The following is a 57671-nucleotide window of genomic DNA, read 5'->3' as shown; positions in this document are numbered from 1 at the left end:
CCACCCAGGTGGTCGGAATGCCGCTGCCGAGCACCTCCGCCGCGGCCTCCGGGTCGGCGTGGATGTTGAACTCGGCGTAGGGCGTGTGGTTGCCGCGCTCGGTGGAGCCCCCCATGATCACGATCTCGCGGATCCGGTCGCGGTCGTCCGGGTGACGTCGCAGCAGCGTGGCGACGTTGGTCAGCGGGCCGATGGCCACGATCGTCACGGGCTCAGCGGCGTCGGCGAGCGTGTCGTGGATGAGCTCGACACCGTGGCGCGGGTCGAGGGGCACGTCCGGCTCGCCGAAGACCGGGCCGTCCAGCCCGCTCTCCCCGTGCACGTAGTCGCCGATCTCCAGAGGGCCGGCGAGCGGGTGGTCGCAGCCGGCCGCGACCGGCACCCCGCGCACCCCCGCCAGGCTGAGCATCCGCCGCGCGTTGAGGGCGGTCTTCGCCACGGTCTGGTTGCCCGCGACGGTGGCGACGGCCAGCAGGTCGATCGCCGGGTCGGCCACCGCCAGCAGGATCGCCAGGGCGTCGTCATGCCCCGGATCACAGTCGAGAATCATCGGGATCGGCATGTCAGATCTCCTTCGCCAGCCAGCGGACGGCCCGGGTGAAGAGCGTACGGTAGCCGTCCCAGGCGACGAACTCCTCGGGGCACCAGTGCGGGGCGATGTCCGAGGCCCAGGCGAGGGTACGGCCGGCCCCCGCCTGCCGTACGGCGAGCAGCGGGTCGGAGCCGACGGTGGCGAGCAGCCGGGCGTCCTCGGGGAGCTCGAAGCGGTTGTAGCCGAGCAGGTCGGGCCAGTCGGAGGACAGCCCGTCCACGATGGGGTGGGCCGGATCGGCGACGACGCCCGGGACGCCCTGTGGGACCTCCACCCGGTCGTCGTAAGGGGAGATCCGGGCGGGCAGGACGCGTTCCACGGCGGTGCCGCGGAAGGCCGCCTTCGCCTCGATGCCCTGGAAGCTGAGGTAACCGCCGGCCATCGCCAGGCCGCCGCCCTGCTCCACCCAGCTCGCCAGCAGTTCGATCCGGTTGACCGACTTCTTGCTGTGCAGCCAGGTGTCGGGGTGCAACAGGATGCTGTTGGCGCCGATGTCGGAGAGCACGACGACGTCATAGGCCGCCAGCTCCTCGGGGGTCCCGGGGAACAGCCGGGGCACGTCGTGCGCCGGGAGGTGGTCGACCTCGATGCCGTCGGCCACCAGTACGTCGCGCAGCGGCTCGAAACCGGTGTGGTAGGTCGTCGTGGTGAACGAGTCGAAGCCCTTGTAGTGGGTCGACTCGCTCACCCACGTCTCGCCGGCGACCAGCACGCGGGTCATCAGTGTCTCCTTTGGTGGGTGTTCACGGTGGATATCCGCTGGGCGGCGGTGAAAAGCTCGCGCGGGTTGGCGACGAGCAGCCGGTCGGTGTCCTCGGGGGTCAGCCCGTGGCGGCGCAGGCGCGGCACGAAGTCCGTGAGGATGTGCGCGTAGCCGGTGCCGCCGTACCGGACCAGCATGGTCTTGAGGAACACGTCCTGGGAGAGCAGCAGCCGGTCCCCCAGGCCGGCACGGACCAGCCAGGCGACGGCGGCGGCGTTCTCCTCGTCACACGGCGACTGGCCCTCTCCGGGGTAGAGGTAGTCCATGCCGCACATGTCGTATCCGAGGTAGGCCCCCCGGACGGCGAGCGAGACCTGGTAGTCGCGCTCGCGCTGGCTGGGGTTCATGTGCGAGAGCACCGTGGCCGCGAGGAGGCCGCCCTCCTCGGCGACGACGTCGAGCACCCGGTGGCCGTGCCGTACCCAGCCTGGCAGGTGCACCGAGAGCGGCACGCCGGTGCGGGCCTGAGCCCGGGCGGCACCGCGGAGCACCTTCTCCTCGGCCGGGGTGAAGTCCGGGGAGATCCCGATCTCGCCGATCACCCCGGCCCGCACTCCCCCGGCGCCCTCGGCCAGATCACGTTCGATCTCGGCGGCGACGTCGTCGGCGCTCATGCCGCGGACCCGCGCCGGATGGGTGCGCTCCAGATAGAAGCCGCAGCCCATCACGATGTTCAGGCCGGTGGCACGGGCGATCCGGGCCAGCTCGGCCGGGGCGCGGCCGATGCCCTCCGGGGTCACCTCCAGCAGGGTGCGGCCGCCCCGGGCCGCGAATCGGGCCGCCTCCTCGATCGCCACACCGGTGTCGTCGAGGGAGACGTTGTCACGGGAGAGGTAGGGGTCCAGCCGCAGCCGGCCGAGGAACTCCATCCGCACGGGCGAGTCGGCGATGAGCTCGCCCTCCGCGTCGCCGTCGACGGCGGGATGCCAGGCGCTGGCGCCGTCGTTGCGCAGGTGCTCGTGGCAGAGCGTGATCCCGAGCTCGGCGACGGGCACCTCACCGAGCACCGTGGTCGCGGTCACCCGCTCGCCTGCCTGGACCGCGGCGGTCGAGCCGGTCATTTCCGTACCGCGCCGAACTTCGCCCACACCTTGTTGTTGGCGAAGATGGCCAGCAGGAGGATGGCGCCCTGCACGATCTGCACGTAGAACGGCGAGACGTGCAGCAGCACCAGGCCGTTGGCGATGACCCCGAGGGTGAGGGCCCCGAAGATGGTGCCGAGCATGCTGCCCCGGCCGCCGAACAGGCTGGTGCCGCCGAGAACGACGGCCGTGATGACCTCCAGCTCGAAACCGCTGCCCGCGTTCGAGGACCCGGAACTGAGCCGGGTGGCGATCAGCACTCCCGCCAGGGCGGCGGCCACGCCGGTGAGCACGTACACGGTGAGCCCGATCCTGCGGGTGTTCACTCCGGTACGGCGCAGCGACTCGCCGTTCGAACCGAGACCGATCACGTAGCGGCCGAACGGCGTGCGCGTCAGGGTCAGCCAGCCGGCCAGCGCGATCACCACGGCGAGGATGGCCGGCACCGGCACTCCGGCGATCCGGCCCTGACCGAGCTGGACGATCCACAGGTCGGCGTTTATCGGGGTGGAGTAGCCCTCGGTCGCGCGCAGGGCGGTGCCCCGCATGATCGACAACATGGCCAGGGTGACGATGAACGGCGGGATGTTCTGGTAGGCGGAGAACCACCCGTTGACGAACCCGACCGCCGCGCCGAGCACGAGGATCGCGATGAGGGCGAGGGTGGGGTCCCAGCCCTGCTGAAGCGTGATCGCCAGCAACGAGCCGGACAGCGCTACCGTCGAGCCGACCGACAGGTCGATGCCGGCGGTGCTGATCACGAAGGTCATCGCAACCGCGACGATCAGGGTCGGGGAGATCTGCCGGATCAGGTTGAGCACGTTGCCGACGGTGGCGAAGCGGTCGGCGGAGAACGAGAAGAAGATCAGCAGCACGACCAGCACGACCCCGATGGCGATGGTCTGGGCATGCCTGCCGATGTGCGCGCTGGCTCGGGCCGACCGGGTGGTCACCACCCGCTGGCTGGTGACGGTCATGACCGCACCTCCTCGGTCTCGTCGTGGGCCTCGGCCTGGTCATGGGCGACGATCTCCGAAACGAGCCGCTCCAGGCTGGTGGTGCGGGCGTCGAGGTCGGCACGGAGCGTCCCCTCGTACATCACGCAGAGCCGGTCGCAGACCCGGAACAGGTCCTGCAGGCGGTGGGTGATCAGGATCACCGAGACCCCCTGTGCCGAGACCGTCTTGATCAACTCCAGGACGGTCTCGACCTCGGCGACGGCGAGTGCGGCCGTGGGCTCGTCGAGGATGAGGAGCTTGGGCCCGAAGGTGACGGCGCGGGCGATGGCGACCGCCTGCCGCTGGCCGCCGGAGAGCCCTCCCACCGGGATGTCGGTGAGCGGGATCCGGATGTTGAGCGCGTCGAGGTGCCGGCGCGCATCCCTGTGCATCTGCTTGATGTCGAGCAGCAGTCCGCCGGCCTGACGTGGTTCGCGGCCGAGGAACAGGTTGCCCGCCACGTCGATGTCGTCGCAGAGCGCGAGATCCTGGTAGACCATCTCGATCCCCAGCTGACGGGCGTCTCGCGGGCCGGCGAAGGACACCGGGCGGCCGTCGAAAACGATCTCTCCCGAGTCCGGTACGACGGTGCCCGCCAGGACCTTCATCAGGGTGGACTTACCGGCCGCGTTGTCGCCGACCAGTCCCACCACCTCGCCCGCGCCGACCCGCAGGTTCACCCCGCGCAGCGCGTCGACCATTCCATATCGTTTGCGGATGTCGCGCATGACCACGCGGTCCGCGCCGGTCGCCTCGTTGTCGGTCATGTGGGGCTCCCCACCGCTCACTTGAAGGTGGAGCGGTACTTGTCGACGTTTTCCTTGGTCACGATCGTCACGGGCACATCGATGGTCTTCTTGGCCTGCGCGCCGCCGATCAGTGCCTTGACCTCCTTGACCGCCTCGTAGCCCTCGGTCCGGGGGTCCTGCTGCACGACCCCCGCGACGGAGCCGTCGTCGATCCCGCCGATCGCCTCCTTGGTGAGGTCCCAGCCGAAGATCTTGACCCGGTCGCCCGCGTTCTGCGACTTCACCGCGGCCACCGTGCCGAGCAGCGCGGGCTCCCCGGTGGCGTAGACGGCGGTGAGGTCCGAGCGCGAGGTCAGCAGGTTCTCGGCGGCGGTCAGGGCGGCCTCCTGCTTGTTCTGCCCGTCCACGGTCTGCACGATCTTGGCGCCGGCCGCCTCGACGGTCGAGTTGAAGCCGTCCTTGCGCAGGTTCTGGATGTAGGAGTTGAGTGCGCCGACCACGCCGATGTTCGGTGCGGCCACATTCTGCTTCTTGGCCCAGTCGTTGACGAACGTGCCCATCTGCTTGGCCGCGGCGGCGTTGTCCACGCCCACCTGGGTGTCGACCGCCGGGGAGTCGACGATCGCGTCGACGGCCACGACCTTGAGCCCCGCGTCCTTGGCGATCTTGACGGCGGGTTTGATGCCCTCGACGTCGATGGCCACCACGACGATGCCGTCGAACTGCTGCTGGACGAAGTTGTCGATGGCCTCGTTCTGCTTCAGGGCATCGTCGTTGGCGTTGAAGATCGTGAGATCGACGCCCGCCTCCTCCGCGGCCTGCTGGGCACCGGCGTTCATCTCGTTGAAGAAGATCGCCTGCTGATTGATCTGCACCAGGCCGATGCGCGGTTTTTCACCGCCGCCTGAGGCGGAACCGTCCGTGCCGCACGCTGCGCCCAGCAGGCCGGTGGCGAGGAGTGCCGAGACGGCGGCCAGGCGGGTGAGTCGGGTCGATCGTGCCATCGGATCAGCCTTTCGGGGACACTGATGCAGAGAAGTTCGGTAATCGATTACCAATTTCCGGGGATGTTAACCACCAGGACAAACTCCCGTCAAGGGTGACTTAGCCCCACCGACGCTCTATCGTTCTAGGGACCCGCACGTGGTCCGGCCCTGTGAGGCGGGAAACCGGCTGGTTGTCCTCAGCCCTACTAGGGAAATCGATTACACGACATGGGTGTGACAATCCACGACGTCGCCAGAGCGGCCGGCGTCTCCGTGGCCTCGGCCTCGCGTGCCCTGTCCGGCCGTCGCAAGGTCACCCCCGAGGTGGCCGAGCGGGTGACACGGGCGGCCGCCGAGCTGGGATACCAGCCGAACGCCGTCGCCAAGGCGCTGCGCGACCGGACCACCGGGACGGTCGGCATGGTCGTCCCCGGCATCGGCAACCCGTTCTTCACCACGATGGTCGAGGCGGTGGAGCATCAACTCCAGAAGTCCGGGCGCGACCTGCTGCTGTGCGCCTCGCAGTACACACCCGAGATCGAGGCCAGGCGGTTGAACACGCTGCTGGCGCGGCGTGTGGACGGTCTGATCATCAGCCCGTGCGACTTCGAGGCCAGCGCGCCGGCCGTCCTGAACGCCGCCCGGCAGGTGCCGCTGGTACAGGTGGACCGATACATCGAGGGCGGCGGAGCCGACTGGGTGGGCGTGGACGACGACTCGGCGCTGGCCCAGGCGGTCGACCACGTGGTCGCCGGAGGGGCGCGTTCGGTCGTCTTCGTCAGCAGCCGCCTGATGAACTCCTCCGCGAGGTTGCGGCTGGCCGGCTTCCAGCTCGCCACCGCCCGTGCCGGCGTGGACTCCGGGGCACCGCTGCTCGGGGAGTTCACCCTTGACTGGGGATTCGAGGCCGGTCGCCGGCTGCTCGCTGACGGCACCCTGCCCGATGCGGTGATCTGCGGGAACGACGAGATCGCGGTCGGCCTGCTGCGGGCGCTGCGGCTCGGCGGCGTACGGGTTCCCGAGGAGGTGTCGGTGGTGGGGTTCGACGATGTCGGCCACGCCACGATGTGCGACCCGCCGCTCACCACCGTGCGCCAGCCCGTGGAGGAGATGGCGGCCGAGGTGGTGCGCCTGCTGGGCCAGGTGCGGGTGAGCGATCCGCGACCCGCGCAGCGCCTGGCGATCGCCCCCCGGCTCGTCGTACGGGAGACCAGCCGGCCCGTGACCTCGGGCGCGGACACGATCGCAGCCGCGGGGATCGTGGCCGGGAACGGCCAGGAAGAGGAGGAAGTGGCATGACCGACGTCGTGGAGCTGACCCGCGAGCTGATCAGGATCGACTCGGTGGGCGGCGGCGAGGCCGCGGTCGCCGAGCCGCTCGCACGCAGGCTGGAGGCCGCCGGTTTCGAGGTGCGGGCACACGCCTACGCGCCCGGCCGTACCGGAGTGGTGGCCCGGTGGGGAACGGGCGTACCCGTCACCCTCACCGGTCACCTCGACACGGTCCCGCTGGGCGGTCAGGACTGGACGTACGGGCCACACGCCGCGGAGGTGGACGGCGACCGGCTTTACGGGCGGGGGTCGAGCGACATGAAGGCCGGGGTCGCCGCGCTGGTCGTCGCCGCCGAGCGGCACGCGCGCGGGCCCGCTCACCGGACGGCGCTGGAGATCGTTCTCACCGTGGGGGAAGAGACCGGCTGCGAAGGCGCGATCGACATGATCGCCCAGGGGCTGGTCGGCCGGTCCCGGGGGCTGCTGGTGGCCGAGCCGACCGCGAACCGCGCCCTGCTCGGGCACAAGGGCGCGCTCTGGCTCAAGGTGATCGCCCAGGGCCGGACCGCCCACGGCTCGATGCCCCATCTGGGCGACAACGCCGTCTACAAGCTGGCGCGCGCCGTCGGCGCCGTCGAACACTTCGACTTCGGCCTTCCCGCGCACCCCTGGCTCGGCGCGCCGTCCGTGAACGTGGGTACGGTGCACGGCGGGATCAATGTGAACTCCGTCCCCGACCTCGCCGAGGCGACCGTCGACATGCGTACGGTCACCGGCCAGGACCACGCCGAGCTGCGCGAGCGGCTGCGGAAGGAACTGGGCGGGGAGACGTCGCTGGAGGTGCTGACCGACCTTCCCGCGGTGTGGACCGACCCGGACGATCCCTTCGTGCGGGCCCTGCTCGCTGCGGGGGCCAGTCCCCCGGGTGACCACCCGGCCGCCAGTTACTTCACCGACGCCTCGGTGCTGACCACCGCCTGCGGCGCACCCCCCATCGTGATCTGCGGCCCCGGAGAGCCCGAGCAGGCGCATGTCACCGACGAGTACTGCGAGATCCCGCGGATCGAGAAGGCCGTGGAGATCTACGCCGGCGCCCTGGCCCTGCTCGCCCCCTGAAGGGCTACCGCCGGATCGGCATCCATCACCCGCGCCCCGGGAGAAGCCTGGCCGTCTGGGACCGGTGTGTCCTGGCCCAGACGATCGTGCGGTCTGAGCCGTCTGGATTTGACGGCCTGTGGGCGGAGACGTCGCTGGTCGCCTTCACGTGGTCAAGGGCGCACAAGCCTGACGGCGAGGAAGGACGGCGTCCGGTGCAGCTTGTCGTGAGCGGCCTCGTCGATTTCTCTCAGGCCTGGGACCGGGCGCGGCTCGAGGAGTCGCTCCAGGCCGAACCCAGCGGCCAGCAGCTCGCCCAGGAACGTTTCCAATGGCATGCGCTGGAAGCGGATCGAGAACGGGCCGCCCCCGAGAGAAAGGTCGACCCAGTCGTCGGCGTAATACGAGCCGCCGAAGTGGCGCCAGTCGGCTGCCGGATGAGTCGTTGAGACCAGGAGCCATCCCCCAGGCCGCAGCACACGGCGCAGCTCGCCCAGCAGCTGCGTGCGACGGGTGAGGTGGTGGAACACCAGCGCGCACACGGCCCCGTCGAACGACGCGTCGGCGGCGAAGTCCAGCGGCTTCTCCAGATCGTGCAGATGGAGCTCGGCCCGCTCGCCCACCCGTGCCCGCGCGTGATCCAGCAGCGTGCTGCTGCCGTCGACACCGACCACCTCGGCACCGCGCGCCAGCAGCTCGGCCGCGTAATGCCCGGCACCGCAGCCGACATCGAGGACCCTCGCCCCGGCGACGTCACCGGCGAGTCCCAGCATCGCGGGCCGATCGGTGTAGGCGTTGTACGGGCTGGTGCCGGCGTGCTCGGCGAAGTAGTCTCCGAGCGCGTCGTGATAAGCAGTTTTCGGGGGCATCGGTCCATCATGGCGGTGGCTGTGATCCGCCGCGAACGGATTCAGCACGAGGAACAAGGTGCGTTCTCATCCCAGCGGCCCACGGGCGGTGCTGCCAGTGCTCGGGTTCTGGTGCTATACCCCGGAACGAAGCCACATCCGTGATGAGAGACCGTGCTACGGCACCGATACGGCTTGACGGTTCAGGCAGATCGGATGTCTGCGCAGACGCAACATCCGGGCAGTGATCCCGGAGAAGGCGGACCAGGCGGCCAACCGCACGAAGCCACCCCGCGCGAAACGCGGTCAGGGTCGCAGGCATGTTCCTCACCCGTGACTAGGACACCGAATCAGCCGCACCGATCGCGTGCGGCACTTCGGCGTCCTTGTCATCTCCTGAGAACGGAAAGGACCGGCGCGGTCTGGCCACCCGTTACGACAAGGCCCCGTCGGTTATCTGGCTGCCTTCCATCCGCGCCGGCTTGATCGCCGAGGAGTCCATCGCGGGACTGTAGGTCACCGTGGCCTCCAGCACCCCGCTCCCGGACTGTGGGGGGGTGGAAATCAGGTCCGGAAAGTGAGGGAACGGCGCTGCAGCAGCACGGCCACCACGACGATCGACTCCCTCTCGCGCGGATCCCCGAGAGGGGCCCGTCCGCCCGTCCGACTCGAAGCGGCGCCACCGTGACGGAGCCGAGGTCGGCGGGAACGGCGCCATCACGGATCGGTCAGCCGGACGGACGGGGGCAGGGGGGCCGAGGGCGGGGATGGCCGGGCATGCGGCCCGCCACCAAGGTTCAGGAGTCCGCGGGTTCAGCGGAAGAACGGTGGGGGCACTCGATCAGCGTTCCCTTCCGGGCTCGGTGTCGTGATGCGGCGGATGCCGATGGTGGTGTCGATGAGGCTGGTCACGGTGGTCTTGTTCAGGCCCGTCTCCGCGGCGACGAGCGACCTCGATCGCGAACCGTGCTCGCTCACGTGTCGCAGCACGAGGGAGAGGTTGGACCGGCGCACCGTGGCCTGGTCGGCGGGGATCCCCGCCGACCTGACGGGACTCTTCGCGTTCCCGTTCCAACCGCCGTCCCGGCTGTGCCGCACGTCGCGCTCCCAATTAATTTGCATGGTTCGCCGAATTAAAAACACCAGTACGGCGGAGACACAAGCGTCGAAACGTTTCGCCTTGTGTAACACTTTCATAACCTTGCTCTGATTTTTCGCCGACCTGCAACGCGTCCGCCGGTTGCTAATTCGTTACCTGGCTCAGGGGTGCACAGCACGACATCCCCGTGTTACAAACCCAATTAATTGCTCTCAAAGACAAATAAAGACATCGAAGCACCACGGCAACCAGCGCGGCGGCGCGCGCCTTGCCTGACTTAACCCCCCAGGTCAGGAAAGGATCCTCATGTCACCACGTTCTCGGCCCTGGACCCGGTTGCTCGCCACGACGCTGCTGATCACCGCCGGCAGCCTGGCGATCCCCCCGGCTCACGCGGCCCAGACCGCTCAGGCGGCGATCGTCATCCCTCCGTCCGACTACCAACAGGTCCAGCTGGCCGTCGGCGCGGCCAAGCTCGGCGAGGCGATGTCCCTGGCGGTGCTGCCCGACCGGTCGGTGGTCCACACCGCCCGCAACGGCACGGTCCGCGTCACCGACGCGGCGGGCACCACCAAGGTCGCCGCCACGCTCAACGTCTACACGCACGACGAGGAAGGACTGCAGGGCGTCGCGGCGGACCCCGATTTCGCCACGAACCGCTACATCTACCTGTACTACTCGCCGAAGCTGACCACTCCGTCGGGCGACGCCCCCAAGACGGGCACCGACACCGACTTCGCCCCCTGGAAGGGCCATCTCAACCTGTCGCGGTTCGTACTGAAGACCGACGGCACGCTCGACCTCGCCAGCGAGAAGATCGTCCTGGAGGTCCCCAACGACCGCGGGCAGTGCTGCCACGTCGGCGGCGACATCGACTTCGACGCGTCCGGGAACCTGTACCTGACGACAGGGGACGACACCAACCCGTTCGAGTCCAACTCCTACTCGCCCCTCGACGAACAGACCAACCGCAACCCGCAGTTCGACGCCCAGCGCTCCTCGGGCAACACCAACGACCTGCGCGGCAAGGTCCTGCGGATCAAGCCGCAGCCCGACGGCAGCTACACCGTCCCCTCGGGCAACCTCTTCGCGCCCGGCACCGCGAAGACCCGGCCGGAGATCTACGCGATGGGTTTCCGCAACCCGTTCCGGATGTCGGTCGACAAGGCCACCGGCATCGTCTACCTGGGCGACTACGGCCCCGACGCGGGCGCGGCCGACGCCAACCGCGGCCCCGGCGGCCAGGTGGAGTTCAACCGGATCACAGCGCCCGGCAACTACGGCTGGCCGTACTGCACGGGCACCAACACCACCGCCGAGACCTACAACGAGTACACCTTCCCCAGCGGCCCCTCCGGCGCGAAGTACAACTGCGCGGGCGGCCCGGCGAACAACTCCTTCCGCAACACCGGCCTGGCCACGCTCCCCGCGGCCAAGTCGAGCTGGATCAAGTACGGCGACGCGGGCTCGCCACCGGAGTTCGGCGGCGGCTCGGAGTCGCCGATGGGCGGCCCGGTCTACCGCTACGACGCGGCCCTCAACTCCAGCGTCAAGTTCCCCTCCTCGCTGAACGGCCGCTACTTCGCCGGCGAGTACGGCAGGCGCTGGATCAAGGCGATCGAGGTCAAGTCCGACGGCTCCCCCGGTGAGATCTCGGCGTTCCCGTGGACGGGCACCCAGGTCATGGACATGGCCTTCGGCCCGGACGGCGCGCTGTACGTGCTGGACTACGGCACCGGCAGCGACAACCAGGCGCTCTACCGGATCGAGTACATCGGCGGCAGCAACCGCAACCCCGTCGCCAAGGTGGCCGCGGACAAGACCTCCGGCCCCAACCCGCTGGCTGTCGCCTTCTCCTCCGCGGGCAGCTCCGACCCCGAGGGCGGCGCCCTCACCTACTCGTGGAATTTCGGTGACGGCGGGACATCCACCCAGGCCAACCCGTCCCACACCTACACCGTCAACGGCACCTACACGCCGACCCTGACGGTCACCGACCCGACCGGGCTGACCGGGACCGCGAGCGTCGTGGTGACCGTCGGCAACAGCGCGCCGACCGTCTCGCTCACCTCCCCCGGCGACGGCCAGCCGTTCTCCTTCGGTGACACCGTCCCCTTCCAGGTCGGCGTCAGCGACCCGGAGGACGGCGCCGTCGACTGCGCCAAGGTGAAGGTCACATACCTGCTGGGCCACGACAGCCACCGCCACGCGATCACCTCCAAGAACGGCTGCTCCGGGAGCATCGCGGTGCCGATCGACGGTGAGCACGACGCCGCGGCCAACATCTACGGCGTCTTCGACGCGGAGTACACCGACGCCGGCGGCCTGACCACGCACAGCATCCGCGTGCTGCAGCCCCGGCACCGGCAGGCCGAGCACTTCGGCGCGCAGTCCGGTGTCCAGCCGGCCGACCACACCTCCGCCGAGGGCGCCCGGACGGCCGGGTTCATCGACAACGGCGACTGGGTCTCCTTCCAGCCCTACGTGCTGTCCAACGTCAAGAGCGCGTCCTTCCGGGTCTCCTCGGCCGGAGCGGGCGGGACCATCGAGGTGCGGGCGGGTTCTGCCACCGGCACCCTCCTCGGCACGGCCACCGTGCCGGTGACCGGCAGCTGGGAGACCTTCACCAACGTCACCACGGGTATCTCCAACGCACCCGCCGGAAGCACCACCCTGTTCCTGGTGTTCAAGGGCCCGACCGGCTCGGGCAACCTGTTCGACGTGGACGCCTTCACCTTCGCCACCGGGACGTCCACCACGGCCGAGGCGGAGTCCTACACCTCCACCTCGGGCGTGCAGATCGCCGACCACACCTCGGCCAGCGGCGGCAAAACCGCCGGATACATCGAAAACGGCGACTGGACCGGCTACTCCACCATCACCACGACAGGCGCCACCGCCTTCAGCGCCCGCATCTCCTCCGCCGGATCCGGCGGAACCATCCAGATCCGCTCCGGATCAGCCACCGGCACCCTCCTCGGCTCGGTCACCGCACCGAACACCGGAAGCTGGGAAACCTTCCAGAACGTCTCCACCCCCCTCACCGGATCAGCCACCGGCCCCCTCTTCCTCGTCTTCACCGGAGGCAGCGGCTACCTGTTCGACGTCGACACCCTCACCCTCACCAAGTGACCCGGCTCCCGGTGCGGCGGCGCTCCCGCCGCACCGGGCCTCACCCGACGAAAGGACAGCCATGCGGAACCTCATCCGGGGTGGCCTGGCGACCGTCGTGGCCGCGCTGGTAGGCGCGACCACGTTCATCCCCACGGCCGCGCAGGCGGCCGACCCCGCCTACCAGGTGCTGGTCTTCTCCAAGACCGCCGGTTTCCGGCACAGCTCGATCCCGGTGGGCGTCCAGGCCGTCCGCGACCTGGGCGCGGCGAACAACTTCACCGTCACCGCCACCGAGGACGCCGCGGCCTTCACCACGGCCAACCTGGCGCGATACAGAGCGGTGGTGTTCCTCAGCACCACCGGTGACGTGCTCGACAGCTCCCAGCAGGCCGCCTTCGAGTCCTATGTCAACGGCGGTGGCGGCTACGTCGGCGTCCACGCCGCCGCCGACACCGAGTACGGCTGGCCGTACTACGGAGACCTGGTCGGCGCCTGGTTCAAAGGGCACCCGGCGATCCAGCAGGCGACGGTCAAGACCGAGGACCGGGCGCACGCGGCCACCGCCCATCTGAGCCCGACCTGGTCGAGAAGCGACGAGTGGTACAACTACCGCACCAATCCCCGGAACACCGCCCGCGTGCTGCAGAGCCTCGACGAGAGCAGCTACAGCGGCGGCGACATGGGCGACCACCCGATCACCTGGTGTCACCCGGTGTCGTCCGGCCGGTCGTTCTACACCGGTCTCGGGCACACGGACAGCTCCTACGCCGAGCCCGCCTTCCGCTCGCTGCTCCTCGGCGGCATCCGCTACGCAGCGGGGACGGCCAAGGCAGACTGCCGGCCGGAGACCGGCTACACCACCCTGTTCAACGGCTCGACCACCGGCTGGACACAGACCGGACCGGGCGGCTTCACCAACACCGACGCCACCCTCACCTCCACCGGGGGCATGGGCGTGCTGTGGTACTCGGCGAAGAAGTACTTCTCCTACTCCCTCAAGCTGGACTGGAGGGTCGCCGGCGACGACAACTCGGGCGTCTTCGTGGGCCTGCCCGCCTCCGACCCTCTCAACGGCTCGAAGGGGTACGAGGTCCAGATCGACGCCACCGACACCCCCGACCGCACCACCGGGGCCGTCTACGCGGTCAAGGCCCCCGACACCGCCGCCCGTGACGCGGCCCTGAATCCGCCGGGCGCGTGGAACACCTACGAGCTCCTCGTCCAGGGCGAGCGGCTGCAGGTCTTCCTCAACGGTGTCAGGATCAACGACTTCACCAACACCGACCCTTCCCGCAGCCTGCGGGAAGGGCACATCGGCATCCAGAACCACAGCGCGGGCGACGACGTGGCGTTCCGCAACATCCGGATCAAGGAACTCGGCGGCGGCTCGACCACGGCCGAGGCGGAGTCCTACACCTCCACCTCGGGCGTGCAGATCGCCGACCACACCTCGGCCAGCGGCGGCAAAACCGCCGGATACATCGAAAACGGCGACTGGACCGGCTACTCCACCATCACCACGACAGGCGCCACCGCCTTCAGCGCCCGCATCTCCTCCGCCGGATCCGGCGGAACCATCCAGATCCGCTCCGGATCAGCCACCGGCACCCTCCTCGGCACGGTCACCGCACCGAACACCGGAAGCTGGGAAACCTTCCAGAACGTCTCCACCCCCCTCACCGGATCAGCCACCGGCCCCCTCTTCCTCGTCTTCACCGGAGGCAGCGGCTACCTGTTCGACGTCGACACCCTCACCCTCACCAGGTGAGCCACGGCTCGTGGCGCGCCACGCCGGCGCGCCACGAGCCCTCTCTAGCTGCGGAAGACCTGGAACTCCGCGACCTGCCCGGCAGGCCAGCCGGTGTTCCCGGTGACGGCCAGCCGGAGGTGGCGCTGGGTGGCGGCGGGGAAGGTGATGGTCACGGTGTTACCGGTGGCCGGGTCGAAGGTGCGGCCGGCGGGCGGGGAGAGCGTCGAGAAGACCGAGCCGTCCTGGCTGCCGAGGACCGAGATGGTCTGGGTCCTGGCACCCCAGGCCGGCGACGGCGGCAGCCTGAGGACGATCTTGCTGACGCTGCTCGCGACACCCAGGTCGACGGTGATGGACTGGGGGAAGGAGTGGTTGAGGCTCTCCCAGTAGGAGTTGGCGTTGCCGTCGTTGGCGTTGGCCGCGGGGTAGCCACCGGTGGCGCTGCTCGCCGTGATCGCCCTGCCCGCCGCCAGGTCGGGGTTGGGCGGCGCGACCTCACCGGCGAACTGGTTGACCCAGTACTCCGTCCGATCGAGGTAGGCGGTCTCCGCGCCGGCGCCCGTCTTGCCGTAGGCCCCCGCGAAAGTCTGGTAGCCGAGTCCTGCGGGCGGGGTGGAACTCGCCGGTTCGATGACCGACCCCTCGTGCCATTCGTTGAACGAGGTGACGGAGACCCAGCTCGGCGACCCGCCGGTGGCCGGAGCCAGCGCGTTGCGCCACTCCAGGTCGTAGGTCGCGCCGTTGTCGCGGCCCAGCGTCGGGGTGGTGTTGCCGGGAACCGCCCGGTCGTCGAGGTAGCCGGGACCCACGGACGGCGCCCAGACGAGGCCGTTCGCCCTGCAGAAGTCGCCCGCCTGCTTCCAGCCCGGGGCCGTCGCGCCGGCGATCGCGTCGTAGGTGTACATCCCGCCGAAGTGCGCGACCTTGGTGGTGTCGGTGGTCTGCGCCAGCACGATGCTGTGCGCGCGTACCTGGTCCAGGGCGGACCAGTCGGCGATCCGCAGGCTCTCGAAGACGTAGAAGGCACCGCGATCGCCGTGCTCGGCGTCGCGATAGAACGCCGGGCTGCTCCCGTAGCGGGAGTTGATGTAGGCGATGTCGGCCACCGTCGAGGCCGCCGTACGGCCGGCGTAGGGTTCGAGATGCCAGGCGACCTTGATCCCGAATCGCGCCGCCGCGTCGAGCACCCCGGCGGCGAGCCGATCCTCGTAGGAGCCCTGCCCCCACCAGCTGAAGACGATGGTCCCGGCACCCGAGCGCTGGATCCAGCGCATGTGCTGCGTCACCGCGCCTGCGAAATCCCCGGAGTCGTAGGCGCCGAGCGAGGGGTAGAGGTCCGCGCCCACGTCGCCGGGCGGAGTGTGGCCGCCCTGCTGCCAGTGCCGGTAGCCGCCGGACACGGCCGGGCTGCCGTACCAGGGGTAGTAGAACAGGTGGACGTCCGAGGCGGTGTGCTCCTCCGCGACGACCGCTCCGGCGGCCAGAGCCGCCGGCGCTCCGGGGGTTGTCAAGCCCGCAGTCAGGAGCAGGGCGGTGACGGCCGCCGCGCTTCGCCAGTTCCGCATGGGTGAATCACTCCTCGTGTCGGCGTGGTCTTCCGGTGGACGAGACTCCTCACCACCGCGACGGCTGCGCTCCAGCCACTCCTTTCAATGAAATTCCATCGCCCATCTATCAAATTTCATATTTTGCGCTGGAATTTACGCAGCTTGCCGCATTAAAAGACGCCATCCAGTACGGCGCAAGCGTCGAAACGTTCCACACGCCGTAACGTTTCGGCAACATGTAGGCGTGTCGCCCCCTGTGGGGCAGGAGCGACAGGTGCGAAGTCGTTATCAGGGCAAGCTGTACGGCCTACTCTGCCGGTGTTAGAAATCGATTAATTGCTCTTGAAGACATATAAAGGCCGGTGACCGCATGACGCAGGGGCAGCACTTCACCCGCCTGGCGGGGAGCGGTGCCCAACCGGCGGGTCACGCCTCGCTGCGCCGGACGAACCTGTCGCTCGTGCTGCGCCACCTGCGTGACCACGGCTCCAGCTCGCGCGCCGACATCGCGGAGGCGACGGGCCTGCACCGGGCCACCGTGTCCAACCTGATGGCGGAACTCCTCGACCGGCGGCTGGTCCGTGAGGTCGGCATCGAGCACGCGGGCGCGGTCGGCCGCCCCCGGCGGGCGGTGGCACTCGACGGCGCCCATGTCGGGATCCTCGGCCTGGAGATCAATGTGGACTACGTCGCGGTCCACGGCACCGACCTGAGCGGGCGCGTCCTGGTGGAGCGTCGCGTCGGCTTCGACGCGATGGGCAGCGGCCCCAACCACTCGCTGCGCGAACTCGGCCGGGTGGCCCGGCAGGCCATCGACGAGCTCACCCGTGCCGGGGCCGGGCGGTCCGCCACCGGAACGCCGGGCGGCGGGCCGTCCGGCATCGGGATGGCCGGCATCGGCGTGGCCGTCCCCGGCCTGGTGGACGTGGGCCACGGCGTGGTCGCGCTCGCGCCGAACCTCGGCTGGCGTGACGTCGCGCTCGCCTCCCGGCTGTCCGTCGCGCTCGGCGACGTGCATGTCCCGGTGACGGTGGACAACGACGCCAACCTCGCCGCGCTGGCCGAATACACCTCGGGCGTCGCCGCGGGGACATCCGACATGGTCTATCTGACGGGCGAGGTCGGCGTGGGCGGCGGCATCATCGTCGACGGCCGCCTGCTGCGCGGCGCGGACGGTTTCTCCGGCGAGGTCGGCCACATGCCCGTCGACCCAGGAGGGCTCCGGTGCGGGTGCGGGCGCAACGGCTGCTGGGAGACGAAGGTCGGGCTCGCCGCGCTGGTGCGCATGGCGACCCCGGACCAGGCCTACGGGCTGGGGACCGCCCCGGTGCCCGATCCCGAGGAGAGGGTGGCGGAGATCGCCCGGGGACTGGCCGGAGGTGACCCGCTGATGCTCGGCGCGGTGGCCGAGGTCGGCCGCTGGCTCGGGCTGGGCGGTTCGATCCTGGTCAACCTCTTCAACCCCCGGGTCATCGTCGTCGGCGGCTACTTCGCCACGCTGGCCGAGTGGCTCCTCCCTTTCGCCCAGGCGGAGCTGGAAAATCTGATCATCGCCGGTCCCGCCGCCCGGTGCCGCTTCGTCGCCTCCGACCTCGGATTCGGCGCCGCGTCACTGGGCGCCGCCAACGTTGTGATCAACCAGCTCGTCGACGATCCCACCGCGATCGGCCCGGCGCGTGTCGGGCCGGCGCGTGTCGGACCGGCGCGTGTCGGACCGGCGCGTGTCGGACCGGTGGCCCCCCAGCCCTCGGCCCCCTGAGGGTCCGTCCCGTTCCTGGACAGACCTCCCCGATCACGGCATCTCCTCGTGCCCTTCCACGTAGACCTCAAACCGGGCCTTCGCGGACGTTCAACAGAAGTCAAATGTCTGTTGGCGTACGCGGGGAAATGCATGACAGACAACCGGGTAGGGAAGCGCCATGAACGACGGAGCCGATACGACACGACGGGATGCCTCAACCCCGATCACCGCGGACATCCGGCTGTCGGTCAACCGGACCGAGTACCCGATCACCGTGGACACGAGGGAGACGCTCCTTGACACCCTGCGCGAACGGCTTGACCTGATCGGCGCGAAGAAGGGCTGCGACCACGGGCAGTGCGGGGCCTGCACGGTGCTGGTGAACGGGCGGCGGGTGAAGTCCTGCCTGACGCTGACGGTGACCCTCGGAGAGGAGGAGATCACCACGGTGGAGGGGCTCGCCGACGGCGACACCCCGCATCCGCTGCAGACCGCGTTCGTCGAGAACGACGCCTTCCAATGCGGCTACTGCACGCCGGGACAGCTCTGCTCGGCGGCCGGGATGCTGGCCGAGGCGGCCGCGGGATGGCCGAGCGTGGTCACCGAGGACGTGAGCACCTCCCCACGCCTCGACGGAAGGGAGATCCGCGAGCGGATGAACGGCAACCTGTGCCGCTGCGGAGCCTACGTCAACATCGTCGCGGCGATCGCGGAGGTGGCACCGTGAGACCCTTCGCCTACCAGCGGGTCACGGACGCACAGGCGGCGGTGGCCGCGCTGGGCGAGCGGCCCGACGCCATGTACCTGGGCGGTGGCACGAACCTGGTCGACCTGATGCGGCTGGGCGTCGTCTCACCCGACGCCCTGGTGGACGTCACCCGGGTCGCCTCCGGAACGATCGAGGACACCGCGGGCGGCGGCCTGCTGATCGGCGCGGGCGTGCGGAACAGCGACCTGGCGGCCCATCCGACCGTGCGGCGCCGGTATCCGATGCTGGCCGAGGCGGTGCTGTCGGGCGCGTCGGGCCAGATCCGCAACATGGCCACGGTCGGCGGCAACCTGCTGCAGCGCACCCGCTGCTCCTACTTCCAGGACGTCTCCAAGCCGTGCAACAAGCGGCAGCCCGGTTCGGGCTGCCCGGCTGTCGAGGGCGACCACCGCAACCTGGCGATCATCGGCCACTCCACCGCCTGTGTGGCCACCCACCCCTCCGACATGGCCGTGGCGCTGGCCGCGCTCGGCGCGACCGTGCACGTGGAGGGGCGGAACGGGGCACGGCAGGTGCCGATGCCCGGGCTGCACCGGCTGCCCGGCGACGAGCCGGACCGCGACACCGTCCTGGAACCGGGTGACCTGATCACCGCGGTGGAACTGCCGGCGCTGCCGTTCACGACCCGATCGAAGTACCGCAAGGTGCGCGACCGGGCCTCCTTCGCCTTCGCGGTGGTGTCGGTGGCGGTCGCGCTGGACATGTCCGACGGCGTGGTCCGGGACTGCCGGATCGCGCTCGGCGGGATCGCGCACGTGCCCTGGCGGGCGGAGCTCGCCGAGGAGGCGCTGCGCGGGGCTCCCGCCACCGCGGCCGAGTTCGCCCGGGCCGCGGACGCGGAACTGGCCCAGGCCCGCCCGCTGCCGGAGAACGGGTTCAAGGTGCCACTCGCCCGCAACGTGCTGATCCGTACCCTCACCGACCTCGTGGAGACGCCATGACCACCACGGTTCCGTCGTCCGTCGGCTCGGCACTGGACCGGGTCGAGAGCCCTGACAAGGTCACCGGCCACGCCCGGTACGCCTTCGAGCACTCCCCGCGCGACGTGGCCTACGCGGTGCCGGTACAGGCCACCATCGCCCGGGGCGAGGTCCGCACCGTCGACGTCGACGCCGTCCTCAAGTGCCCCGGCGTGATCGCCGCCATCTGGTACGCCAACGCCCCCAAACTGGCCCCCGCCGACAATCCCGAGCTGTCCGTGCTGCAGTCCCCCCGGGTCTCCTACCGGGGCCAGTACGTCGCGCTCGTGGTGGCGGAGACGCTCCAGGACGCCAGGGAGGCGGCCAGGACGATGAAAGTGGAGTACGCCACCGAGCAGCACGACGTCGAGCTGCGCGCCGATCATCCAGGTATGTACCGGCCGAATCGGGTTAATCCAAACTTCCCCGCCGACGTCGAGCAGGGTGATCCGGACGCCGCCCTCGCAGGCGCTCCGGTCGTGGTGGACGCCACCTACACCACGCCGGCCGAGCACCAGAACCCGATGGAGCCGCACGCGACGGTCGCCGAATGGGACGGTGACGGGCTGACGCTCCACGACTCCAATCAGGGGTCCTCCGTGGTCCGTGACACCGTCGCGTCCCTGTTCGGCATGCCTCCCGCGAACGTACGGGTGATCTCCCCGCACGTGGGCGGGGGGTTCGGGTCCAAGGGGACTCCACACCCGCACGTGATCCTCGCGGCGCTCGCCGCCAAGCAGACCGGCCGCCCGGTCAAGCTCGCGGTGACCCGGCAGCAGATGTTCGCGGTGACCGGCTACCGCACCCCGACGATCCAGCGGGTACGGCTCGGCGCGGACGCCGACGGGCGGCTGCGCGCGATCGTGCACGAGGCGTTCGAGCAGAGCTCCACGCTCCGGGAGTTCGCCGAGCAGACCACCACGCCCACCCGGATGATGTACGCCGCGCCCGACCGGCGCACCACTCACCGGCTGGTCCGGCTCGACGTCCCCACCCCGTCCTGGATGCGCGCGCCCGGCGAGACCCCGGGGATGTTCGCACTGGAATCGGCGATGGACGAGCTGGCGATCGCCTGCGAGCTCGACCCGGTCGAGCTGCGGATCCGCAACGAACCGGACGCCGACCCCGAGAGCGGGCTGCCGTTCAGCTCCCGCAACCTGGTGGCCTGCCTGCGCGACGGCGTACGGCGGTTCGGGTGGACCGACCGCGACCCCACGCCGGGAGTCCGGCGCCGGGGCAGGTGGCTGGTCGGAACCGGGGTGGCGTCGTCCACCTATCCGGCCTACCGGAGTCCGTCGCAGGCGAGCGCCCGGGCCGAGCAGGACGGCCGGTTCACCGTACGGATCGCGGCCTCCGACATCGGCACCGGCGCGCGGACGGTGCTGACCCAGATCGCCGCCGACGCGCTGCGCACCTCGGCGGACCGGGTCCAGGTGGAGATCGGCGACAGCTCGCTGCCCACCGCCTCACTGGCCGGCGGGTCGATGGGGACGGCCTCGTGGGGCACGGCCGTGGTGCGGGCCTGCGAGGCGCTGGTGGACGAGCTCGACCGGCGGGGCGGCGACCTGCCCGCCGGCGGCGTCGAGGCGAGCGCCGACACGACAGAGGAGATCAAGGGGCGGCAGCGGTTCGCGCGCCACGCCTTCGGTGCGCAGTTCGCCGAGGTGGGCGTGGACACCGACACCGGAGAGACGCGGATGCTGCGGCTGCTCGGGGTGTTCGCCGCGGGCCGGATCGTCAACCCGAAGACCGCACGCTCGCAGTTCATCGGCGGCATGACCATGGGCTTGTCGATGGCCCTGCTGGAGGAGAGCGTCATGGACCGCGAGTTCGGCGACTACCTCAACCACGACTTCGCCCAATATCACATCGCCACCTGCGCGGACGTGCCCGACATCGAGGCGTTCTGGGTCGAGGAGGAGGATCCGCACCTCAACCCGATGGGGTCCAAGGGCATCGGGGAGATCGGGATCGTCGGCACCGCGGCGGCGGTCGCCAACGCGGTGCACCACGCCACCGGCGTGCGCATCCGCGACCTGCCGATCCGCCTGGACAAGCTGGTGAGGTAGGGCGGCCGGCCCGGAGGCTCGTCGCGTGCTCCCCCGGCGGGGAGCACGCGGCGGGCCCCTCCGCCGGAAGGGCGTCCCGTCAGGTGGAGGCGGCCAGCATGCCGTGCGGGTCCAGCACGTATTTGCACGCGGCGCCCTTGTCGAAGTCCGCGTATCCCTGGGGTGCCTGGTCCAGCGGGATCGGCATGGCGTTGACCGCCTTGGCGATCTGCACCCGGTCGTTCAGGATCGCCATCATCAGCTGGCGGTTGTACCGCATGACGGGGCACTGCCCGGTGGCGAAGGAGAGCGACTTGGCCCAGCCGAGGCCGAGGCGGATGGACAGGGAGCCGTGCTTGGCCGCCTCGTCGGAGGCTCCGGGGTCGCCGGTCACGTACAGTCCCGGGATGCCGAGCGCGCCGCCGGCGCGGGTGATCTCCATGAGCGAGTTGAGCACGGTGGCGGGCTGTTCGGTGTCCGACTGGGCGCCGTGGCCGCGGGCCTCGAATCCGACGGCGTCGACGCCGCAGTCCACCTCGGGTACGCCGAGGATCTGCTCGATCTGGTCCTTCGGTTCGCCCTGGGAGACGTCGACGGTCTCGCAGCCGAAGCTGCGGGCCTGGGCGAGGCGGTCCTTGTTCAGGTCGCCGATGATGACCACGGCGGCCCCGAGCAGGAACGCCGAGACCCCGGCGGCGAGCCCGACCGGGCCGGCCCCCGCGATGTAGACGGTCGATCCCGGTCCCACCCCTGCGGTGACACAGCCGTGGAAACCGGTCGGGAAGATGTCCGTGAGCATGGCCAGGTCGAGGATCTTCTCCATCGCCTGCTCCTTGTCCGGAAATTTCAGTAGATTCCAGTCGGCGTAGGGGACGAGCACGTACTTGGCCTGCCCGCCGGGCCAGCCGCCCATGTCGACGTACCCGTAGGCCGAACCGGGCCGGTCGGGGTTGACGTTCTCGCAGACGCCGGTCTTGCCCTCCTTGCAGTTGCGGCAGCGGCCGCAGGCGATGTTGAAGGGGACCGAGACGAGGTCGCCCACCTTGATGAACTCCACGTCCGGGCCGACCTCGACGACCTCACCGGTGATCTCGTGGCCGAGGATGAGCCCCGGAGGCGCGGTGGTACGGCCGCGGACCATGTGCTGGTCGCTGCCGCAGATGTTCGTCGCGATGGCCTTGACGATCGCGCCGTGCCGGACCTTGCGCCCCACGTTGGCCGGGTTGACCCCGGGTCCGTCCTTGAGCTCGAACTCGGGGTAGGCGATGGTCTCGACCTCCACTTTGCCCGGCCCCTGGTAGGTGACGCCCTTGTTATCCGGCATGACGCTTTCCCTCCTCGCCGGAAACACCGGCGGAGTGGCCATCTCCCCGTGGAGAGCGGCGACGGCCGGACCGGGACCGGAGGTGATGAGCGGCACCGCCCCTGCGGCTTCCGCGAGCGATCCTCCCGGCGGGCGGTCTGCCGCCGCACTCGGCGGCGGCGACGGTTCTCCCCAGGTCAAAGTACATACCCATCGACTAATCCAGTAACCGGACAGGCTCCTCCGTCCGTCCGCCCACCGGTCGCAGGTGGCCTACGGCGCGCCCCGGCCGGGTGACGGCACCCGGCATCGCCGGTGGGCCTCGTCGATCCGTTCGGTGAGCCCCTTACGGTCGAGGTGCTCCAGCAGCGGCACCGCGACCCTGCGGCTGGTGTCCAGGGCCTGTCTGGCCTGGCTGACGGTGAACGGCTGCGGCAGCCGGGCGAGCGACGCCGCGGCCCGGACGTCCGCGCCGGGCAGCAGCACGATTCCCTCGGCCACGCGCAGCAGCGCCCCCGTCCGTACGGCCGCCGCCAACTCCCGGGGCCCCAGCCCCAGCTCGGTGAGCCGCCCGGCCTCCGGCGCGCGGAAGGGATGGGCGGACAGCTCCGCGCCGAGCCGCTCGAGTGCCCGGGCCACCGGAGCGGGCAGGCCCGAAGAGCCGCTCACGATCCGCCCGTCGGCGACGGTGAGCGGGCGTCGTACGAGTGCGGCGACCAGCCGCCGGTCGGGCAGGCCCAGCTCGCGGCGGGCCGCCTCCACCGGCATGCCCGGCTCCAGCGGATGATCGGCGGCGTACCGCCGTACCACCTGGGGAAGGCGCTCTCCCAGGCTCGACCAGTAGGGCGGATCGGCGTGCCAGTCACCGCACACCGGCTCTCCCTCCGGGCCGCACCCCATGGCCAGCAGGTCACCGGCGCGGAGCAGGGGGTGGGCGCGGAGCAGCGAGGCCGCGTCCGGCCGGGCCTGGGCGAGTTGGGCCGCACGTTCCCGCGCCGCCCCCCGGCGGCGCAACGCCGGAGGACGCAGGTCGAGCACGTCCACCCCGGCGAGGACCCGCACCTCGGCGCGGTCCCGGCCGGGATCGCGGAGCAGCAGCACGTCGCCCAGGTGCAGCGGGAGCGGCCTGGCCAGGTGGAGCCGTACGATCCGCCCGCCGAGTGGCCGCACCTCGCACACCACCGCCGCCGACCCGATGTGGGCGGTCAGCCGGCGCGGCAGGTCACCCTGATCCCGCTCTCCCGGCTCATGCGCCCGGCCGGTCTTCTCCCGCGCCCGGGGATCGACGCCGATCGCCCCGGGGTCCCCGGCGGCTCCGACCGGGGAGAGCCGCACGTCGAGTTGGTCGGTGAAGGTCCACGCCCCCGGCGTGACCAGCGCCTGGCCGCGTTCGGGGACGCCCTGCCCGCGCAGGTTGACCGCCACACGTGCCACACCGGTCACAGAGGTCCGGGGTTCCTTCAGGCTCTCCAGTCCCCGGACCCGGACCGGACCGCCGGGGAGCGCCAGTCCGTCTCCGACCGCGATCGTCCCCTCGGGCAGCGTCCCGGTCACCACCATGCCGCTGCCCCGCACGCTGAACGCCCGGTCCACCCAGAGCCGGACCGGCGCCTCCGGGTCGGGCACCGGCAGCGCGGCCACCAGCCGGTCCAACGCCTCCCTCAGCTCGCCGAGCCCCTGCCCCGTACGGCCGCTCACCGCCAGCGTCTCGACTTCGCCGAGGCCGGCCGCGGCCATCCGGGCCCGTGCCTGCCCGATCGCCGGCGCCGGATCGGCCAGGTCGGCCCGGGTCACCGCGAGCAGGCCATGCCGTACGCCGAGGGCCTGCAGCGCGACCAGATGCTCCTGCGACTGCGGCATCCAGCCCTCGTCGGCCGCCACCACGAACATGACGGCGGGCGCCGAACCGACCCCCGCCAGCATCGTGCCGAGGAACCGCTCGTGTCCGGGCACGTCGACGAAGGCCAGCCGCTCGCCCGAGGGCAGCGTCGCCCAGACGTACCCGAGCTCGATCGTCAGGCCCCGCCTCCGCTCCTCCTCCAGCCGGTCGGGCTCCATCCCGGTGAGCGCCCTGACCAGGGTGGACTTGCCGTGGTCGACGTGTCCCGCCGTCGCGACGACGTGCATCAGCCGTCCGCCTCCAGAACCGCGCGCATCACGTCGTCGTCCCGGTCCACGGGGAGGGTCCGCAGGTCGAGTAGGAGCCGGCCGCCCTCCACCCGGCCGACGACCGGAATCGCGCCGGTCCGCAGCGGCACGGTGAACCGCTCGGGCAGGCTCACCGCCGCGCTGGGCAGCGTCACACCGGGCGCTCCCCCACCGCCCACGGTGGCCTCGCTCGATACGGCTCTCGCGTCGATTCCGGCTCCGGCCAGCTTGTCGGCGAGCATTCCCGCGCGTTCGCCCAGCGCCGCCGGATCGGCGCGCAGTGCCTCATGGAGGGGGGTGGCGGGTCCGCGCAGGGTGGCCTCCAGCGCGGCCAGGGTCAGCTTGTCCACCCGCAGGGCACGGGCGAGCGGGTGCCGCCTGCACCGTTCGACCAGGTCCCGCCGGCCGAGCAGCAGGCCGGCCTGCGGCCCGCCGAGCAGCTTGTCTCCACTGGCGGTGACCAGGTCGGCCCCCGCCTTGAGCACACCCGCCGCATCGGGCTCCTCGGGCAGCAGCGGTTCGCGCGCGAGCAGGCCGGAACCGATGTCGACCACGATCGGCACGCCCAACCCCGCGAGCGCCGCGACCTCGACCGAACCGGTGAAGCCCTCGACCCGGAAGTTCGACGGATGCACCTTGAGCACGAGCCCGGTCTCGGGTCCCACGGCAGCCGCGTAGTCCGCGTAGGAGGTGCGGTTGGTGGTGCCCACCTCACGCAGCCTCGCGCCGGTGGAGATCAGCAGGTCGGGGATGCGGAACCCGTCCCCGATCTCCACCAGTTCGCCCCGGCTGATAACGATCTCCCGTCCGGCGGCGAACACGGTGGCCACCAGCACGAGCGCGGCGGCGTTGTTGTTGACCAGGTGCACGTCCTCGGCGGCGGGCACGGCCCGCGCGAGCGCCTCCAGCGCGCCCCTGCCGCGACGGGCACGGGCCCCGGTGGCCAGGTCGAACTCCACGTCCGCGGAGCCGGCGGCGGCCGCCGCCGAGGCGATCGCCGCCGAGGACAGGGGCGCGCGGCCGAGGTTGGTGTGGAGCAGCACCCCGGTCATGTTGATCACCGGCCGCATGCTCGTGGCGTACGGCGGAAGCGCCGCCACCGCCGCGTCCGCGACCTCCTCGGGACCGATCTCGCCCTGCCGCGCCCGCCGCTGGGCCTGCGCCACGGCGTCCTTGACGATCGCCCGCCCCAGCCTCCCCGCCGTCGCGACCAGCCGCGGGTCGGCGAGCACCAGGTCGGTGCGCGGAACACGCCTCCGTGAGTCCATAGGTACGAAAATAGAACGGAGGCGGGCCGGAATAGAACCCGCCGGGCCGAAAACCTCACCGGGGCGGCTGCCCGGCCCGCTCTACCGTAATCTCGACGTCGGCCAGCGCGTCACCGTGACCGTCGACCCCCAGAGCACGGACTGGACCTTCGGCCCGCCGCCGGAACCCTCGGGATAGTGGCGCGCCCTGGCCGCGCTCCTCTGGACACGACGGAGCCAAGTATGTGATCACAGGCCCCGAGTCGATCACCCATACCGAGCAGGTCAGGATCATCGGCGAGGCGATCGGGCGCGAGGTGCGCTGGGAGGATCTGCTTCCGCTAGGGCTCCCGGGGCCCGTCGGCGGGGGGCTCTGCCAGGGCGAGGACACGGCCGGACACGGACCCGCCGGCGCGCGGAGCGCGCCCCATGGGTCCACGGGTACGGAAACAGAGCGGAGGCGGACGGGAATCGAACCCGTCAGGCCGAGAACCTCGGCCTCGTCGGTTTTGAAGACCGCTTCCAGGCCAACTGGCTACCGTTGACTGTGATTGGCCACATGCGGTTCCGCAAGTCAGAGTGGAAATACTTCGTTGGCTATCGACGGCGATCGATGGCCGTATTCAGGCCTGCTGTTCCCCCTGTGTTCCCCACCGGGACAACCAACCACAACGGCAACCCCCCACCCCCTCACGGACGAAGCTGGCGCCGTGGCCCAGGAAGCATGTCTTTCCCTGCCCGAGGCGGCGCTCCGCACGTCCGGCAATGCCGAGCCTTCCACGAGTCACGGTCCCGCACCGAATGCGCCTCCTCCTTCACCCGGCCCACTGCCGTATGGCACGGCTCGAACTCCAGCGCCCCGCACGTCGGCGTCGGGCACGGCACGTCGTACGGCGGCTGACGGTGATCCGGCCCCCCGTGAAACGCATGCCCAGCGGCTATCGCCCGTCGCTGCATCCGCGCGTCCCACGCGGCGAGCCGCTCAGAAAGCCGCGGATCGCCGTTGTCGGCGACGTTGAACGCGGGATGCTCGGACCGGATGGCGTTGAGCTCCGCCTCACGCGCTTCCGCCCGGCTCGAAAAATGCTCATAAGTGGCCGACCGGACCTCGCCCCACCAAGGCTGGGTGGCCGCATGCCCATCCAACCGCACGAGCGGCGACTCGGTGATCCCGACGTAGAGGAGCGTCCCGTCCTGGTCGAAGAAGCGATACAGCGTGGCCATTACGATTCCGCCTTGTGAATATCTAGCCGTTAAGGGATATTCCTCTTCCGCGTCTCTCAAAAGACCAGAAGAACCCAGCGGCTTTTTGAGCAGCCAACTCTCGCACGAAAGAGGCCCTGGTCCTAACCTGGAGTTGTCGAGACTCAGCCTGAATCCACCGAGCGTTATCAGGTGAGGGCTGGACCGTAGACATGACGATGCCCTCTGACCTGGCAGGATGGGAGTTCTCTACGCTTCCAGCCGCCGAATCAAGAGGGCACGTCGTAAGTGCGATTGTCTCACGCTCCCGCCCACACCCATGCGATCTTCGATGACCAGCACACGGTCGCCTACGCAGGCCTGCTGCCGGTGATGCGCCTGGCCGAGCGCTGTGACCTGGCCGGTCTGGCTCAGGAGCACGTGACCATCGCCGACCGACTCGGGGTGAATGCCCCGCTGAAAATCGGCTCGATCGTGGCCGGGATGATCGCCGGGGCCGACAGCATCGATGATCTGGACGTGCTGCGCCACGGCGGGATGGATAAGTTGTTTGCCGGGATCCGCGCCCCCTCCACGCTCGGGTCGTTTCTGCGCTGTCTGACGTGGGGCAACGTGCGGCAGATCGGGAAGGTCGGCCGCCGCCTGCTGGCCCGTCTGGCCGCGCACACACCGCTGCTGCCCGGCGTGGACGTGCTGGCGTTCCTCGATCTGGACTCGATGCAAAAACGGATTTACGGGCCGACCAAACAGGGCGCCGGGTTCGGGCACACCAAGATTCAAGGCAAGAGCCTGCGGGTCCGCGGTCTCAACGTGCTCGCCTCGGCCCTGTCCACCCCACTGGCCGCCCCGGTCATCACCGCCAGTCGGTTGCGCGGCGGCACCGCCAACTCCGCCCGCGGCGCAGACACCTTCGTGACCGAGTCGATCAATACGGCCCGGGAGGCCGGAGCCACCGGCATCCTGCTCTGCCGAGGCGATGCGGCCTACTACAGCGCCAAGGTCATCGGCGCCTGCCGGCGAGCCGATGTCCGGTTCTCCTTCACCGCGAAGATGGACCCCAAAATCAAGGCGGCGATCGCCGCGATCCCCCAGGGCGCCTGGACCCCGATCAGCTACCCCAACGCCATCTTGGACGAGGAATCCGGGCAGTGGATCTCCGATGCCGAGGTCGCCGAGACCCGCTACACCGCGTTCACCTCCAAGAAGGGGCAGGCCGTAACCGCCCGCCTGATCGTGCGCCGGGTCAAACGACTGGGTGAGCAGACCGACCCCGGCCACCACCCGTGCTATCGCTACCACGCCGTGTTCACCGACACTCCGTATGAGCTGATCCAGGCCGAAGGACAGCATCGTGATCACGCGATCATCGAGCAGATCTTCGCCGATCTGATCTCCGGGCCGCTGGCTCACCTGCCCTCCGGTAATTTCGCGGCCAACGCCGCCTGGCTGGCACTGGCCACGATCAGCCACAACCTGCTCCGCGCCGCCGGTTGCCTGTCCGGAGCCCGCTGCGCACGAGCACGTGGAGCCACTCTGCGCCGCCACCTCATCGCCGTACCCGCCCGCCTCGCCCGGCACGGGCGCGGCCATATCACCCTCCACCTGCCCGGCCACTGGCCCTGGCAGCCCGCCTGGATGAACCTCTTCGACGCGCTTCGCTCGCCACCGCTCGCCCGAGCCGCTTGATATCCCATCTCACAGGCACCACCCCGCCAGCACCTTGACGGCCTACCCAGCCACCGGCGACACCGCCACCGACCGCCCCGAACCGCATGACCCGGACAAGCCGCAGAACCCGCCAGCGGCGGCCCCATCACGCCCGAAAACAGGACTCCACCTGCCGAACACCGAGAGAAACGGCCCTCATGGAGGAATCGAACTTAGAAACGATCATTCAAAGACGCTCGGTGGATTCAGGCTCAGAGGAGACACCTTCTGGGTGGATCTGCGTTAATAAAATGATTAATCGGCTCAGGATTTTAGTATTCTTGGCCGATTAATCGCATCTTTTGTGTAGGCATTCAGAGGTTCGCGATCATGGTGTGAGCACCGCCCGCGCGGTGGGATGATCTTTGGGTGCCGAAGACCCCGGATCGCCGCCCGTCGTATGACGAGCTGGCCGCGTTGGTGGTCCGGCAGATGGCCACGATCGAGGCTCAGCGGGAGACGATCGCGCAGCTGGAAGCGACGGTTGAGCGGCTGACCGCGCGGGTCGCCGAGCTGGAACGCAGGCAGGGCCGCAACTCGGGGAACTCCTCGCTGCCGCCGTCCAGTGACACCTTCGTCCGGCCGGACAAAAAGCCGACGGCCAAGAGCGGGCGCAAACGGGGCCGCCAGCCCGGAGCACCGGGAAGCGGCCTGGCCATGGTCGATACCCCCGACGAGGTCGAAGACCACGTCCCGGCCGCCTGTGGCGGATGCGGGAAGGAGCTGTCGGCCACCGACAGCGTGGGCTATTCGCGCCGCCAGGTCCGCGACATTCCCCTGGCCACCGTCACGGTGACCGAGCACCGCGCGCATCGGTGCCGATGCGGCGGGTGCGGCCGCCTCACCAGCGCGGACATGCCCGAGACGGTGGCAGGCGCGCCATCGTCGTACGGGCCGAATCTGCGAGCACTGGCCGCCTATCTGCTGGTGTTCCAGCACGTGCCGGTGGAACGCTGCGCCCAGTTGATCGCTGACGTCACCGGAGCCCGGGTCTCGCCGGGCTGGGTGTCGTCGATCCTGGCCGAGGCCGCCACCCTGGTCGCCGACGGCATCAAGGTGATCCGCGCGCTCCTGACGCTGGCGCACGTGCTGCATGTCGATGAGACCACCACCCGGATCCCTCTCTGTCAGACTGCTGTGAGACATAGACGTATGAGTCATTTTGATGTGAAGCAGGGCGAGACGGGACCACCAAGACAGTGACAATGACCTTCGCTGATCAGACCGCCATGACGGGGCAAAATGGTCACGTGACCGATAAGCGGCCGAGCCGGCCGGTGCGCCGGACGTTCACCGCGGCCTACAAGACGCGGATCCTCGCGGCCTACGACGCGCTGCCCGAGGGCAGCCCCGAACGCGGTGCCCTGCTGCGCACCGAGAAGCTGTACCACTCGCATATCGAGCACTGGCGCAAGCAGCAAGACAACGGAACCCTGGCCGCGTCGACCGGTAAACCGAAGAAGGACGCCGAATCGGAGGAGTTGGCCCGGCTGCGGGCCGAGAACAAGAAGCTCAAGGCGGACGCGGCCAAACTCGCGGCGCGAAACGACAAACTCGCCGGTGAACTCGGAAAGACCAGGACAGCGCTGGACATCGCGGGAAAAGCATTCGCGCTGCTGGAGAACATCTCAAGCAGCGCGGACTCCGACGAGAGCTGAACCAGGCCCTCGATGAGTATTTCCCCGGCCTGGAAGCCGCCGTCGGCACGCAGCACGCGTGCCGGATCCTCGGGAGATCCCGCGCCGGCGTGTATCGGAAACGCCATCCCCGGCCGCGCGTGGCGCGTGAGCGCACGCCGTTTCATCATCCGGCCGAGTTGTCGCAGGAAGAACGCGCGCACGTGCTGGCGGTGCTGGACTCGCCCCGGTTCGTCGACCGGTCCCCGGGCCAGGTGTGGGCGATCCTGCTGGATGAGGGCACCTACCTGTGCTCGCAGGCCACCATGTACCGGCTCCTTCGCGAACGCGGCTCCTCCGGCGAGCGCCGCGCCCAGGCCGTCCATCCGGCGAAGAAGAAACCCGAACTGGAAGCCGACGGGCCGAACCAGGTGTGGTCCTGGGATATCACGAAACTGAAAGGACCTTCGCGCGGCGTCTACTATCTCCTGTACGTCATCATCGATATCTTCTCCCGTAAAACCGTCTGGTGGGAGATCTGGCCGACGGAAACAGGAACCCTTGCCAGAGAGTTCATCGAGCACGCCATTGAGGCCAATGGTGGGATTGCCCCGGGCGCGATTCACGCCGACCGCGGCACGTCGATGACGTCGAATACCGTCTCCGGCCTGCTCGCGTTGCTGGGGATCGATCAGTCCCATTCACGGCCGCGCGTGTCCAACGACAACCCGTACTCGGAAGCGCAGTTCAAGACGCTCAAATATTGTCCCGCGTTTCCTGGAACGTTCGGGTCCATCGAAGATGCCAACGTCTTTTGCGGCCAGTTCTTCCGATATTACAATAACGAACACCGCCATTCCGGTATCGGAATGCACACCCCGGCGTCCGTGCACGACGGCTCCGCGGCCGAGATCCACGCCAAACGGGTCGCCACCTTGAACGCGGCCTTCCTGGCCCACCCCGAGCGGTTCCGCGGTCGTCGGCCCTGCCCGCCGCCGCTGCCCACCCGAGTGTGGATCAACAAGCCATCCACGACCCTCCAGACCGAGACCTCAGTACAAACACCGCAAGTAGCCTGATGTCTCAATCAGTTTGACAGCTTCCGGATCGGGGCCGGGCGGCGCTGGCTGCACGTGGCCTGCACGAACACCTTGACCCTGCTCGGTCTGGGCGAACGCTCCCGCCAGGGTGCCAACTCCCTCGGCATTCTGCCCGAGTTCCGCGGGGTGCTGGTGCACGACTCGCTGTCGCTCTACAACGGCTACCCGCACGCCAGGCATCAACTGTGCGGTGCCCACCTGGTCAGAGAGCTGACCGCCGCGGCAGAGGACCATCCCGGCCAGCGGTGGCCGGTACAGATCCGCTGGGCGCTGGCCGAGTTGAACAAGCAGGCCGTCAAGGCCCGTGAGAGTGGGTTGACCGAGATCCCGCCCGAGCGGTCGCGGATCTACCTCGAATCCTTCCACCACGGGATCGCGGTCGGGCTGTCGCTGTATCCCCGCGCGCCGGGACGGAAACAGGCCCCGGCCCGCAACCTGCTGGAACGCCTGCGAGACCGGGCGGCTGACGTGCTGCGCTTCGCCGACTTCCCCGGCTGGGTGCCGTTCACGAACAACACGGGCGAGCGCGCGCTCCGCCCGGTCAAGACCCAGGTGAAGATCTCCGGCTGCCATCAATCCGAAGACGGCGCCGCGCACTGGCTGACCGTCCGCTCCTACCTCGACAGTGCCCGCAAGCACGGGCTGAGTGCCTTCGAAGCGATCCACCGCGCCTTCACCGGCAACCTCTGGATGCCCCCCGTCGCACTCAACGCCTGATCAGTGCGTATCACGCAGCGTCACAGAACCTTCTGATTGCTTACCCATACCAAGACAATGCTCATCGTGCTTGCCCGTAGTAGATCGTCCGGCCGTCTGCCCAGACGAGCATGGCGTCCCCGTTCATCTGGTTCTTGTCGATCGTGGCGACCGGCGGGCGCCCGTCGCTGTCCACGCACCTGCGGTTGGCGTACCGCACCCGCCCCTCCCGGCGGCCGACCCGCAAGAAGAACATGCGGCAGTAGAGGCAGGCTGGGGGAAGCTGGCCAGCTCGGGAGGGCAGACGCCCCACCCGAAGGGCAGGGGCGCCGTGTTGCTCATTTATCTGTGGCTAGGACGGCTTCAGCTGGGATCTGGCCCACATTTCGTGACGGGCACGGCTGCTAGCGGGCATACGCGTCGTGTTCTCAGCCGAGTGCGAGAGGGCCGTTGATTTCGAAGTTCTCGTCCAGAACGGTGACGAGGCGGTCGGCGGCCCGCGGGGTGGCCTCACTGGCCCATTTGTGGACGAGGCTCAGGAAGCCCTGCAGTCGCAGGTGCGCCGTGGCTAGGAGGGCGGGCAAGTCGTCGAGCTGGATCTCCACCTGCGTGGGAGAGGTCAGCGAGTGGGCATACGACTCCTGTCGGAGCCGAACGGCTCCGACAATGTATTCGAGATCAGTGCCGGGATCGTGCCCGAGCCAGATGTCCTTCTTGTAAAGGACATTGCGCCACTCCCGCCAGTTTTCCAGGCCGCAACAGCAGCCTGGCAAGATCTCGGCATTGGTGGTCGTGTCCCTGACACGCAACCCGCCCGGGGCAACTAGCGCTTCGGCTTCGACCAAGTGTCGGTCCAGCAGATGGTGGAGATCGCTGATCGGTTCCGTCGGGATGTCGCCGTAGCGGAAGATGACCGCCATCGCGGCGCCGACCTCGGCCGGGGTCATCTGGCCAGAAAGGGCAAGGATTCGGTCACTGGCCGGTTCGGCGACAGGCCAGCCGGTGAAGTCCGCCGTTCCGGAGGCCTCCAGGACGGCATCGATGAGGATCACGTCCACAATCATCCCGCCGCGGATCGGTCCGCTGCTCACTACCTGGCGGCGGTAAGCAAGACCCGCTTACGGAGGAGCGGTAGACCGGCACGGCCGAACATCTGCCGTTTGATCATTTTGATGTGGTTGACGCGGCCCTCGACGGGCCCGGAGTTCCAGCGCGTGGTCAGGCCGTTGGTGACGGCGTCCAGGTCGGCCTCGAGGCCGCCTGCGAAGGACGTGAGACCGGGCAGGTCATCGGCGCGGACGGCGGCGATCCAGGTCTGGAGATTGTGGCCGCGCAGTTCGGTGAGCATCTCGCCGAAGAGCCGGATGTGGCCGGCGGCGGCCCGCAGTTCGGGACAGTGTTCCAGGATCGGCTTGAGCCCTGTTTTGTCGTCCTCGGTCAGGCTCTCGGGGTGTCGGGTCAGCCAGCCGGTGACCTGCCGGACGGTGGGTGAAGGCGCGGCGATCAGGGCAGATTCGACACGGGCATGATGCTCGTCGAGGTAGTCACGCACGGTGGAGTAGCTGCCGTGGAAGCCGAGCGCGGTGATCTCGCGGTGGAGCTGTTTGGCGTTGGTGCAGCCGGCGTCCCAGCGCTGGTGGAGGTGGGGTTTGAACGGGTCGAGCTTGCTGGGACGAACGCCCTTCCATTTTCCGTCGACCAACTCCTGCCAGGTCACGGCGCGGGCATATCGCTGGACAGTGTGACGGCTCCACCCGAGCCGGCGAGCGATGCCACGCATGCCGTGGCCTTGTTCGATCAGGTCGTGGACCAGGGCGTGATGGCGGCGGGCCCGTTCGGCGAACCTCCCGGTGAGCTCCGCCTCCGGCGGATCCGAAGGAGGGGAGATCGGGATCTGCTCTGGGGGCTCGGGTTCGGGGGTGCGCAGGCAGTCTCGGTGCCGGGCCACGCAACGTTCGACGGCTTTGCCGAGGTTCTGCCAAAGGTGGAACCTGTCCGCGACCTGCGCCGCGTCCGGCGCCCCGGTGCGGGCGCCGTCGGCATAGGAGCCGGATCGGTCCCGGCAGATGATCTCGACACCGGGATGTTCGGCCAGCCAGTCCGCGAGAGGCTGGGCGTCCCTGCCCGGCAGCAGGTCCAGCGGTGCCCCGGTCTCGCAGTCGATCAACACGGTTCCGTAGATGTGGCCGCGCCGCAACGCGAAGTCGTCGACCCCGAGCACCCGTGGCGTCGTCACGACCGGGTCGGGCAATGCCATGACCAGCCGCAACATCGTCGACCGGCTCACGATCGCCCGCAGCCCGCATGCGAGGCGGGCACCAGCCCGTCCGGCCAGCGCGACCGCGATCTTCTCCAGCATCGACCTCAGCAGCGGCGTCCGCCGCCCGTATCGGATGGTGAGGCCCGCGACCTGCTCGGCGAATGTCCGCCGTTGGCAGGCCGTGTTGCCGCAGATCAGACGCCGCACCGACAGCACGATCTCCATCCGGCGATCGCCCATGGCCATGTCAGCCAGATGACGCTGGTATCGGCTGTGCACCTTCTCTGACAGGAACCCGCAGTCCGGGCACGGCATCGCCCCGGCCCTGGTCCGAGCCAGGATCTGTACGAGGGCGGTGGACTCAACGAGGCGTTCGAGCTCCACTCCGGCGAGGTGAGGGAGGAGGACGCCCAAATAATGATCTTCGCACCCGGAGCATCCTCGTCCATCGGGGCCAGGCTACGGATCAGTATCCATCACGAAATGTGGGCCAGATCCCGTTTCAAGTCGTCATAACCATTTATCTGGCGGTGGCAAGCTCCGGCCACCCGTGCACGCCGATTCCGACACCGTTGAGATACGCCTCGACGCCCGCCACGGTGTACGGCACCGTATTGTCCGGCAGCTCCTCGGCGGGAACCCAGGCGAGCCCGCCGCATTTGTGCGGCTCGGCGTTCACCACCTCGCCGTCCCACTCCGACGCCGTGAAGAACATCCCGACCCGGGGATTACCCTCCGGCGACAAGTGGTGGATGACGGTGGCCGGCTGTAGAACCGCCGGGTCGATGGCGACACCGACCTCCTCGCGGGCCTCCCGGATGGCGCACTCCACCACCGTCTCGCCGGCCTCCAGATGACCGCTGGGTAGGCAGTACCAGCCGTCGCGGTAGCCGGTGCCCTCGCGCAAGCACAACAGGAGCTGGTCGCCGCGCTGCAGGATCACGTGGACGTCGACGGTCACCTGATACCGCTCTGCCATGGTGGGCCTCCTCGTGCTGCTGTTATCGGCGTGACGATAGTCGACGGATGCGGTCAGGGATGACCGTAGCGGCGACTTGCGTCGGTCCGTCGTTTCGTGAGGGGGTAGGTCGGCTCTGGGTGCTCGCCCGGCCATCGGCCGGGCGAGCATCCGCAACGGCCGTTACAGCAGGCCGAGTGGCAGGGAGACGACGACCACGACCAAGGCCGCGAGCAACAGGTCGACCGCCGTCCGCAGACGGCCGGACTTGCCACGGGCGATCCGCGACAGGCGGATCACGTCCTGGCCCGCCGCGTCTCCGGATCGGCGGCCAGCTCGTCCAGCAGCTCCTCGGCGTCGCCGAGTTCGGCGTTGGCGACAAACCCGGTCCCGGCGCCTTTGCGGGGCAGGGACGGGCGGATGACGCCCCGGGCGACGGTGGCGGCGGCCGCCAGCAGCGCCACCGCCATTCCCAGGCCGATGCGGGACGGGACGGCCAGGCCGGAAGCGAGGGTGACCAGGGCGGCCAGCACGCTGAACGTGGTGCTGGCGAACGCCAGCACCACTCCGGCCTTGGTGTCGGTGCGGATCAGTTCGGTACGGGCCGCGTCGGCCTCGGCGGCCAGGTCGGCGGCCCCCTGCGCGTCGTGGCGGTCCAGCCAGGCCCGGGAGCGGGTGATGTAGGCGGGCTCGATGGCGGCGCGGTACCAGTCGGCGCCGGGATAGGCCTCCCGCCAGGAGGACACCGGTGCAGTGAGTCATTGTCAGCAACCGGCGTTCACGCTGGGTGACAGCTGCTTGTGAGCTTGCTCCCGGTGGAAGAGGACGAGCGCCGCGGCGACGATACCGCCGATCTTCCAAGGGCACTTGCTGACGTTCCGCAGTGCCTTGAACCGCATCTTGAGCTGGGCGTTCGCTCGTTCGGCGAGGGCTCGGAGCGCACCGTGGACCTTGTTGTACTGGATCTGATCGTCGGTGAGTGTGCCACCCCGAGACCTCTTGTACGGCAGGCGAAACCCCATACCCGCATCGACGTAGCCGAGGTCGGCCAACGTGATCAGCCCGTCCTCGGCGGCCTTGGCCAGCGGGTCGAGGAGGCCGTGCAGGCGGGCACAGGTGAGATCGTGTTCACGGCCGGGCCGTACCTCAGAAGTCCACAGCGGGTCGCCGCCGGGGCTGGACAGGACCTGAATGTTGCCGCCGTGCTGCTTGTGTTTTCCACTCCACCACAGGTCGGCGCCGTTCGGGCCCAGGGCGCGGCAGCGGTCGGTTTCGATCAGCGTGCCATCCAGATGCAGGCGGGTGTAGCCGGCGGCCTTCGCCGCCGTGAGCGCCTCCTGTAGCGTCGGCGCCTGGGCCTTCAATACGGTGACCCCTTCTTCGACGTACCGATCACAGGTCGCGTGCGAGATGGCGTTATCGGCGGCCGGCCGGGCGATCCGAGCGCCGTCCACCAGCCAGCGGATGATCAGAACGGCCTGCTTGAACTCGCCCAGCGCCCGAGTGCCCGCGCGGGTGCGGCGCCGTACCCGCTCGGCGCGCAACAGCCCGGCCAGAAACAGCACAACCTCGCGCGGCATGTCCAACTCGGCTGTGTAGGTGATACTGGAGGTCACGTGAAGCCCTTGTGTGCGGTGCGGTGGATCCTTCGACAAGACCCACCCCTACCAGGGGCTTCACGCTTTTCTCTACTTGATCACTCCCACGCCCGCCGTGATCGGCTACACACGGTCATCGACCGTTGCTGACAACGTCTCACTCCCACGCCCGCCGTGATCGGCTACACACGGTCATCGACCGTTGCTGACAACGTCTCACTCAACGACATCCTCCACGAGTGGCTCACAGACGTGGAGGTGTTCGCGTCCGCGCTCGTCGAGCGTCTCCCCCCACACGCCGAAAACGCAGCCGATCTCGACCCCGCGACCCGATGGGGAATGGCCTGGGCCATCAAAACCCTGACCTCGATCGAGACGCTTCTCGAAGCGTGGCGCGAACTCGCTGGCATCGAAGGCAACACCACCCCCGGCTACCTCGACAACGATCCGGCGATCTTGACCCTGTCGGCCGACGTGCTCGGCACCCTTTCCCACTGGCGCGACCGATTTGGAGATCAAGAAACGCTGCAGGCTGCGCTCACCGACGCCCGCGACTTGTACATCCAGTTCCCCGGCGAAACCGGCCAATAAAAAATCAGGTGTCCTCTCGTGAAAGCCTCCTACTCGAAACGCTGCGGCTGTAAAGATCCGGAAACCGGGAAGCGGCTAGACGCCGCATGCCCTCTGCTGAAAAACCGCCGGCACGGCGGATACGGGTTCACCACGCGGCTCGACACCTCCCAGCAGAACAATCGTCAGATTAAACGGTTCGGTTTCCCCACCCTCACTGCCGCCGAGCAAGCGTTCAGCCACGTAGAAGACCTCATCAAGCTCGCGAGAGACGACGAGGCGATGCGTCGCCGGATCGGTGACCTCATCTTCGAATGCAAGCATGGCGAGCCCTTCCCCGATGTTGAGGAGGTACGGCGCAAGCTCCGGTTCGGCGTGGATCTGGCAGCCTCAGCCGGCACCGTCGCCGAATTGCTTGAGGACTGGTTTGCCAGCCGGCGCGGCAAGAAGGCAACGACCAAGCACACTTGGCGCCAGCATCTGAATCACTACCTCATCCCCCAGCTCGGTGAAATCCCGCGCGACCGCCTCCGGGCCGCCCACATCGACGCTCTCTTTGACACGATCGAGGAGCGGAACGCCGAGATCGTGGCGGCCAAGAACGAGGGCCGGGCCCCCTATCTGCCAGGCGAACTACGTAAGGCCCCGAGGTTCGTTGGGATCGCCACCCAGCATCGGATCCTTGCCACTCTGCGAAACGCCTACAACTGGGGGATCAAACGGCGCATGGTTGATTTCAACCCGTGCGCCGGTGTGGAACTACCTCCGGAGCAGCGCGACCCGGCCCGGGTGTGGTCACCCGAGCAGGTCGGGACGTTCTTGGAGGTGGCGGAGCGCTACCCGCTCGGCCTGCTGTACCGGATCGCGCTCCTGCGCGGGCTACGCCGCGGCGAGGCATGTGGCCTTCGGTGGAGCGACATGAACCTGAACACGGGCCATGCCACCATCCAGCAGACCATCCTGCAGTTCGGCGGGCAAACCGTGATCGACACGCCGAAGTCCAAGGCCGGCAACCGGGTGGTCTCGCTCGATTCGGAAACGGTGAGGTTACTCAAGGCGCACCGTGCCACGCAGCGAAGGGCACGGCTCGCGGCCGGCGACGGCTACAAGGACAACGACCTGGTCTTCCCGCGCGCAGACGGTCGGCCGCCTTCGCCAGACTGGGTGTCGGAGCGGTTCCAGTCGATCGCGAAAACCGCGGGCCTGCCGGTGATCAAACTGCATGAGGCGCGGCATACGGCGGCGACGCTCGGCCTGGAGGCGGGCCTGGACGTGAAGGTGGTCTCAGTGCAACTGGGCCACTCGACAACGACCATCACACGAGACCTGTATCAGCATGTTCGACAGGCCGTTCTGGACGACGCGGCGGAGAGGGTGGTGGCGCTCATCCCGAGCCGGAGAGGCGCCTCGCAGACAAGATCATGACGAGCTGTTCCCCATTTGTTCCCCACAAGGCTCCCGAAGAGATCATTTCGGGGAAACCTACAAGATCATATCGCCGGGTTTTCGCATGTTTTCCCTGGTGGCGGAGGCGGACGGGAATCGAACCCGCCAGGCCGAGAACCTCGGCCTCGTCGGTTTTGAAGACCGCGGGGGCCACCAGGCGCCCAGACGCCTCCGCGCGAGAACCTACCAGCAACCGGGCAAAGCCCGGACATCCCCTCCCGGAGGGTCGGACCGGCCGGTCAGCTCGGCGGCGGCGCCGGGACCGAGGCGGACTCCGCCGCCTCGAGGCGCCGGCGCTGGGGCACCACCGTGTACTTCGGGTCGGCCGCCGAGGCCCTGCCTGCCTCCAGGGCGCCGAAGCGGAGGCAGAGCGAGCCCGCGGTGAGGGCGACACCGGACAGCGCGGTGAGGGCGCGGCTGCGGCCGGCGACCGCGGCGAGCAGGCCGCCGCCCGCCGTCAGGGCCCGGGCCGTGCGCATCAGACGGCCCGCCCTGCCCTGGCGGTACGGCTCGCCGACCAGGCCGAGCCGGCCTTCCAGCACCATGCCGGCGGCCGTCTCCACGGCGGCTCCCAGCGCGGCGACGGCACGGGCCGGGCCGGCCTGCGCGCGGGGGGTGGCCAGCATGCCCGCCGCTCCCGCGCTGGCCAGCGCGCTTCCGGCGAACAGGAACGGCAGCTCCCGGTGGGCGTCGTGCCAGGCCGGCACGGCGGTGTCGGCGAGGAGGACCGCGGTGTAGGTGGCCATCAGCGGGCCGGTGGTCAGCCCGGCGGCCAGGATCGCCGCGTCACCCGCGGGTCCCAGGGCCGCGGCGAGCCGGGAAAGCGTGGCGGTTCTCCCTGAGCCGGTCGCGGTGCCACCGCGACCGGACCATGGGGTGGTCCTCCCGGACGCGGCCCGGGGGGCGAGGGCCGCTGACGCGGCGGCCACCGCCGTCAGCGTGTTGTGCGCGGCCAGGGTCCATGAGCCCATGCTCATCGGCGAGGTGGGCTTGAAGACGCGCAGCATGTTGAGGAACCGTTCCGGCCTGCCGAGCTCGGCGACCAGGAAGACCGCGCCGGCGGTCGCTCCGAGTGCCGCGGTGAGCCTCGCGGTGAGCGCGAGCCGGTCGTGCCCCGAGAGCCCGGCCATGGCCCCCATCACCGACGCCGCTCCGGACAGGCCGCCCAGATAGAGGTAGACCGGCATGTGGGGCTCATGCCAGACCGGAGCCTTGATCACCGGCTGCCCGTAGTAGGACCGGAACTCGGCCTCCGGCACCATCGCCTGCTCCCGCCTCACCGCCGCCACCTCCGCTGGGGCGCGCGGCCCGTCGCCTGCTTCCTGGGATCTCGGGGGACCTCGGCGGCCATCAGCGCCTCCTCAGGAAGGACACGGCGACGACTCCGACGAGGGAGAGGGCCGCCCCGCCGGCCCATTGCCACATCGCGGGCAGGTCGCGGGTGGTGACCACCGGATCGGGCGGCAGGCCGTACACCTCGGGATCGGCCAGCAGCAGGAAGAACGCCCCGGCGCCGCCCACGCCGTCGTCGGGGCTCGCGCCGTACAGCCTGGCCTCCGGCCTGCCCTCGGAGCGCAGCCGTTCCACCCGTTCCTCGGCGCGGGCGTGCAACTCGTCCAGCGGCCCGAACTGGATGGAGTCGGTCGGGCAGGCCTTGGCGCAGGCCGGCTCCAGCCCGCCGAGCTGCCGGTCGTAGCACATCGTGCATTTGAACGCCCGGCCGTCGCGTTCCCTGCGGTCGATCACTCCGTAGGGGCAGGCGGGCACGCAGTATCCGCAGCCGTTGCAGACGTCCGCCTGGACCACCACGGTGCCGAACTCGGTGCGGAACAGCGCTCCGGTCGGGCAGACGTCCAGGCACGCGGCGTGCGTGCAGTGCTTGCACACATCCGACGACATCAGCCAGCCCTCGATGCCCTCGGAGGTGCCGTCGCCGTCCTGCTCCCGGCCGGCCGGCGGCCTGCCGGGCTCCTCGATGAAGGCCACATGGCGCCAGGTGCTCGCCCCCAGGCTCCCGGTGTTGTCGTAGGAGGTGGCCCGGAAGACGAAGCCGTCGTCGGGGACGTCGTTCCACTCCTTGCAGGCGACCTCGCACGCCTTGCACCCGATGCAGACGCTGGTGTCGGTGAAGAACCCCATCCGCTCAGCCATGGCGGTACTCCTCCATCAGGTCGAGCAGGGCCTTCCCTCGGGGGCGCCTGCCGGGCCGCAGGTCACAGGTCATGGCCTTGCCCTCCTGGATGTAGACGTTCGGGTCGAGCACGATGGGCGTCAGGTCGTTGGTCACGTCACCGGTGACCAGGCCGCCGCTACCCCACCCCCAGTGGTACGGCAGGCCGACCTGGTGGATGGTCCTGCCCTCGATGCGCAGCGGGCGGACGCGCGCGGTCACCAGGACGCGGGCCTCGATCGCGGTCCGGCTCGTCACGATCGTCGCCCACTCCCCGTTGGCCAGCCCGGCCTCGGCGGCGAGCTGCGGAGAGACCTCGCAGAACAGTTCGGGCTGGAGTTCGGCCAGGTAGGCCAGCGGGCGGCTCATGCTCCCCGCGGTGTGGTGCTCGGTGAGGCGGTAGGTGGTGAGCACGTACGGGAAGCGCGATGACTCCGGGGGGTTGTAGGGGGACTCCGGACGCGGGTAGATCCGGCGGGCGGGGTTGGCCTGCTGGCCGTACAGGGTGTTGCGCACCGGCGACTCGTGCGGCTCGTAGTGCGCCGGCAGCGGCCCGTCGGCCAGTCCGGTGGGGGCGTACAGCCAGCCCTTGCCGTCTGCCTGCATGATGAACGGGTCGGTCCCGGCGATCGCCGCCTCGGCCAGCGCGCCCTCGGGCGGCGCGTAGTCCGGCGGCTTGTTCTTCTCGAAGTCCGGCACGTCGTCGCCGGTCCACTCGCCCTTCTCCGCGTCCCACCAGATGTAGGCCTTGCGTTCGCTCCACGGGCGGCCCTCTGGGTCGGCGGAGGCCCGGTTGTAGAGGATGCGCCGGTTGGCCGGCCACGCCCAGCCCCATTCGAGCGCGACCCGGTTCTGCTCGCGTCCCGGTCGGCGCCGGGCCGCCTGGTTGACCTCGTCGGCGTAGACGCCGCAGTAGATCCAGCAGCCGCACCGGGTGGAGCCGTCGGGCGCCAGCTCGGTGTAGGCCGACAGCGCCCGCCCGCCGGGGCCGGTGCCGTTGATCTCGCGCAGCACGGCCTCCGCCGAGGGGTCGGCGTGCTCGCCCTCCTCGGGGTAGTCCCAGGTCAGCTCGCGCACGGGCCGGTCGATCTCGTCGGCGGACATCCGCTGCCTGATCCGCTTGCCGAGGTGGTAGTAGAACGACAGGTCGCTGCGGCAGTCGCCCGGCGGGTCGAGCGCCTTCTCCCGCCACTGCAGCAGCCGTTGCGTGTTGGTGAAGGTGCCCTCCTTCTCCACGTGGCTCGCCGCGGGCAGGAAGAACACCTCGGTGGCGATGTCCTCGGTGCGCATCTCCCCGGTCTCCAGCTCGGGGCCGTCCTTCCAGAACGTGGCGGTCTCCACCAGCGTCAGGTCGCGCACCACCAGCCATTCGAGGTTGGCCAGCCCGAGCCGCTGGGCCTTGCCGCCGGAGGAGCCAACCGCCGGGTTCTCCCCCACCACGAAGTAGCCCTTCACGGTGCCGTCGATCTGTGCCATCACGGTCGTGTAGTGGCCGTGGTCACCGGTGACGCGCGGCATGTAGTCGAAGCAGAAGTCGTTCTCCGCGGTGGCCGCCTCCCCCCACCACGCCTTGAGCAGGCTCACCACGTAGGAGCGCTTGCGGCCCCAGAATCCGGTGTCGGCCCCCGCCTTGGCCAGGTAGTCGTCCAGCCCTTCGTGCCGGTGGGCGTGCGGCATCGGCAGGTATCCCGGCAGGATGTTGAAGAGCGTCGGGATGTCGGTGGAGCCCTGGATGCTGGCGTGGCCGCGCAGCGCCAGGATGCCGCCGCCGGGGCGTCCCATGTTGCCGAGCAGCAGTTGCAGGATCGCGGCCGTGCGGATGTACTGCACGGCCACGGAGTGCTGGGTCCAGCCGACCGCGTACGCCCAGGCGGTGGTGCGTTCCCGTCCGGAGTTGGCCGTGATCGCGTCGGCCAGCTCGGCGAAGTCCTCCCGGGAGATCCCGCACAGCTCGGCCACCGTGTCCGGGGTGTAGCGGGCGAAGTGCCGCTTGAGGATCTGGTAGACGCAGCGCGGGTGGGTCAGCGTCGGATCGGTGGGCGGCCTGGGGTGCATCGCGGCACCGCCCGCGCCGTACTGGTCGGAGCCCGCGGCCTCGGCGTGGCGGTGCCCGCCCTCCCGCCGCTCGCCGCGCAGCCCGGCGGCGGCCTCGTCGGACGCCTCGGTCGCGCCCTCGTAGGCCCAGCTGGACGGGTCGTACTTGCGCTCCTGCGCGTCGAATCCGGAGAACAGCCCGTCCAGATCCTCGGTGTCCTGGAAGTGCTCGGAGACGATCGTCGCCGCGTTGGTGTAGGCGAGCACGTACTCGCGGAAGTCCAGCTCGTTTACCAGGACGTGGTTGACCAGGGCGCCGAGCAGGACGATGTCACTGCCGGCGCGGATCGGCACGTGCTTGTCGGCGAACGCGCTGGTCCGCGTGAAACGCGGGTCGACGTGGAAGACCTTCGCCCCGCGGGCCTTCGCCTCCGCCACCCACTGGAACCCCACCGGGTGGCACTCGGCCATGTTGGAGCCCTGGATGACGATGCAGTCGGACTCGGCCAGATCCTGCTGGAAGTCCGTGGCGCCGCCGCGCCCGAAGCTGGTCCCCAGACCGGGGACGGTGGAGGAGTGTCAAATACGCGCCTGGTTCTCCACCTGTACCGCGCCGAGCGCGGTGTACAGCTTCTTCATCAGGTAGTTCTCTTCGTTGTCGAGCGTCGCCCCGCCCAGGCCGGCGATGCCCATGGTGCGCCGTACGACCTTGCCGTCCTCCTCCTGCTGCCAGGTCTCCCGCCGGGTGCGTACCACCCGTTCGGCGATCATGTCCATCGCGGTCTCGAGGTCCAGTGGCTCCCACTCGGTGCCGTGGGGCCGCCGGTAGAGCACCCGTGTCTGCCTGCCGGAGTGGGTGACGAGCTGCTTGCTCGCCGACCCCTTGGGACAGAGGCGCCCGCGCGAGATCGGCGAGTCGGGGTCACCCTCGATCTGGATGACCTTCCCGTCCTTGACGTAGACGAGCTGGCCGCAGCCGACCGCGCAGTAGGGGCAGATCGACTTCGCGACCGTGTCCGCCTCCTCGGTGCGGGGCCGCAGCGCGTCGGTCCGTGCCGACCGCGCGGCCTCGCCCCTGCCGTCCTCTCCCCTGAGCTGCCGGATCACCGGCCAGCGGGAGATCCATCCCCCGAGTGCCATGGTGCGGTCCTGCCCCGAGCCCCCTGTCGCAATCGCCTCGGCCGGGGAAAGATATCGGCGATTTTCCGGCCGGTCCGGACCGCGGCACTCCCGGCGCGGCACCCCCGGATGACTTACTTCACGACCTGATCTAACATGGCCCAAGAGCGGGGGAAGGAAGATCATGGTCAGGCCCGAACGCAGGACGGTACGCGATCTCCGGCGGGAGAACCGGGCGGTGCTGCTGCGGACGCTTTACTTCGAGGGCCCGACCAGCCGCCACGAGCTCAGCGGACTGACCGGCCTGAGCGCCGCCTCGGTCAGCAACGTGACCGGCGACCTCATCACCGACAACGTCATCGTCGAGGCGGGCCTGGTGGAGTCCGACGGCGGGCGCCCCCGGGTGCTGCTGCGGGTGAACCCGGAGTTCGGCTACGCGATCGGGGTGGACGTCGGCGAGACCCACGTGCGCGTCGAGCTGTTCGACCTCGACATGAACGAGCGGGCCAAGGCCGAATACCCCCTGCGCCCGGACCGCCACGACGTCGACCTGGTCGTACGGCACATCCTTTCCGGCATCGAAGCCGTGCTGGCCGCCGGCGGCGTCGACCCCACCCGGGTGCTCGGCGTCGGCATCGGCGTCCCCGGCATCGTCGAAAGCGGGCCGGAGGCGCTCATCCACGCCCAGACCTTCGGCTGGGACGCGGTCCCCCTCGGCGCGCTCCTGCGTGCGGGCACCTCGCTCCCGCTGTACGTCGACAACGGTGCCAAGACGATGGGGCAGGCCGAGCTGTGGTTCGGCGCCGGTCGCGGGACACGGCACACCATCGTCGCGCTGATCGGTTCGGGGGCCGGGGCCAGCATCATCACCGACGGGATCACCTACCGTGGCGCCAACAGCAGCGCCGGCGAGTGGGGGCACACCAAGATCGCGGTAGGGGGCCGGGCCTGCCGATGCGGCGGCCGTGGCTGCCTGGAGGCGTACATCGGCGCCGAGAGCATCCTGGAACGTGCCGGGCTGTCCATCGAGGTCCCCAACGAGCAGGCCGCCCTGGCCGACCTGGTCAGGGCGGGAGGCCCCGTCATCGAGGAGACCGCCGACTACCTCGGAGCCGGCCTGGCCAACCTGATCAACCTGTTCAACCCCGAGCGGATCGTCATCGGCGGCTGGGCCGGGCTCATGCTGGGCCAGCACCACCTGACGAGGATCAAGAGATCCGCCGCCGACAACTCCCTCACCCAGCCGTATGAGACGGCCTCCATCGTGCTGGGCCGCCTCGGGCCCGACGCGGTCGCCCTGGGAGCGGCGACTCTCGTCGTGGAGGACTTCCTGCTCGCCAAGGCCGTCTCGCCCGAGCAGCGGACGGCCGCGGTCTGAGCGGAATAACCCCCGTTCAGACGGGGTTGCCGCCGACATGGCTGAAGACAACATCCGTGGTGTGGCACGCGGCACCTCCGAGGTCCCCCTGTCGATCCTCGAACTGGCCACGGTCGGTTCGGGCGTGACCCCCACCGAGACCCTGCGGGCGAGCACCGAGCTGGCGAAGCGGGCGGAGAAACTGGGCTACCACCGGATCTGGGTCGCCGAACACCATGGGATGCCGTCCGTGGCCAGCTCCTCCCCCGCCGTGCTGATCGCCCACCTGGCCGCGGCGACCACGACCATCCGGCTGGGGTCCGGCGGGGTGATGCTGCCCAACCACGCCCCGCTGATCGTCGCCGAGCAGTTCGGCACGCTGCACGCGCTGCATCCGGGCCGCATCGACCTCGGGCTCGGCCGGGCACCGGGCACCGATCCCGCCACGGCCCGCGCGCTGCGCCGCCACGGCCTGGACGCCGACGACTTTCCCGAGCAGCTCGCCGAGCTGACCGCCTTCCTGGACGGCGCGTTCCCGGCGGGCCATCCGCTGGAGAGGGTCGTCGCCATCCCCCGGTCGCCCGAGACGGGCCGGCCGCCGATCTGGCTCCTGGGCTCCAGCGGTTTCAGCGCCCAGCTCGCGGGCCTGCTCGGCCTGCCGTTCGCGTTCGCCCACCACTTCAGCGCGGCCAACACCATCCCCGCCCTGGACCTCTACCGGTCGTCCTTCCAGCCGTCGGCCGTGCTCGACCGGCCGTACGCGATGATCGGCGTCTCCGCCGTCGCCGCGGAGAGCTCCGAGCAGGCGCTCCGCATGGCCCGTTCGGGTGGGCTGTCCATGCTGCGCCTGCGCCGCGGGGCTCCGCAGCCGGTCCCCACTCCCGAGGAGGCCGAGGCTCACGGCTACAGCCCGGTGGAGAAGGACTTCCTCGACGACTACCTGTCCAAGCTGGTGTACGGAGACCCCGCCGAGGTGCGGACGGGCCTGGAGGAGCTGCGCAAGCGCACCGAGGCCGACGAGCTGATGATCACCACGCTGGTCCACAGTCCCACGGCGCGGATCCGCTCCTACGAGCTGATCGCCCAGGCCTACGGGCTGTCCCAGAGCGCCTGACAGAAGCCGGGACCCGCCTCCCCACGCGGGCGCGTCCCGGCGTCGGGTGAGCCCGTGGGCGGATCACAGAGCCTCCTCCACGCCCGCCGGCTCCGCGCCGGGCATACCCCCGGCGCGGGTCGCGGGGCGGCCGCAGACCGGCCGCCCGCGTGTCAGGGATGCCCGTGCGGACGCGGCGGCGGTTCGGGCGGGAGATCGTCACGCTCGGTGTGGCCGGGGGGCGGACGATCCCCGGCCGGGTCGATCAACTGCCGGACGGGAGGACTGTCGAGGATCGCGGTGAGCGCGCCGGACAGCCCCTCGCCGATCGGGCGCAGCACCTCGGTCACGACGTCCGCCACGGCGTGCGCCCGCGTGCCGAGAAGGGCGCCGACCTCGTGCAGGAAGTCGCCGGGGACCCACGGCAAGGACGGGGCGGGTAACGTGAGCTGCCGTTTCGGCGGAGCTTTTTCAGGTGGTGCCCAGCGCATGGAGTCCTCGCTCAGGGCGAGCCACTCGTCGACGACTCCGTCGATGGCGTCGAGCACGTGGTCGGGATCGCTTGGCATAGCGGTTCCCCCGGTGGCTGAGATTCGTTAAGACGACGGTACCTCGCCGCTCTCCGGAGGTAACGGGCGCCCGCCGTACCGAGCCGCCTCCACGTCGACTACTCGGTCTCGGGCACCGGCATCCTGGTCAAGAAGGGCAACCCCGAGGCCATCTCCGCGCACACCGACCTGTGCGGCAGGAACGTCGCGGTCCAGGCCTCCACCAACCAGTCCAAGCTGGTCGATACGGGAGGTAGCACAGGTGCCGGTGGGGAATCCCCGGAGCACGGGAGTGTTGAGATGAGGGTGAACGCACCATCGCAGCCGACGCGGCTTTCGGTTCTGGACCGCTCCCTCGCCCGCCAGGGGCACGACCACTCGCAGGCACTGCGCGACACCGTGCGGTTCGCGCGGGAGACCGAGGCTCTCGGCTACCACCGGTTCTGGGTGTCGGAACACCACGGAGTGCCGGGGGTGGCGGGTTCGGCGCCGACCGTCCTGGCTGCGGCCGTCGCCGCCGTGACCTCACGCATCCGGATCGGCACCGGCGGCGTGATGCTCCCCAACCACCGGCCGCTGGTCGTCGCCGAGCAGTTCGGCGTCCTCGAATCGCTCTACCCGGGCCGGATCGACATGGGCCTGGGCCGGTCGGTCGGCTTCACCGGCGGCATACGGCGCGCGCTCGGCCATGACAGACGCGACGCGGAGGACTTCGGCGCCCAGCTGGCCGAGCTGCTCGGCTACTTCACCGGTGACCAGAAGACGTATCCCGGCGTGCACGCGCTCCCGGCGGAGGGGTTACGGGTGCCCGCGTACGTACTGGCCACGGGTGCCGGAGCGGACATCGCGGCCGAGCACGGGCTCCCGCTGGTGATCGCGGCGGTGGGTGGGCACGAGCGGACGCTGGAGGCGATCACCCGCTACCGCCGGAACTTCCGGCCCTCGGCCTGGTCGGCGCAGCCGTACGTCATCGTCGCGGCGGGCATCGCGGTCGCCGAGACCACCGAGCGGGCCCGCCGGCTGCAGGTGCCCGAGGCGTGGGCGACCGTCTTCTCCCGCACCCGCGGGGTCTTCCCCCCGCTCTCCCCGGCCGGGGAGATCCTTTCCTTGGAGATGACCGCCCGTGAGCGCGCCCTCTTCGAGGAGGCGCTGCAAGGGCAGATCCACGGCACGGAGGAGGAGGTCGCGGACGCGCTGGGGGCGTTGGTCGAGCGGAGCGGCGCCGAGGAGGTGCTGGTCACCATGAACACCTTCGACCAGGACGAGCGGCTCGACTCCTACCGCCGCCTGGCGCGTCTGGCCGGTGCCGGTGCGTTCGCCGGGGTCGCCCGCGGGCGGTGAGAGGTCCCTCGCACGGTGGACTCGGACCTCCCGGGCCCTTCGGAACCTTCTGAACCTTCTGAACCTTCTGAACCTTCTGAACGGCAACATCGGCGCAGGTGAAACAGGGTAGAGCCCCTTCACCGGACTCGGTAGTGGGTCACTGCAATCCGCTGTGGGCGCGCGCGGAGAGGATGCGTCATGGCCATGTTCAGGTCAGGGGCGGGCATACTGCGCCGCAAACCCATCGAGCACATCGAGGAGCCCGAAGGCGGGGAGGGCGAGCAGCTCACCCGCGTGCTGGGGCTGTGGCAGCTCACCGCCATCGGGGTGGGCGGCATCATCGGCGCGGGCATCTTCACCCTCGCGGGTACGGTCGCCAACGGCACGGCGGGTCCCGCCGTCGTGGTGTCGTTCCTGATCGCCGGGGTCGCGAGTGCGGCGGCGGCCCTGTCCTACGCGGAGTTCGCCGGGCTCATCCCGAAGGCGGGGTCGGCCTACACGTACGGATACGCGGTCCTCGGCGAACTGCCGGGCTGGTTCATCGGCTGGGACCTGCTGCTGGAGTACACCGCGATCGTCTCGGTCGTCGCCATCGGCATCTCGGGCTACTTCTCCTTCCTGCTCAGTGACCTGGGGGCGCAGTTGCCCGCGTGGATGCTGGGCGCGCCGGGGACCGGCGAAGGACACCGGGTGGACCTGTTCGCCGCCCTCCTGTGCCTGTTGATCGCCTACCTGCTGAACCTCGGCATGAAGAACGCGGCCCGCTTCGAGACGGCCGTGGTCGGGTTGAAGGTCGCCGTGGTGCTGCTGGTCATCGTCGTCGGGTTCTTCCACGTCAACCCCGCCAACTACACACCGTTCTTCCCCTACGGCATCGGCGGCGCCATGACGGGGGCGGCCACGGTCTTCTTCGCCGTCTTCGGCTACGACGCCATGAGCACGGCGGCGGAGGAGTCCAAGGACTCCCGGCATCACATGCCGAAGGCGATCGTCTACTCACTCGCCATCTCGATGGTCCTCTACGTGCTGGCCTGCCTGGTGCTGACCGGCATGCAGAACTACAGGGAGATCGACAAGGAGAGCGGATTCTCCACGGCGTTCAAGTCGGTGGGGTTGAGCCGCCTGGCGGACGTGATAGCGGTCGGGGCGATCATCGGCATCCTCACCGTGATGTTCACCTTCATGCTCGGCGTGAGCCGCGTCTGGTTCTCGATGAGCCGTGACGGGCTTCTGCCCAAGTGGTTCGCCAAGACGCACCCGACGCGGCACGTGCCGACCCGTGTGACGTGGATCGTCGGCATCGCCTCCGCCGTCATCGCCGGGCTCCTCCCCATCAGGGAGGCCGCGGAGCTGACCAACATCGGCATCCTGCTCGCCTTCGCGGTGGTGTGCACGGCGGTGATCGTGCTCCGCTACCGGCAGCCCGCCCTGCCGCGGAGCTTCCGCTGCCCGGGGATGCCGGCGGTGCCCGCGCTCGGGGTCCTCTTCTCCCTCTGGCTGATCACCTTCCTGCACTGGCAGACCTGGGCGCGTTTCGTGGTGTGGTTCCTGATCGGCCTGATCGTGTACTTCGGATACTCCTACCGGCACTCCGTGCTGGCCGGGGCACGGCCCGCGGAGCCCGGCGGGGCGCCGCCCGACGGCCGCCCGTGAGCTGGTGAGCACACGGGAGGACGGAGAGGGCGACCTCATCCGACCCGTCCTCATCCGCCCTCGCTCCGGGCGAGGACGGATACTCCGGCTCGACGCACCCCCCTCGAAGAGGGGAGATTGATGTATGGAGTAAGGTTTGCCTGCCCTATTTTAGGTAAGCCTTTCCAATAAACTCTGGAGTGTCGGGTGTTCGCCAGCTACCTCATCGGCCTGCGCGAAGGACTGGAGGCCACCCTCGTGGTCTCCGTTCTCGTCGCGTTCCTGGTCAAAGGCGACCGCAGGGACCGTCTCCCTCTCGTGTGGGCGGGGGTCGTCGTCGCGGTGGTGCTCTCCGTTGGGTTCGGCGCGCTGCTCACCTTCACCGCGGCCCGCCTCGGGCATCAGCAGCACGAGCTGTTCGACGCGGTCACCTCGCTGCTGGCCACCGTCTTCGTCACCTGGATGATCTTCTGGATGCGCCGGGCCGCCCGCTCGCTCTCCGGCGAGCTGCGCACGAAGCTCAACGACGCGCTCCAGCTCGGCCCGGTGGCCGTGGTCGTCATGGCGTTCCTGGCCGTGGCCCGCGAGGGCCTGGAGACCGCCCTGCTGTTCTTCGCCTCCGTGCAGGGCGCGACCACGAGCGCCACCCCGCTGATCGGCATCAGCCTGGGCCTCCTCACCGCGATCGTGATCGGCTGGGGCATCTACAAGAGCGCCCTGAAGATCAACCTCACCACGTTCTTCACCTGGACGGGGCTCCTGCTGATCCTGGTCGCCGCCGGCATCTTCAAGTACGGCGTGCACGACCTGCAGGAGGCCAACATCCTTCCGGGCCTGTCCACCCAGGCGTTCGACATCAGCGGAATCCTTCCGGCCGACTCCTGGTGGGGCGCACTGATCTCCGGCATGTTCAACATCACTCCGCAGCCGACCGTGCTGGAGACCGCCGCCTGGGTCCTCTACGCGGTGCCCACGCTGATCCTCTTCCTCCGCCCGGGGTCCAAGCGGCGGACGCCCTCCCTCACGACCACCGCCTGAAACAGGAGCACCATGCGTACGCCCATCGTTCTCGCCGCCGCCGGGCTGGCCCTGGCCGCACTGTCCGCCTGCTCGAGCGAGCCCCAGGCGGGCGGCGCGGGCTCCGCGACCTCCGCCCCCGCCGAGGACGGCAAGATCTCCGTGGCCGCGACCGACACCGAGTGCAAGGTCGCGGTCAGCGAGGTGAGCGCCGGCACCTCCACCTTCGCCATCACCAACACCGGTTCCAAGATCACCGAGTTCTACCTCTACGCGGCGGGCGATCGCGTGATGGGCGAGGTGGAGAACATCGTGCCCGGCCTGACCCGGGAGGTCATCGTCGAGCTGCCGGCCGGCGCCTACGAGGCCACCTGCAAGCCCGGCATGGTGGGCAACGGCATCCGCAACCCGCTGAAGGTCAGCGGCGAGCACAAGCCGCTGACCGACGACGCCAAGCTGTCGGAGGCCATCGCGGGATACAAGCGCTACATCAAGTCGCAGAGCGACACGCTGCTGGTCAAGACCCGGGAGTTCGCCGACGCGGTCAAGGCCGGCGACATCGACAAGGCCAAGGGCCTCTACCCGGTGGCGCGCACCTACTGGGAGCGCATCGAGCCCGTCGCGGAGATCTTCGGCGATCTCGACCCGGCCATCGACGCCCGCGAGGCCGACCTGGAGGAGGGCCAGGAGTGGACCGGCTACCACAGGATCGAGAAGGACCTGTGGGTCAAGAAGGACGTCTCCAAGGACGGCCCGATCGCCGACAAGCTCATGGCCGACGTCACCACCGTCGTGGGCAAGGCCAACTCCGCGCAGCTGTCCCCCGTCCAGCTCGCCAACGGCGCCAAGGGACTGCTCGACGAGGTGGCGACCGGGAAGATCACCGGCGAGGAGGACATCTGGTCGCACACCGACCTGTGGGACTTCGACGCCAACCTGGAGGGGTCCAAGGCGGCCGTCCAGGCGCTGCGCCCGGTGCTGGAGGAGCGCTCTCCCGACCTGGTCAAGACGCTTGACGGGAAGTTCGCCGCCGCCGAGGCCGCCCTGGACGCGCACCGTAAGGGCGACGGCTGGAAGCTGCACAACGAGCTGTCCAAGGAGGAGCTGAAGAAGCTGTCCGACGCGATCAACGCGCTGGCCGAGCCGATCAGCAGGATCGCCGCCGTCGTCGCGAAATGAGCCACCGGCCCGGCCGGTCCCACCCCGCACGGGGGATGAGACCGGCCGGGCGCCGGCGGGGTCGTGACCCTTGGCGATCAGCCAGCGCCGGTACCGGTACCGGTGAAAGGCGCGGATCGACCGGAGCCATCCGGACATCGTCGCGATCTCCGACCCCTGCGCTCCACGGCGGATGACTTTCTGCGCTGGGACGGGCGTGAACGTGGGCGATTCAGCTGTCCTCGCGGGGCTGGGCGGCTGCGTGACGCCAGGCGGCGCTGCGCAGCAGGCGCAGTCCGTTGAGGGCGACGATGACGGTGGAACCCTCATGTCCGGCCACGCCCAGCGGCAGCGGCAGGTCACCGATCAGGTCCCAGGCCGCCAGGGCGGCGATGAAGCCGGCGGCGATGACCAGGTTCGCGACGACCAGACGGCGGGCCCGCCGCGACAGGGCGATCACCGCGGGCAAGGTGGCGAGCTCGTCGCGGGTGATGACCGCGTCAGCGGTGTCCAGGGCCAGGTCAGAACCTGCGCGGCCCATCGCGATACCGGTGTGGGCGGCGGCCAGCGCCGGGGCGTCGTTGACGCCGTCGCCGACCAGCGCCACGCGGGCGCCCGAGGCCTGCAGCTCGTGTACCGCGACGACCTTGTCCTGCGGCAGCAGACCCGCGCGGATCCGGGTGATACCGACCTCGGCTGCCACGCTGCCGGCCGCCTGCGGGTTGTCGCCGGTCAGCAGCACCGGCGGAGCCCCGGTCAGCGCGGTGAGCCTGGCGAGCGCCGCGGCCACGCCGGGCCGCACCCGGTCGGCCAACCCCAGCATCCCGGCGGGCTCGCCGTCGACGCGGACCACCACCACGGTCTGCCCTCCTTGTTCGAGGTCGGCGACCACGGCGTGCGCTGGTCCCCGGCCGTCTCGGAGCAGGTGGGCAGGGCTGCCGACCTCGACGCGCCGGCCCTGGACGCGGGCGCCGACTCCGCGCCCGGGCGCGGAGGTGAACTCCTCAGCAGGGCGCAACGGCACCCCGGCCTCACGCGCGGCCCGCACCACAGCCCGGCCCAGCGGATGCTCAGACGGGTTCTCCGCGGCGGCGGCCAGGGCGAGCAGCTCATCGTCGTCGATCCCGGCGCCGGGCAGAGTGCGGACCTGGGTCAGGTGCGGGCTGCCCTCGGTCAGGGTGCCGGTCTTGTCGAACGCCACCTGGGTCACGGCGCCGAGCTGCTCCATCACCACGGCGGATTTCACCAGCACACCGTGGCGGCTCGCGGTGGCAATCGCCGCCAGCAGTGGCGGCATGGTGGCCAGCACCACCGCGCACGGCGAAGCGACGATCATGAACGTCATCGCCCGCAGCAGGGTCGGCTGCAACGCGGCCCCCCACAGCAGCGGGATCACGAACAGCGCCAGGGTGGCGGCGACCATGACGACCGAGTAGCGCTGCTCGACCTTCTCGATGAACAGCTGGGTGCGGGCTTTGGTGGCGGCGGCCTGCTCCACCATGGCCACGATCCGGGCGATCACGGTGTCGCCGGCCGGGCGGGTCACTTCCACCCGGAGGGCGCCGGTGCCGTTCAGGGTACCGGCGAACACCTCATCCCCGGCCTGCTTGTCCACCGGCAGGCTCTCGCCGGTGATGGTGGCCTGGTCGACGTCGCTGACGCCGTCCACGACCTCGCCGTCGGCGCCGATGCGCTCGCCGGGCCGTACCACGATCACCTCACCGACCTGCAGCAGCGCCGCCTCCACCCGCTCCTCCCCAGCCGAGCTCAGGCGGGTGACCTGATCGGGGGCCAGGTCCAGCAGGCCGCGCACCGAGTCCTCGGTGCGTTTGGTGGCGATCGCCTCCAGCGCCCCGGAGGTGGCGAAGATGACGATGAGCAGGGCACCGTCGAAGACCTGCCCGATCGCCGCGGCGCCGATCGCGGCCGCCGCCATCAGCAGATCCACATCCAGTGTCTTGTCACGCAACGCTTGCAGGCCTGCCCAGGCGGGTTCCCAGCCGCCGGTGGCGTAGCAGGCCAGATACAACGTCCACCACAGCCACACCGGGCCCCCGGCCAGCTGCGCGATCACGCCAAGACCGAACAACGCGGTGGCCGCCACGGCCCACCGGACCTCCGGCAGGGTCCACAGGCCGGCCGACCAGGGCCCCCGCTCGCCCGGCCTCCGGCCGGTGGCGTTGGGGATGGGGTGAGCTCTCAGTTCCGCTGTCACCCTGACAGCGTATATGCGCATGCACGCAGCCATGCAAGCAGCAGGATGGCGAGGTATGCTCAGAGCATGCACACGTCGCTGCCGGACTTCGACATGCCCAACGAGGAACAGGTGCATCTGGCCGCCGAATCCTTCCGGCTGCTGTCCGACCCCACCCGCATCAAGGTCCTGTGGGCGCTGCTGCAAGGCGAGTCCTCCGTCGCCTGCCTGGCCGAACTGGCCGACGCCGCCCCCGCCGCCGTCAGCCAGCACCTGGCCAAGCTCCGCCTGGCCGGCCTGGTCAAAGGCCGCCGCGAAGGCACCTTCGTCTACTACACCGCGGTGGACGACCACGTGCGCCCCCTGCTGGCCCAGGCTCTGCGCCACGCCGACCACATCGACCGCGGCCTGCCCCATCAGCACCACGGCACCCCTGCGGGCGACGCCGCCGGCCACCCCGCCGTCGAGGCCGCACCCGGCACCTCCGCCTGACGAGAGATTCAGCGGGGTGGCCGCAGCCCGGGGAGAACGCCCCGACGGGAAAGGCGGCTCATGTGGTGGGACATCGCACTCGGCACGGGCATCGCAATCGCACTGGTGGCCGGCTGGCTGCTGCTGATCACAGCCCTGGTCGTCGTCCGGCCCGAAGCCGGGCTGTTGAAGGAGGCCCTGCGGATCCTGCCGGACCTGCTGCGGCTGCTACGCCGGCTGGCCACCGACACGAGCCTGCCCCGCGGCGTGCGGATCCGGCTCGGCCTGCTGATGGCCTACCTGGCGATGCCCTTCGACCTGATCCCCGACTTCATTCCGGTGCTGGGCTACGCCGACGACGCCATCATCGTCACCGTCGCCCTGCGCGCCGTGGTGCGACGAGCCGGGCTGGAGGCGGTGCGCGGCCACCGGCCCGGCACTCCCGCGGGGTTCGCCGCACTGTGCCGCCTCACCGGCCTGAACCCGTGAACCCGTGAACCCGGCCTGGATCTCACCCCCGGCCGGACGTCTACCGCAGGGTTGAACCGCGGCAACCCCGGCTGATCCCACCGCCGGATCCACCCGTCGGATCCACCCGTCGGATCCACCCCAGAGCCGTGGCGCGGAGGGCGGGCCCGCGCAAGAGCCCCGGGCCCCGGATCCCCGGCCTCTCCCCCGCGCGGTCGTGGACTGGAGCCAGGTCTCGGCGGGATGGTCCCGCGACGGATACGCGTATCGGCTCGCGCTGGTGTCATGACCTTCTCCACAGCTGCCAGATGACCGGAACGGCGCCGTCCGGGCGCGCCGCGATCGTTTCGCGCCGAGACATCGGAGCCTTGCACACCCGTGAAATCGGGCCCCCCAAGGGAATTAAACCCCTGGGGGGTATGTTAGAGTCACAGGCCAAGGTACCCCCCTAGGGTAAAAGGAGAGGAGAACCCCATGTGTACGGCATGCGCGTGCGGCACCGCGGACACCGCCTCCGCACAGGTTGCGACCAGCGGCGGGACCGTCTATCAGGTCAGTGGAATGACCTGCGGGCACTGCGTCTCCTCGATCTCCGCCGAGATCGGCAAGGTCGACGGCGTCACCGGCGTCCAGGTCGATCTGGCCGGCGGCGCGGTCACCGTCAGCGGAGCGGGATTCTCCGGCGAGGAGATCCGCACGGCGGTGGACCAGGCAGGTTACGCGCCGGCCGACACCTCGCCGGTCAGCCCCTCCCAGACGGAAGCCGGACCGCTCGGCGGATAGCACACCGGAGGGAGTCGGGCCCCGGAAAGCCCGACCCTTCGAAATACGATAGGGGGGTATGGTGTTGAAATAGGTGAAACAGGAGGAAAGATGCACGGATACGCCGATAACAAGCAGGATCACCTCCGGCGGCTGCGCCGGATCGAGGGCCAGGTCCGCGGGCTGCAGCGGATGGTCGAAGAGGACAAGTACTGCATCGACATCCTCACCCAGGTGTCGGCGGCCAACCGCGCACTCCAGTCCTTCGCCCTGGCCTTGCTGGAAGAGCACATGGCGCACTGCGTGGCCGACGCCACCGCCAAGGGCGGCGCCGAGGCCGAGGCCAAGATCAAGGAAGCCTCCGACGCCATCGCCCGGCTGGTCCGTTCCTGAACCGCACAGAACCACACATAACGAAGGAGTGATCGTCATGACCACCACCACATACACCGTCAAGGGCATGACCTGCGGCCACTGCGTCGGTTCGGTCACCGAAGAGGTCGGCGAGGTCCCCGGCGTCGTCGGCGTCAAGGTGGATCTGGCCGCCGGCCTGGTCACCGTTGACAGTGACGGCCCGCTCGACGGCGCGGCGGTCACGGCCGCGGTCGAGGAAGCCGGATACGAAGTGGTGGCCCCGTCGTGAACACCTCCGCAAAGCTCGGGGCCTACGTTCTCGGACTCGCGGTGATCTTCGGCGGCGCCCTGGGGGCCGGCAGCGCCGTGGGCGCCGTCGGGACGCCCGCCGCGGACGGCCACCGGCCCCACACGGCCTCGCCCCCGACCCAGCCGGCCGATGGTCGCGGAACCCACGCGGGGCCCGAGACCGGCCAGGCGGACTCCGCGACAGCGGCACACATCCCAGGAGGGCTTCAAGTGTCCCAGGACGGCTACACCCTGACCCCCGAGACGACGAAGATCACCCCAGGGCAGGCCACCGGCTTCCGCTTCACCGTCACCGGCCCCGACGGCAGGCCGGTGACCGGCTATCAGATCCAACATGACAAGAAACTGCACTTCATCGTGGTCTCCCGCGACCTCGACGACTTCCAGCACCTCCACCCC

52 protein-coding genes and 1 tRNA gene (2 of these 53 only partly in view) are annotated in these 57671 nt (G+C 69.8%); 28 read left to right on the top strand and 25 right to left on the bottom strand.

The annotated features are described in order from the left end of the window. The 6 genes in view from FHR32_RS40595 to FHR32_RS40570 are tightly spaced (at most 17 nt apart) and all read right to left on the bottom strand, a layout consistent with a single transcriptional unit that may run on beyond the window. On the bottom strand, nt 1-562 hold the 5' portion of the coding sequence (locus FHR32_RS40595; protein WP_184759896.1) for a nucleoside hydrolase. Its footprint begins 377 nt before the window's first position; the window shows 562 of its 939 coding nt (coding positions 1-562); its start codon is at nt 560-562; the stop codon falls past the left edge of the window. Nucleotide 563: 1 nt separating this feature from the next. Further along, nucleotides 564-1313, bottom strand: a complete 750-nt coding sequence (locus tag FHR32_RS40590; protein ID WP_184759895.1) for a glutamine amidotransferase — start codon at nt 1311-1313, stop codon at nt 564-566. After that, entirely contained in the window at nt 1313-2416 is a 1104-nt protein-coding gene (locus tag FHR32_RS40585; protein WP_184759894.1) for a phosphotriesterase family protein, read from the bottom strand. The genes FHR32_RS40590 and FHR32_RS40585 overlap by 1 nt, the downstream gene beginning before the upstream one ends. Continuing rightward, complete coding sequence (locus FHR32_RS40580; RefSeq protein ID WP_184759893.1) at nt 2413-3414, bottom strand: ABC transporter permease; 1002 nt, start codon at nt 3412-3414, stop codon at nt 2413-2415. The genes FHR32_RS40585 and FHR32_RS40580 overlap by 4 nt, the downstream gene beginning before the upstream one ends. Next, nucleotides 3411-4202 carry an ATP-binding cassette domain-containing protein gene (locus FHR32_RS40575; protein ID WP_184759892.1) on the bottom strand — a complete coding sequence of 264 codons (792 nt, stop codon included), beginning with the start codon at nt 4200-4202 and terminating at the stop codon, nt 3411-3413. Before FHR32_RS40575 ends, FHR32_RS40580 begins: the two co-directional genes overlap by 4 nt. Nucleotides 4203-4219: 17 nt before the next feature. Beyond that, complete coding sequence (locus tag FHR32_RS40570; RefSeq protein WP_184759891.1) at nt 4220-5188, bottom strand: substrate-binding domain-containing protein; 969 nt, start codon at nt 5186-5188, stop codon at nt 4220-4222. A gap of 210 nt (nt 5189-5398) precedes the next feature. On the opposite strand from FHR32_RS40570, the gene FHR32_RS40565 reads away from it, so the two are divergent. After that, nucleotides 5399-6469 (top strand): LacI family DNA-binding transcriptional regulator, encoded by a 1071-nt coding sequence (locus FHR32_RS40565; RefSeq protein ID WP_184759890.1) that lies wholly within the window; start codon nt 5399-5401, stop codon nt 6467-6469. Beyond that, nucleotides 6466-7557 carry a M20 family metallopeptidase gene (locus FHR32_RS40560; protein WP_184759889.1) on the top strand — a complete coding sequence of 364 codons (1092 nt, stop codon included), beginning with the start codon at nt 6466-6468 and terminating at the stop codon, nt 7555-7557. The genes FHR32_RS40565 and FHR32_RS40560 overlap by 4 nt, the downstream gene beginning before the upstream one ends. 152 nt (nt 7558-7709) lie before the next feature. Here the strand turns inward: FHR32_RS40560 and FHR32_RS40555 are convergent, their stop codons facing one another. Further along, entirely contained in the window at nt 7710-8405 is a 696-nt protein-coding gene (locus FHR32_RS40555) for a class I SAM-dependent methyltransferase (protein WP_184759888.1), read from the bottom strand. A 792-nt stretch (nt 8406-9197) separates the two neighbouring features. Further along, nucleotides 9198-9482, bottom strand: a complete 285-nt coding sequence (locus FHR32_RS40550; RefSeq protein WP_184759887.1) for a hypothetical protein — start codon at nt 9480-9482, stop codon at nt 9198-9200. Nucleotides 9483-9789: 307 nt separating this feature from the next. On the opposite strand from FHR32_RS40550, the gene FHR32_RS40545 reads away from it, so the two are divergent. After that, complete coding sequence (locus tag FHR32_RS40545; RefSeq protein WP_184759886.1) at nt 9790-12615, top strand: carbohydrate-binding protein; 2826 nt, start codon at nt 9790-9792, stop codon at nt 12613-12615. 61 nt (nt 12616-12676) lie between these two features. Continuing rightward, nucleotides 12677-14365, top strand: coding sequence for a ThuA domain-containing protein (locus tag FHR32_RS40540; protein WP_184759885.1), 1689 nt, complete (start codon nt 12677-12679; stop codon nt 14363-14365). Between the two features lie 44 nt (nt 14366-14409). On the opposite strand, the gene FHR32_RS40530 is transcribed toward FHR32_RS40540, so the two are convergent. Further along, entirely contained in the window at nt 14410-15912 is a 1503-nt protein-coding gene (locus FHR32_RS40530) for a discoidin domain-containing protein (RefSeq protein ID WP_221466865.1), read from the bottom strand. Between the two features lie 35 nt (nt 15913-15947). Here FHR32_RS40530 and FHR32_RS40525 point away from each other — a divergent pair, with 35 nt between their 5' ends. From FHR32_RS40525 to FHR32_RS40505, 5 genes are all read left to right on the top strand, one after another. Beyond that, on the top strand, nt 15948-16118 hold the full coding sequence (locus FHR32_RS40525; protein ID WP_184759884.1) for a hypothetical protein: 171 nt from the start codon (nt 15948-15950) through the stop codon (nt 16116-16118). A gap of 146 nt (nt 16119-16264) precedes the next feature. Further along, nucleotides 16265-17653 carry an ROK family transcriptional regulator gene (locus FHR32_RS40520; RefSeq protein ID WP_246468560.1) on the top strand — a complete coding sequence of 463 codons (1389 nt, stop codon included), beginning with the start codon at nt 16265-16267 and terminating at the stop codon, nt 17651-17653. 160 nt (nt 17654-17813) lie between these two features. After that, the gene (locus tag FHR32_RS40515; RefSeq protein WP_184759883.1) at nt 17814-18362 is read left to right on the top strand and encodes a 2Fe-2S iron-sulfur cluster-binding protein; all 549 of its coding nucleotides are present in this window, start codon (nt 17814-17816) and stop codon (nt 18360-18362) included. After that, nucleotides 18359-19345, top strand: coding sequence for an FAD binding domain-containing protein (locus tag FHR32_RS40510; RefSeq protein ID WP_184759882.1), 987 nt, complete (start codon nt 18359-18361; stop codon nt 19343-19345). The genes FHR32_RS40515 and FHR32_RS40510 overlap by 4 nt, the downstream gene beginning before the upstream one ends. Further along, nucleotides 19342-21432 carry a xanthine dehydrogenase family protein molybdopterin-binding subunit gene (locus tag FHR32_RS40505; RefSeq protein WP_184759881.1) on the top strand — a complete coding sequence of 697 codons (2091 nt, stop codon included), beginning with the start codon at nt 19342-19344 and terminating at the stop codon, nt 21430-21432. The genes FHR32_RS40510 and FHR32_RS40505 overlap by 4 nt, the downstream gene beginning before the upstream one ends. Nucleotides 21433-21511: 79 nt before the next feature. Here the strand turns inward: FHR32_RS40505 and fdhA are convergent, their stop codons facing one another. The 4 genes from fdhA to FHR32_RS40485 form a co-directional block, all read right to left on the bottom strand. Next, nucleotides 21512-22735, bottom strand: a complete 1224-nt coding sequence (gene fdhA / locus FHR32_RS40500) for a formaldehyde dehydrogenase, glutathione-independent (RefSeq protein ID WP_184759880.1) — start codon at nt 22733-22735, stop codon at nt 21512-21514. A gap of 252 nt (nt 22736-22987) precedes the next feature. Further along, nucleotides 22988-24841, bottom strand: a complete 1854-nt coding sequence (locus FHR32_RS40495; protein WP_184759879.1) for a SelB domain-containing protein — start codon at nt 24839-24841, stop codon at nt 22988-22990. Beyond that, nucleotides 24841-26130, bottom strand: coding sequence for an L-seryl-tRNA(Sec) selenium transferase (selA, locus tag FHR32_RS40490; RefSeq protein WP_184759878.1), 1290 nt, complete (start codon nt 26128-26130; stop codon nt 24841-24843). The genes FHR32_RS40495 and selA overlap by 1 nt, the downstream gene beginning before the upstream one ends. 669 nt (nt 26131-26799) lie before the next feature. Further along, nucleotides 26800-27333: a GIY-YIG nuclease family protein gene (locus FHR32_RS40485; RefSeq protein ID WP_184759877.1), complete on the bottom strand. Its 534-nt coding sequence runs from the start codon at nt 27331-27333 to the stop codon at nt 26800-26802. Between the two features lie 267 nt (nt 27334-27600). On the opposite strand from FHR32_RS40485, the gene FHR32_RS40480 reads away from it, so the two are divergent. The 5 genes from FHR32_RS40480 to FHR32_RS40460 all read left to right on the top strand — a co-directional run bounded on the left by FHR32_RS40480 (nt 27601) and on the right by FHR32_RS40460 (nt 32452). Continuing rightward, nucleotides 27601-28998 (top strand): IS1380 family transposase, encoded by a 1398-nt coding sequence (locus tag FHR32_RS40480; protein WP_184751892.1) that lies wholly within the window; start codon nt 27601-27603, stop codon nt 28996-28998. Between the two features lie 390 nt (nt 28999-29388). After that, the gene (locus FHR32_RS40475) at nt 29389-30222 is read left to right on the top strand and encodes a DUF6444 domain-containing protein (protein ID WP_184759876.1); all 834 of its coding nucleotides are present in this window, start codon (nt 29389-29391) and stop codon (nt 30220-30222) included. A gap of 47 nt (nt 30223-30269) precedes the next feature. Further along, complete coding sequence (locus tag FHR32_RS40470) at nt 30270-30677, top strand: transposase (RefSeq protein WP_184754033.1); 408 nt, start codon at nt 30270-30272, stop codon at nt 30675-30677. Nucleotides 30678-30706: 29 nt separating this feature from the next. Further along, nucleotides 30707-31714 carry an IS3 family transposase gene (locus FHR32_RS40465; RefSeq protein ID WP_184756443.1) on the top strand — a complete coding sequence of 336 codons (1008 nt, stop codon included), beginning with the start codon at nt 30707-30709 and terminating at the stop codon, nt 31712-31714. Between the two features lie 27 nt (nt 31715-31741). Beyond that, nucleotides 31742-32452, top strand: coding sequence for an IS66 family transposase (locus FHR32_RS40460; RefSeq protein ID WP_312882930.1), 711 nt, complete (start codon nt 31742-31744; stop codon nt 32450-32452). 61 nt (nt 32453-32513) lie between these two features. Here FHR32_RS40460 and FHR32_RS40455 read toward each other — a convergent pair whose 3' ends face one another. The 6 genes from FHR32_RS40455 to FHR32_RS40430 form a co-directional block, all read right to left on the bottom strand. Next, complete coding sequence (locus FHR32_RS40455) at nt 32514-32687, bottom strand: hypothetical protein (RefSeq protein WP_184759874.1); 174 nt, start codon at nt 32685-32687, stop codon at nt 32514-32516. 172 nt (nt 32688-32859) lie between these two features. Next, nucleotides 32860-33489 carry a hypothetical protein gene (locus tag FHR32_RS40450; RefSeq protein ID WP_376773312.1) on the bottom strand — a complete coding sequence of 210 codons (630 nt, stop codon included), beginning with the start codon at nt 33487-33489 and terminating at the stop codon, nt 32860-32862. Nucleotides 33490-33521: 32 nt separating this feature from the next. Next, the gene (locus tag FHR32_RS40445; protein WP_221465387.1) at nt 33522-35075 is read right to left on the bottom strand and encodes an ISL3 family transposase; all 1554 of its coding nucleotides are present in this window, start codon (nt 35073-35075) and stop codon (nt 33522-33524) included. A gap of 136 nt (nt 35076-35211) precedes the next feature. After that, nucleotides 35212-35670 carry an NUDIX hydrolase gene (locus FHR32_RS40440; RefSeq protein WP_184759873.1) on the bottom strand — a complete coding sequence of 153 codons (459 nt, stop codon included), beginning with the start codon at nt 35668-35670 and terminating at the stop codon, nt 35212-35214. 275 nt (nt 35671-35945) lie between these two features. Then, complete coding sequence (locus tag FHR32_RS40435) at nt 35946-36395, bottom strand: Pycsar system effector family protein (protein WP_184759872.1); 450 nt, start codon at nt 36393-36395, stop codon at nt 35946-35948. Nucleotides 36396-36413: 18 nt separating this feature from the next. Further along, nucleotides 36414-37229, bottom strand: coding sequence for an HARBI1 family protein (locus FHR32_RS40430; protein WP_184756530.1), 816 nt, complete (start codon nt 37227-37229; stop codon nt 36414-36416). Nucleotides 37230-37421: 192 nt separating this feature from the next. Here FHR32_RS40430 and FHR32_RS40425 point away from each other — a divergent pair, with 192 nt between their 5' ends. Together FHR32_RS40425 and FHR32_RS47040 are read left to right on the top strand one after the other, a co-directional pair. Further along, nucleotides 37422-37838, top strand: a complete 417-nt coding sequence (locus tag FHR32_RS40425; protein WP_184759871.1) for a hypothetical protein — start codon at nt 37422-37424, stop codon at nt 37836-37838. An 18-nt stretch (nt 37839-37856) separates the two neighbouring features. Then, the gene (locus FHR32_RS47040; protein ID WP_184759870.1) at nt 37857-39242 is read left to right on the top strand and encodes a tyrosine-type recombinase/integrase; all 1386 of its coding nucleotides are present in this window, start codon (nt 37857-37859) and stop codon (nt 39240-39242) included. A gap of 98 nt (nt 39243-39340) precedes the next feature. On the opposite strand, the gene FHR32_RS40415 is transcribed toward FHR32_RS47040, so the two are convergent. The 4 genes from FHR32_RS40415 to fdh all read right to left on the bottom strand — a co-directional run bounded on the left by FHR32_RS40415 (nt 39341) and on the right by fdh (nt 44607). Beyond that, nucleotides 39341-39436, bottom strand: a tRNA-Sec gene (locus FHR32_RS40415). Between the two features lie 66 nt (nt 39437-39502). Beyond that, nucleotides 39503-40543, bottom strand: a complete 1041-nt coding sequence (gene nrfD, locus FHR32_RS40410; protein ID WP_312882926.1) for an NrfD/PsrC family molybdoenzyme membrane anchor subunit — start codon at nt 40541-40543, stop codon at nt 39503-39505. A gap of 70 nt (nt 40544-40613) precedes the next feature. After that, nucleotides 40614-41414: a 4Fe-4S dicluster domain-containing protein gene (locus FHR32_RS40405; protein ID WP_184759869.1), complete on the bottom strand. Its 801-nt coding sequence runs from the start codon at nt 41412-41414 to the stop codon at nt 40614-40616. Next, on the bottom strand, nt 41407-44607 hold the full coding sequence (gene fdh / locus FHR32_RS40400; protein WP_221466864.1) for a formate dehydrogenase: 3201 nt from the start codon (nt 44605-44607) through the stop codon (nt 41407-41409). Before fdh ends, FHR32_RS40405 begins: the two co-directional genes overlap by 8 nt. Nucleotides 44608-44770: 163 nt before the next feature. On the opposite strand from fdh, the gene FHR32_RS40390 reads away from it, so the two are divergent. Together FHR32_RS40390 and FHR32_RS40385 are read left to right on the top strand one after the other, a co-directional pair. Then, nucleotides 44771-45964: an ROK family transcriptional regulator gene (locus FHR32_RS40390; protein WP_184759867.1), complete on the top strand. Its 1194-nt coding sequence runs from the start codon at nt 44771-44773 to the stop codon at nt 45962-45964. 37 nt (nt 45965-46001) lie between these two features. Next, complete coding sequence (locus FHR32_RS40385) at nt 46002-47057, top strand: LLM class flavin-dependent oxidoreductase (RefSeq protein WP_184759866.1); 1056 nt, start codon at nt 46002-46004, stop codon at nt 47055-47057. A 152-nt stretch (nt 47058-47209) separates the two neighbouring features. Here the strand turns inward: FHR32_RS40385 and FHR32_RS40380 are convergent, their stop codons facing one another. Continuing rightward, nucleotides 47210-47605: a hypothetical protein gene (locus tag FHR32_RS40380; protein WP_184759865.1), complete on the bottom strand. Its 396-nt coding sequence runs from the start codon at nt 47603-47605 to the stop codon at nt 47210-47212. A gap of 285 nt (nt 47606-47890) precedes the next feature. On the opposite strand from FHR32_RS40380, the gene FHR32_RS40375 reads away from it, so the two are divergent. The 4 genes from FHR32_RS40375 (at nt 47891) to efeO (ending at nt 52735) form a co-directional block, all read left to right on the top strand. Continuing rightward, a complete protein-coding gene (locus FHR32_RS40375) occupies nt 47891-48925 on the top strand; it encodes an LLM class flavin-dependent oxidoreductase (protein ID WP_312882925.1) in 1035 nt (344 codons plus the stop codon). 180 nt (nt 48926-49105) lie between these two features. Continuing rightward, nucleotides 49106-50560, top strand: coding sequence for an amino acid permease (locus FHR32_RS40370; RefSeq protein ID WP_184759863.1), 1455 nt, complete (start codon nt 49106-49108; stop codon nt 50558-50560). Between the two features lie 186 nt (nt 50561-50746). Further along, on the top strand, nt 50747-51577 hold the full coding sequence (gene efeU / locus FHR32_RS40365; protein WP_184759862.1) for an iron uptake transporter permease EfeU: 831 nt from the start codon (nt 50747-50749) through the stop codon (nt 51575-51577). A gap of 12 nt (nt 51578-51589) precedes the next feature. Further along, nucleotides 51590-52735 (top strand): iron uptake system protein EfeO, encoded by a 1146-nt coding sequence (gene efeO / locus FHR32_RS40360; protein ID WP_184759861.1) that lies wholly within the window; start codon nt 51590-51592, stop codon nt 52733-52735. Between the two features lie 211 nt (nt 52736-52946). Here the strand turns inward: efeO and FHR32_RS40355 are convergent, their stop codons facing one another. Then, nucleotides 52947-54929, bottom strand: coding sequence for a heavy metal translocating P-type ATPase (locus tag FHR32_RS40355; RefSeq protein ID WP_425584254.1), 1983 nt, complete (start codon nt 54927-54929; stop codon nt 52947-52949). A 66-nt stretch (nt 54930-54995) separates the two neighbouring features. Between FHR32_RS40355 and FHR32_RS40350 the strand changes: the two genes are divergently transcribed. The 6 genes from FHR32_RS40350 to FHR32_RS40325 all read left to right on the top strand — a co-directional run. Then, nucleotides 54996-55400, top strand: coding sequence for an ArsR/SmtB family transcription factor (locus FHR32_RS40350; RefSeq protein WP_184759859.1), 405 nt, complete (start codon nt 54996-54998; stop codon nt 55398-55400). A gap of 60 nt (nt 55401-55460) precedes the next feature. Continuing rightward, the gene (locus FHR32_RS40345; protein ID WP_184759858.1) at nt 55461-55868 is read left to right on the top strand and encodes a YkvA family protein; all 408 of its coding nucleotides are present in this window, start codon (nt 55461-55463) and stop codon (nt 55866-55868) included. A gap of 453 nt (nt 55869-56321) precedes the next feature. Next, nucleotides 56322-56630: a heavy-metal-associated domain-containing protein gene (locus FHR32_RS40340; protein WP_184759857.1), complete on the top strand. Its 309-nt coding sequence runs from the start codon at nt 56322-56324 to the stop codon at nt 56628-56630. A 90-nt stretch (nt 56631-56720) separates the two neighbouring features. After that, on the top strand, nt 56721-57002 hold the full coding sequence (locus tag FHR32_RS40335; protein WP_184759856.1) for a metal-sensitive transcriptional regulator: 282 nt from the start codon (nt 56721-56723) through the stop codon (nt 57000-57002). A 37-nt stretch (nt 57003-57039) separates the two neighbouring features. Further along, nucleotides 57040-57252 carry a heavy-metal-associated domain-containing protein gene (locus tag FHR32_RS40330; protein WP_184759855.1) on the top strand — a complete coding sequence of 71 codons (213 nt, stop codon included), beginning with the start codon at nt 57040-57042 and terminating at the stop codon, nt 57250-57252. Then, a protein-coding gene (locus tag FHR32_RS40325; protein WP_184759854.1) for a DUF8832 domain-containing protein crosses the window boundary here: on the top strand, nt 57249-57671 show its beginning. It continues 567 nt past the right edge of the window; 423 of the gene's 990 nt are visible here — the first part of the coding sequence; the start codon lies at nt 57249-57251; its stop codon lies off the right edge, out of view. The genes FHR32_RS40330 and FHR32_RS40325 overlap by 4 nt, the downstream gene beginning before the upstream one ends.

It is taken from the genome of Streptosporangium album (genome assembly GCF_014203795.1).
GTDB lineage: Bacteria > Actinomycetota > Actinomycetes > Streptosporangiales > Streptosporangiaceae > Streptosporangium > Streptosporangium album.
Note: the sequence above shows the minus strand (reverse complement) of the source record. Positions and strands in the feature narration are given on the sequence as shown.

Excerpts from the sequence above, each read along its gene's own strand:
- FHR32_RS40440 (WP_184759873.1), bottom strand. The coding sequence starts at position 35,670 with ATGGCAGAGCGGTATCAGGTGACCGTCGACGTCCACGTGATCCTGCAG.
- FHR32_RS40570 (WP_184759891.1), bottom strand. The coding sequence starts at position 5,188 with ATGGCACGATCGACCCGACTCACCCGCCTGGCCGCCGTCTCGGCACTC.
- FHR32_RS40345 (WP_184759858.1), top strand. The coding sequence starts at position 55,461 with ATGTGGTGGGACATCGCACTCGGCACGGGCATCGCAATCGCACTGGTG.
- FHR32_RS40575 (WP_184759892.1), bottom strand. The coding sequence starts at position 4,202 with ATGACCGACAACGAGGCGACCGGCGCGGACCGCGTGGTCATGCGCGAC.
- FHR32_RS40560 (WP_184759889.1), top strand. The coding sequence starts at position 6,466 with ATGACCGACGTCGTGGAGCTGACCCGCGAGCTGATCAGGATCGACTCG.
- FHR32_RS40390 (WP_184759867.1), top strand. The coding sequence starts at position 44,771 with ATGGTCAGGCCCGAACGCAGGACGGTACGCGATCTCCGGCGGGAGAAC.
- FHR32_RS40555 (WP_184759888.1), bottom strand. The coding sequence starts at position 8,405 with ATGCCCCCGAAAACTGCTTATCACGACGCGCTCGGAGACTACTTCGCC.
- FHR32_RS40585 (WP_184759894.1), bottom strand. The coding sequence starts at position 2,416 with ATGACCGGCTCGACCGCCGCGGTCCAGGCAGGCGAGCGGGTGACCGCG.
- FHR32_RS40330 (WP_184759855.1), top strand. The coding sequence starts at position 57,040 with ATGACCACCACCACATACACCGTCAAGGGCATGACCTGCGGCCACTGC.
- FHR32_RS40455 (WP_184759874.1), bottom strand. The coding sequence starts at position 32,687 with ATGTTCTTCTTGCGGGTCGGCCGCCGGGAGGGGCGGGTGCGGTACGCC.
- FHR32_RS40580 (WP_184759893.1), bottom strand. The coding sequence starts at position 3,414 with ATGACCGTCACCAGCCAGCGGGTGGTGACCACCCGGTCGGCCCGAGCC.
- FHR32_RS40430 (WP_184756530.1), bottom strand. The coding sequence starts at position 37,229 with ATGCCGCGCGAGGTTGTGCTGTTTCTGGCCGGGCTGTTGCGCGCCGAG.
- FHR32_RS40530 (WP_221466865.1), bottom strand. The coding sequence starts at position 15,912 with ATGCGGAACTGGCGAAGCGCGGCGGCCGTCACCGCCCTGCTCCTGACT.
- FHR32_RS40380 (WP_184759865.1), bottom strand. The coding sequence starts at position 47,605 with ATGCCAAGCGATCCCGACCACGTGCTCGACGCCATCGACGGAGTCGTC.
- FHR32_RS40485 (WP_184759877.1), bottom strand. The coding sequence starts at position 27,333 with ATGGCCACGCTGTATCGCTTCTTCGACCAGGACGGGACGCTCCTCTAC.
- efeO (WP_184759861.1), top strand. The coding sequence starts at position 51,590 with ATGCGTACGCCCATCGTTCTCGCCGCCGCCGGGCTGGCCCTGGCCGCA.
- FHR32_RS40545 (WP_184759886.1), top strand. The coding sequence starts at position 9,790 with ATGTCACCACGTTCTCGGCCCTGGACCCGGTTGCTCGCCACGACGCTG.
- FHR32_RS40405 (WP_184759869.1), bottom strand. The coding sequence starts at position 41,414 with ATGGCTGAGCGGATGGGGTTCTTCACCGACACCAGCGTCTGCATCGGG.
- fdhA (WP_184759880.1), bottom strand. The coding sequence starts at position 22,735 with ATGCCGGATAACAAGGGCGTCACCTACCAGGGGCCGGGCAAAGTGGAG.
- FHR32_RS40340 (WP_184759857.1), top strand. The coding sequence starts at position 56,322 with ATGTGTACGGCATGCGCGTGCGGCACCGCGGACACCGCCTCCGCACAG.
- FHR32_RS40505 (WP_184759881.1), top strand. The coding sequence starts at position 19,342 with ATGACCACCACGGTTCCGTCGTCCGTCGGCTCGGCACTGGACCGGGTC.
- FHR32_RS40335 (WP_184759856.1), top strand. The coding sequence starts at position 56,721 with ATGCACGGATACGCCGATAACAAGCAGGATCACCTCCGGCGGCTGCGC.
- FHR32_RS40495 (WP_184759879.1), bottom strand. The coding sequence starts at position 24,841 with ATGCACGTCGTCGCGACGGCGGGACACGTCGACCACGGCAAGTCCACC.
- FHR32_RS40540 (WP_184759885.1), top strand. The coding sequence starts at position 12,677 with ATGCGGAACCTCATCCGGGGTGGCCTGGCGACCGTCGTGGCCGCGCTG.
- FHR32_RS40385 (WP_184759866.1), top strand. The coding sequence starts at position 46,002 with ATGGCTGAAGACAACATCCGTGGTGTGGCACGCGGCACCTCCGAGGTC.
- FHR32_RS40520 (WP_246468560.1), top strand. The coding sequence starts at position 16,265 with ATGACGCAGGGGCAGCACTTCACCCGCCTGGCGGGGAGCGGTGCCCAA.
- FHR32_RS40515 (WP_184759883.1), top strand. The coding sequence starts at position 17,814 with ATGAACGACGGAGCCGATACGACACGACGGGATGCCTCAACCCCGATC.
- selA (WP_184759878.1), bottom strand. The coding sequence starts at position 26,130 with ATGGACTCACGGAGGCGTGTTCCGCGCACCGACCTGGTGCTCGCCGAC.
- FHR32_RS40565 (WP_184759890.1), top strand. The coding sequence starts at position 5,399 with ATGGGTGTGACAATCCACGACGTCGCCAGAGCGGCCGGCGTCTCCGTG.
- FHR32_RS40370 (WP_184759863.1), top strand. The coding sequence starts at position 49,106 with ATGGCCATGTTCAGGTCAGGGGCGGGCATACTGCGCCGCAAACCCATC.
- FHR32_RS40590 (WP_184759895.1), bottom strand. The coding sequence starts at position 1,313 with ATGACCCGCGTGCTGGTCGCCGGCGAGACGTGGGTGAGCGAGTCGACC.
- FHR32_RS40350 (WP_184759859.1), top strand. The coding sequence starts at position 54,996 with ATGCACACGTCGCTGCCGGACTTCGACATGCCCAACGAGGAACAGGTG.